This window comes from Rhizobium sp. RSm-3 (assembly GCF_001854685.1).
GTDB classification, from domain to species: domain Bacteria; phylum Pseudomonadota; class Alphaproteobacteria; order Rhizobiales; family Rhizobiaceae; genus Rhizobium; species Rhizobium ecuadorense.
Window position 1 is genome coordinate 1 of record NZ_MAWZ01000008.1, and the last position, 57,435, is coordinate 57,435.

General features: G+C 60.3%; 49 protein-coding genes (1 of these 49 only partly in view). 25 read left to right on the plus strand and 24 right to left on the minus strand.

Annotated features, from left to right (window positions below):
* On the plus strand, positions 1 to 646 hold a 646-nt coding region (locus BBJ66_RS35135; RefSeq protein WP_210184954.1), incomplete at its 5' end, for a hypothetical protein.
* A 27-nt stretch (positions 647 to 673) separates the two neighbouring features.
* On the opposite strand, the gene BBJ66_RS10345 is transcribed toward BBJ66_RS35135, so the two are convergent.
* The 4 genes from BBJ66_RS10345 to BBJ66_RS10360 form a co-directional block, all read right to left on the minus strand.
* Positions 674 to 1,144, minus strand: coding sequence for a DMP19 family protein (locus BBJ66_RS10345; RefSeq protein WP_161492673.1), 471 nt, complete (start codon positions 1,142 to 1,144; stop codon positions 674 to 676).
* Positions 1,145 to 1,398: 254 nt separating this feature from the next.
* Entirely contained in the window at positions 1,399 to 2,391 is a 993-nt protein-coding gene (gene ftsZ / locus BBJ66_RS10350) for a cell division protein FtsZ (RefSeq protein WP_116429621.1), read from the minus strand.
* Positions 2,392 to 2,432: 41 nt separating this feature from the next.
* Positions 2,433 to 3,710: a beta-ketoacyl-ACP synthase II gene (fabF, locus tag BBJ66_RS10355; protein ID WP_049731532.1), complete on the minus strand. Its 1,278-nt coding sequence runs from the start codon at positions 3,708 to 3,710 to the stop codon at positions 2,433 to 2,435.
* A gap of 46 nt (positions 3,711 to 3,756) precedes the next feature.
* Positions 3,757 to 4,341 carry a TetR/AcrR family transcriptional regulator gene (locus tag BBJ66_RS10360; RefSeq protein ID WP_049731531.1) on the minus strand — a complete coding sequence of 195 codons (585 nt, stop codon included), beginning with the start codon at positions 4,339 to 4,341 and terminating at the stop codon, positions 3,757 to 3,759.
* A gap of 96 nt (positions 4,342 to 4,437) precedes the next feature.
* On the opposite strand from BBJ66_RS10360, the gene BBJ66_RS10365 reads away from it, so the two are divergent.
* From BBJ66_RS10365 to BBJ66_RS10390, 6 genes are all read left to right on the plus strand, one after another.
* Complete coding sequence (locus BBJ66_RS10365; RefSeq protein WP_049731530.1) at positions 4,438 to 5,538, plus strand: efflux RND transporter periplasmic adaptor subunit; 1,101 nt, start codon at positions 4,438 to 4,440, stop codon at positions 5,536 to 5,538.
* A complete protein-coding gene (locus BBJ66_RS10370) occupies positions 5,538 to 8,669 on the plus strand; it encodes an efflux RND transporter permease subunit (protein ID WP_071086839.1) in 3,132 nt (1,043 codons plus the stop codon). Before BBJ66_RS10365 ends, BBJ66_RS10370 begins: the two co-directional genes overlap by 1 nt.
* Before the next feature lie 132 nt (positions 8,670 to 8,801).
* Positions 8,802 to 9,380: a glutathione S-transferase family protein gene (locus BBJ66_RS10375; protein ID WP_071086842.1), complete on the plus strand. Its 579-nt coding sequence runs from the start codon at positions 8,802 to 8,804 to the stop codon at positions 9,378 to 9,380.
* A gap of 69 nt (positions 9,381 to 9,449) precedes the next feature.
* Entirely contained in the window at positions 9,450 to 10,550 is a 1,101-nt protein-coding gene (locus BBJ66_RS10380; RefSeq protein ID WP_071086844.1) for an NmrA family NAD(P)-binding protein, read from the plus strand.
* Entirely contained in the window at positions 10,537 to 11,205 is a 669-nt protein-coding gene (locus BBJ66_RS10385; protein ID WP_443217132.1) for a TetR family transcriptional regulator, read from the plus strand. The genes BBJ66_RS10380 and BBJ66_RS10385 overlap by 14 nt, the downstream gene beginning before the upstream one ends.
* A gap of 500 nt (positions 11,206 to 11,705) precedes the next feature.
* Positions 11,706 to 12,728, plus strand: coding sequence for a DUF808 domain-containing protein (locus BBJ66_RS10390; RefSeq protein WP_049731525.1), 1,023 nt, complete (start codon positions 11,706 to 11,708; stop codon positions 12,726 to 12,728).
* 386 nt (positions 12,729 to 13,114) lie between these two features.
* Here BBJ66_RS10390 and BBJ66_RS10395 read toward each other — a convergent pair whose 3' ends face one another.
* The gene (locus BBJ66_RS10395) at positions 13,115 to 15,433 is read right to left on the minus strand and encodes a membrane-bound PQQ-dependent dehydrogenase, glucose/quinate/shikimate family (protein ID WP_071086846.1); all 2,319 of its coding nucleotides are present in this window, start codon (positions 15,431 to 15,433) and stop codon (positions 13,115 to 13,117) included.
* Positions 15,434 to 15,686: 253 nt separating this feature from the next.
* Here BBJ66_RS10395 and BBJ66_RS10400 point away from each other — a divergent pair, with 253 nt between their 5' ends.
* Complete coding sequence (locus BBJ66_RS10400) at positions 15,687 to 16,796, plus strand: acyltransferase family protein (protein WP_071086987.1); 1,110 nt, start codon at positions 15,687 to 15,689, stop codon at positions 16,794 to 16,796.
* Between the two features lie 483 nt (positions 16,797 to 17,279).
* A complete protein-coding gene (locus tag BBJ66_RS10405; protein WP_071086848.1) occupies positions 17,280 to 17,579 on the plus strand; it encodes a hypothetical protein in 300 nt (99 codons plus the stop codon).
* 58 nt (positions 17,580 to 17,637) lie between these two features.
* On the opposite strand, the gene BBJ66_RS10410 is transcribed toward BBJ66_RS10405, so the two are convergent.
* The gene (locus BBJ66_RS10410; RefSeq protein ID WP_071086850.1) at positions 17,638 to 18,288 is read right to left on the minus strand and encodes a sugar transferase; all 651 of its coding nucleotides are present in this window, start codon (positions 18,286 to 18,288) and stop codon (positions 17,638 to 17,640) included.
* A 453-nt stretch (positions 18,289 to 18,741) separates the two neighbouring features.
* Here BBJ66_RS10410 and BBJ66_RS10415 point away from each other — a divergent pair, with 453 nt between their 5' ends.
* Entirely contained in the window at positions 18,742 to 19,494 is a 753-nt protein-coding gene (locus BBJ66_RS10415) for a Crp/Fnr family transcriptional regulator (protein ID WP_049731521.1), read from the plus strand.
* Positions 19,495 to 19,720: 226 nt separating this feature from the next.
* Here the strand turns inward: BBJ66_RS10415 and BBJ66_RS10420 are convergent, their stop codons facing one another.
* Together BBJ66_RS10420 and BBJ66_RS10425 are read right to left on the minus strand one after the other, a co-directional pair.
* On the minus strand, positions 19,721 to 20,743 hold the full coding sequence (locus BBJ66_RS10420; protein ID WP_049731520.1) for a glycosyltransferase family 2 protein: 1,023 nt from the start codon (positions 20,741 to 20,743) through the stop codon (positions 19,721 to 19,723).
* Positions 20,744 to 20,844: 101 nt separating this feature from the next.
* The gene (locus tag BBJ66_RS10425) at positions 20,845 to 21,756 is read right to left on the minus strand and encodes a glycosyltransferase family 8 protein (RefSeq protein ID WP_049731519.1); all 912 of its coding nucleotides are present in this window, start codon (positions 21,754 to 21,756) and stop codon (positions 20,845 to 20,847) included.
* Positions 21,757 to 22,052: 296 nt separating this feature from the next.
* On the opposite strand from BBJ66_RS10425, the gene BBJ66_RS10435 reads away from it, so the two are divergent.
* Positions 22,053 to 22,349: a hypothetical protein gene (locus BBJ66_RS10435; protein ID WP_071086854.1), complete on the plus strand. Its 297-nt coding sequence runs from the start codon at positions 22,053 to 22,055 to the stop codon at positions 22,347 to 22,349.
* Positions 22,350 to 22,399: 50 nt separating this feature from the next.
* Here BBJ66_RS10435 and BBJ66_RS10440 read toward each other — a convergent pair whose 3' ends face one another.
* The 5 genes from BBJ66_RS10440 to BBJ66_RS10460 form a co-directional block, all read right to left on the minus strand.
* The gene (locus tag BBJ66_RS10440; RefSeq protein WP_071086856.1) at positions 22,400 to 23,866 is read right to left on the minus strand and encodes a hypothetical protein; all 1,467 of its coding nucleotides are present in this window, start codon (positions 23,864 to 23,866) and stop codon (positions 22,400 to 22,402) included.
* Between the two features lie 108 nt (positions 23,867 to 23,974).
* Positions 23,975 to 25,354, minus strand: a complete 1,380-nt coding sequence (locus BBJ66_RS10445) for a polysaccharide biosynthesis/export family protein (protein ID WP_071086858.1) — start codon at positions 25,352 to 25,354, stop codon at positions 23,975 to 23,977.
* A gap of 4 nt (positions 25,355 to 25,358) precedes the next feature.
* A complete protein-coding gene (locus BBJ66_RS10450) occupies positions 25,359 to 26,321 on the minus strand; it encodes a glycosyltransferase family 2 protein (protein WP_049731514.1) in 963 nt (320 codons plus the stop codon).
* Complete coding sequence (locus BBJ66_RS10455; protein WP_244471200.1) at positions 26,318 to 27,991, minus strand: GumC family protein; 1,674 nt, start codon at positions 27,989 to 27,991, stop codon at positions 26,318 to 26,320. The genes BBJ66_RS10450 and BBJ66_RS10455 overlap by 4 nt, the downstream gene beginning before the upstream one ends.
* Positions 27,992 to 28,205: 214 nt before the next feature.
* Positions 28,206 to 28,907, minus strand: coding sequence for a sugar transferase (locus BBJ66_RS10460; protein WP_049731512.1), 702 nt, complete (start codon positions 28,905 to 28,907; stop codon positions 28,206 to 28,208).
* Positions 28,908 to 29,380: 473 nt separating this feature from the next.
* Here BBJ66_RS10460 and BBJ66_RS10465 point away from each other — a divergent pair, with 473 nt between their 5' ends.
* From BBJ66_RS10465 to BBJ66_RS10485, 5 genes are all read left to right on the plus strand, one after another.
* Positions 29,381 to 30,118, plus strand: a complete 738-nt coding sequence (locus BBJ66_RS10465; protein WP_049731511.1) for a Crp/Fnr family transcriptional regulator — start codon at positions 29,381 to 29,383, stop codon at positions 30,116 to 30,118.
* Positions 30,118 to 31,464 carry a glycosyltransferase family 4 protein gene (locus tag BBJ66_RS10470; RefSeq protein ID WP_049731510.1) on the plus strand — a complete coding sequence of 449 codons (1,347 nt, stop codon included), beginning with the start codon at positions 30,118 to 30,120 and terminating at the stop codon, positions 31,462 to 31,464. Before BBJ66_RS10465 ends, BBJ66_RS10470 begins: the two co-directional genes overlap by 1 nt.
* Complete coding sequence (locus BBJ66_RS10475; RefSeq protein ID WP_071086860.1) at positions 31,461 to 32,705, plus strand: glycosyltransferase family 4 protein; 1,245 nt, start codon at positions 31,461 to 31,463, stop codon at positions 32,703 to 32,705. The genes BBJ66_RS10470 and BBJ66_RS10475 overlap by 4 nt, the downstream gene beginning before the upstream one ends.
* Positions 32,706 to 32,787: 82 nt before the next feature.
* Complete coding sequence (locus BBJ66_RS10480; RefSeq protein WP_049731508.1) at positions 32,788 to 34,269, plus strand: lipopolysaccharide biosynthesis protein; 1,482 nt, start codon at positions 32,788 to 32,790, stop codon at positions 34,267 to 34,269.
* Positions 34,270 to 34,320: 51 nt separating this feature from the next.
* Complete coding sequence (locus tag BBJ66_RS10485) at positions 34,321 to 35,148, plus strand: glycoside hydrolase family 16 protein (protein WP_049731507.1); 828 nt, start codon at positions 34,321 to 34,323, stop codon at positions 35,146 to 35,148.
* A gap of 26 nt (positions 35,149 to 35,174) precedes the next feature.
* On the opposite strand, the gene BBJ66_RS10490 is transcribed toward BBJ66_RS10485, so the two are convergent.
* The 6 genes from BBJ66_RS10490 to BBJ66_RS10515 form a co-directional block, all read right to left on the minus strand.
* Entirely contained in the window at positions 35,175 to 36,254 is a 1,080-nt protein-coding gene (locus BBJ66_RS10490) for an ABC transporter ATP-binding protein (protein WP_049731506.1), read from the minus strand.
* Positions 36,251 to 37,177, minus strand: coding sequence for a PfkB family carbohydrate kinase (locus BBJ66_RS10495; RefSeq protein ID WP_049731505.1), 927 nt, complete (start codon positions 37,175 to 37,177; stop codon positions 36,251 to 36,253). Before BBJ66_RS10495 ends, BBJ66_RS10490 begins: the two co-directional genes overlap by 4 nt.
* Positions 37,178 to 38,200 carry an SIS domain-containing protein gene (locus tag BBJ66_RS10500; RefSeq protein WP_071086862.1) on the minus strand — a complete coding sequence of 341 codons (1,023 nt, stop codon included), beginning with the start codon at positions 38,198 to 38,200 and terminating at the stop codon, positions 37,178 to 37,180.
* Positions 38,197 to 39,042: a carbohydrate ABC transporter permease gene (locus BBJ66_RS10505; protein ID WP_071086864.1), complete on the minus strand. Its 846-nt coding sequence runs from the start codon at positions 39,040 to 39,042 to the stop codon at positions 38,197 to 38,199. The genes BBJ66_RS10500 and BBJ66_RS10505 overlap by 4 nt, the downstream gene beginning before the upstream one ends.
* Positions 39,042 to 39,926 carry a carbohydrate ABC transporter permease gene (locus tag BBJ66_RS10510; protein ID WP_071086867.1) on the minus strand — a complete coding sequence of 295 codons (885 nt, stop codon included), beginning with the start codon at positions 39,924 to 39,926 and terminating at the stop codon, positions 39,042 to 39,044. Before BBJ66_RS10510 ends, BBJ66_RS10505 begins: the two co-directional genes overlap by 1 nt.
* 71 nt (positions 39,927 to 39,997) lie before the next feature.
* The gene (locus BBJ66_RS10515; protein ID WP_071086869.1) at positions 39,998 to 41,236 is read right to left on the minus strand and encodes an extracellular solute-binding protein; all 1,239 of its coding nucleotides are present in this window, start codon (positions 41,234 to 41,236) and stop codon (positions 39,998 to 40,000) included.
* Positions 41,237 to 41,433: 197 nt separating this feature from the next.
* On the opposite strand from BBJ66_RS10515, the gene BBJ66_RS10520 reads away from it, so the two are divergent.
* From BBJ66_RS10520 to BBJ66_RS10540, 5 genes are all read left to right on the plus strand, one after another.
* Positions 41,434 to 42,639 (plus strand): ROK family transcriptional regulator, encoded by a 1,206-nt coding sequence (locus tag BBJ66_RS10520; protein WP_049731500.1) that lies wholly within the window; start codon positions 41,434 to 41,436, stop codon positions 42,637 to 42,639.
* A gap of 363 nt (positions 42,640 to 43,002) precedes the next feature.
* Positions 43,003 to 44,358, plus strand: a complete 1,356-nt coding sequence (locus tag BBJ66_RS10525) for an extracellular solute-binding protein (RefSeq protein WP_049731499.1) — start codon at positions 43,003 to 43,005, stop codon at positions 44,356 to 44,358.
* A gap of 122 nt (positions 44,359 to 44,480) precedes the next feature.
* Positions 44,481 to 45,365 carry a carbohydrate ABC transporter permease gene (locus BBJ66_RS10530; RefSeq protein WP_012485023.1) on the plus strand — a complete coding sequence of 295 codons (885 nt, stop codon included), beginning with the start codon at positions 44,481 to 44,483 and terminating at the stop codon, positions 45,363 to 45,365.
* A gap of 10 nt (positions 45,366 to 45,375) precedes the next feature.
* The gene (locus tag BBJ66_RS10535; protein WP_071086871.1) at positions 45,376 to 46,290 is read left to right on the plus strand and encodes an ABC transporter permease subunit; all 915 of its coding nucleotides are present in this window, start codon (positions 45,376 to 45,378) and stop codon (positions 46,288 to 46,290) included.
* 12 nt (positions 46,291 to 46,302) lie between these two features.
* On the plus strand, positions 46,303 to 47,412 hold the full coding sequence (locus BBJ66_RS10540; RefSeq protein WP_049731497.1) for a sn-glycerol-3-phosphate import ATP-binding protein UgpC: 1,110 nt from the start codon (positions 46,303 to 46,305) through the stop codon (positions 47,410 to 47,412).
* A gap of 12 nt (positions 47,413 to 47,424) precedes the next feature.
* Here BBJ66_RS10540 and BBJ66_RS10545 read toward each other — a convergent pair whose 3' ends face one another.
* Positions 47,425 to 47,898, minus strand: a complete 474-nt coding sequence (locus tag BBJ66_RS10545; protein WP_049731496.1) for a cupin domain-containing protein — start codon at positions 47,896 to 47,898, stop codon at positions 47,425 to 47,427.
* 88 nt (positions 47,899 to 47,986) lie between these two features.
* Between BBJ66_RS10545 and BBJ66_RS10550 the strand changes: the two genes are divergently transcribed.
* On the plus strand, positions 47,987 to 48,523 hold the full coding sequence (locus BBJ66_RS10550; RefSeq protein ID WP_071086873.1) for a hypothetical protein: 537 nt from the start codon (positions 47,987 to 47,989) through the stop codon (positions 48,521 to 48,523).
* A gap of 349 nt (positions 48,524 to 48,872) precedes the next feature.
* On the opposite strand, the gene BBJ66_RS10555 is transcribed toward BBJ66_RS10550, so the two are convergent.
* Positions 48,873 to 49,643: a TIM barrel protein gene (locus BBJ66_RS10555; protein ID WP_049731708.1), complete on the minus strand. Its 771-nt coding sequence runs from the start codon at positions 49,641 to 49,643 to the stop codon at positions 48,873 to 48,875.
* A gap of 144 nt (positions 49,644 to 49,787) precedes the next feature.
* Here BBJ66_RS10555 and BBJ66_RS10560 point away from each other — a divergent pair, with 144 nt between their 5' ends.
* Entirely contained in the window at positions 49,788 to 50,576 is a 789-nt protein-coding gene (locus BBJ66_RS10560; protein ID WP_071086874.1) for an SDR family NAD(P)-dependent oxidoreductase, read from the plus strand.
* A 164-nt stretch (positions 50,577 to 50,740) separates the two neighbouring features.
* On the plus strand, positions 50,741 to 51,205 hold the full coding sequence (locus tag BBJ66_RS10565) for an RrF2 family transcriptional regulator (RefSeq protein ID WP_049731706.1): 465 nt from the start codon (positions 50,741 to 50,743) through the stop codon (positions 51,203 to 51,205).
* Between the two features lie 106 nt (positions 51,206 to 51,311).
* Here BBJ66_RS10565 and BBJ66_RS10570 read toward each other — a convergent pair whose 3' ends face one another.
* Positions 51,312 to 52,439, minus strand: a complete 1,128-nt coding sequence (locus BBJ66_RS10570) for a monooxygenase (RefSeq protein WP_049731705.1) — start codon at positions 52,437 to 52,439, stop codon at positions 51,312 to 51,314.
* Positions 52,440 to 52,701: 262 nt separating this feature from the next.
* On the opposite strand from BBJ66_RS10570, the gene BBJ66_RS10575 reads away from it, so the two are divergent.
* Positions 52,702 to 53,478, plus strand: coding sequence for a metallophosphoesterase family protein (locus BBJ66_RS10575; protein ID WP_184344952.1), 777 nt, complete (start codon positions 52,702 to 52,704; stop codon positions 53,476 to 53,478).
* 33 nt (positions 53,479 to 53,511) lie between these two features.
* Here the strand turns inward: BBJ66_RS10575 and BBJ66_RS10580 are convergent, their stop codons facing one another.
* Complete coding sequence (locus BBJ66_RS10580; protein WP_071086876.1) at positions 53,512 to 56,697, minus strand: efflux RND transporter permease subunit; 3,186 nt, start codon at positions 56,695 to 56,697, stop codon at positions 53,512 to 53,514.
* Positions 56,694 to 57,435, minus strand: the 3' portion of a protein-coding gene (locus tag BBJ66_RS10585; RefSeq protein WP_071086878.1) for an efflux RND transporter periplasmic adaptor subunit. The gene runs 437 nt beyond the window's last position; the window shows 742 of its 1,179 coding nt (coding positions 438-1,179); its start codon lies off the right edge, out of view — the gene reads right to left on this strand; the stop codon is at positions 56,694 to 56,696. Before BBJ66_RS10585 ends, BBJ66_RS10580 begins: the two co-directional genes overlap by 4 nt.

The window sequence follows — 57,435 nt, forward strand, 5'->3', positions numbered from 1 at the left end:
ATGCCTAATCAGGGGCCCGCAAGGAGGCAAAGCCGACGCAGAGGGACAGAAAACAACAAATCCTGCCCCCGCAACCAATCTTTACTTCCGCAAAACCCGCCTCTCGGCGGGTTTTTGCGTTTCTGCTGATAGTCGAGAAAGAACTCAGCGCGCGCAGCTGGATCGACACCCATGGAAGTCCTGTCGTTCATTCGCTAACGCAAGAACTTATGGACGCCGTAGTAGGCACGATGAAAAAATAGGAATGCATATGAATCTCGATCATATCGGTAGCCTTGAGTTAGTCGTGCGCGAATTGCTAGATGGATGGCGTGAGCGCCTAGAAAATTCTGGACGAAATTTTATTGTCGCAGTGGGTCATAGTTCGAACGAGCACTTCCCTCTGAGGATATTCCTATGTGTCACAAAGGTCAGTGGTATCCAAGAATTCTCAGTGACTGTGGACGTAGCCGCGAAACCAAATGGCCTATTGGTCAGTTCAGATGCGGGATTTGATGACGGGAAAACAATAGTTGATGGTCCTAGCGCGATGATCGGGGTGGGAACGGAAGGCTTGAGTCAGATCAAGACCTGGGCCGGAGCTTTCAGTCAATTTCTGAATGACAACGAGCTTAAGTTTATTACAGTGATAGCTAATATGATCTAGGCTCAAAAGAGCCATTCTGGACGCGGTTTACTCATTCAATAACTCATTTTTTCTGGCGTAATTGTCGCGTGCGAGGATGAACTCCCGGCTCCAGACATCAATGGCATGATATCCGCGATCCAGCATCTCCTGGACGGAAGTGTCGGAGTCTATCTTATCTACTCGAACCCACCGATTGCGAGGATATTCCGGTCCAGAGGCATTGAGAAGTTGCGTCATGATGGTCGCGTAGTGGCGCAGTTCCATTGCCTGCAACGCATCCCGAACAATAGGCGCCAAAGCACCGAATGAGTTCTCGAAGAACTGAGGAAGGCCACCATTGGCGACTTCCCCGTCGAAAATAACCGTAGCGTAAAGATAGCCATAAGGCAGCCCCAACTGCTCGACCGTCCCCGGAATAAGCTCGTCTTCAATCGAAATCCCGCGCTCTGCCTGCTCAATCCCTTGTTTAAGGAGCCAGTCATCGAGCGAGCCAAGATCATTGTATGGCGCTGTCATCATGACTCCCAACTATCCAACCCACCTACGTGAGGTTGTTGATACGATCAAATCGCGAAGCCTGCAAACGGCTATAGTTACTGTGCCCATCAAAGAGCGATTACTGTAAAGGTGAGAGCGGCACACCGCTTACGACCTTTTCCTTTCGGGGACGATAAAACCGAACGTCTACGCCGACGATCTTTTGCTGAGCTGAGTTGAGATGCTCAGGAACGCATTGCCTTTGGAAGCCGACGGACCCTGAATCATGAACGTCAGGCGACACGGTCGACAAGCAGCGGCGCTCGGGCCGCCAGTCCGATCCCGGTTGCGATGAGCGACACCCGCATCCGCTCACCGAGGTATTCGTCGAAACTTGCGCCGAAGATGATTTCGGCATTCCCATCGACTTCTTCGCGGATGCGGCCGGCGGCCTCATCGACTTCGAACAGGGTGAGATCTCGACCGGCAGAGATCGAGACGAGAACCCCTTTTGCATCCCCGAGTATCGCGCCAAACAGCGGATTTTCCAGGGCTGCTTTCGCGGCCGCGGTCGCTCTGCCGGGGCCCGCAGCTTCGCCGGTCCCCATCACCGCCATGCCCATGTCCCGCATGATCGCTTTCACATCGGCGAAATCGAGATTGACCACTCCTTCCTTCAGGATCAAATCGACAATCGAACTGACGCCTGCATAAAGCACGGCGTCAGCCGAAGCAAAGGCCGCGGCAAGCGTGGTATGCGGGGCCGAGAGGCGAAAGAGGCCCTGGTTTGGGACAACGATGACGGTATCGGCGACTTCGAGGAGCTGTTCGATGCCTTCTTTCGCCTGGCGCATGCGGTGTGAGCCTTCGAACACGAAGGGCTCCGAGACAACGGCGACGGTGAGAATGCCGGCTTGCCGTGCGGCGCGGGCAATAACCGGCGCGGCCCCGGTCCCCGTGCCACCGCCCATGCCAGCGGCGATAAAGCACATATGATAACCGGCGAGATGCTCCATGATCTCGTGGATCGACTCTTCCGCAGCGGCACGACCGACTGCCGGGAGCGAGCCGGCGCCCAGACCCTCGGTAACCTTCAGGCCAAGTTGCACGACCTGCGGCGCCTTGGACTTGACGAGCGCCTGAGCGTCGGTGTTTGCAACCAGAAAATCGACACCGGATAATGCCTGCATGATCATGTTGTCGACTGCGTTTCCGCCGGCGCCGCCGACACCGATCACGGCAATCTTCGGCTTCCAGCCTGCCGGTTTCTCTAGGGGGTGAATCATTATAATCCGTCCTATCCTCGTTCGAAATTGCTTGTGGAGGCCTATGCCGCTTTTGCAGGCCAGCGCTTGAACAGCGCACTCGCATTCACGCCGCCGAACCCGAAGCCATTGGTGATCGCGTAATCCGTGAACAGCGGCCGGGCCGCCTTGGCGACGATGTCGATTCCGTCGCTGGCAGGGTCTGGTGCATCCAGATTCAGCGTTGGCGGCGCAATCTGATCGCGCAGAGCCATGATCGCAAAGATTGCTTCCAGCCCACCGGCAGCGCCGAGCAGGTGACCGGTCGCTGATTTCGTGCCGCTCACCGCCAGACCGGATGCCTTCCCGAACACCGACTTGATGGCCTCGATTTCCCCACGGTCTCCAACCGGCGTGGAGGTCGCGTGAGCATTCACGTGCTGGATTTCCTGAGGAGAAATACCGGCCTGTTGGATCGCAATTTGCATGGCTCTCGCGGCACCCGATCCATCCTCAGGACCGGACGTGATGTGGTGGGCGTCGGCTGTCGTGCCGTAGCCGACCAATTCGGCCAAAGGCTCGGCACCGCGCGCAAGGGCATGGCTGAGGGATTCGATGACCAGCACGCCCGCACCTTCGCCCATGACGAACCCGTCGCGGAGTATATCGAAGGGTCGCGATGCCAGTTCAGGCGTGTCGTTGAACCCCGTAGACAAGGAGCGCGCGGCAGCAAAGCCGCCAAGGCTCACGATATTCATACAGGCTTCCGTCCCGCCGCAGATGGCGATATCGGCTTCGTTCGCGCGAATGAGCCTGGCGGCGTCACCAATCGCCTGAACGCCTGCCGCGCACGCTGTCACGGGTGCTCCAAGGGGACCCTTTAACCCATGTCGTATCGATACCTGACCTGCTGCCAGATTGACCAGAAACGACGGGATGGTGAAGGGCGACAAACGTCGTGGCCCCTTATGGTCGACAGTCCGCACAGCGTCAGTGATGGCGGGAAAGCCGCCGATCCCGGAAGCAATGATCGTCGCCGTTCGAAGGCGGTCCTCTTCCGAAATGGGCTTCCAACGCGCCTGGGCAAGTGCTTCGTCAGCCGCCGCGAGCGCGAAAAGAATAAAGCGATCGATCTTTCGCTGATCCTTCGATGGCAGCACAAGATCAGGATCGAACCCTGCTTCTGCGTCCTCGGCGATGGAGGGGACCACACCACCGATCTTGGCGGGGAGACCACCGACAACCTCGTCCGATAGACGGCGAATCCCGGATTTTCCGGCTTTGAGCCGTGTCCAGGAGCTTGAGACATTGGCACCGAGGGGGCTGAGCGCACCCATGCCTGTGACGACGATACGACGCATGATAACTCCGAGAAATTGTGTGTTGCCGGACTGGAACGGTGGCGTCCTAGTCTTCGTCGAGGGGGGCGAGGCGCTCTACCTCATTGGCCGCCGCTTGAAGCAGACGGTCCGACATATCCGCGTCCGTCATGATCCTTGACAGCGTGACCGCGCCGACCATCAGGGACAGCACCACCATCGCCTTTTCATTGGCGTCGGGCTCGCCTTTTTCCGGCATCAGTTCCTCCAGCACCTGCAGATGAGCCTCGATCCCGTCTTGGAAGGGTGTCCGGACTTCCGCCCTTTGGCGAGCCGCGTCAGAGCCAAGTGCGACGAGCGGGCATCCGTCCCCCGTTTCTCCGTGATGGTCGGCCGACAAGTAGAGACCGACGACCGCGCGCAACGGACCGGAGCTCGAGGCTGCGACGGACGACCACCGGCGCGTTGCACTCTCCATCGCCCGACGGGATGCGAGCGCCGCGAGATCGTCTTTGGATTCGAACTGCTTATAGAAGCCGCCCTGGGTAAGGCCGGCTCCCTTCATCAGGTCTTTGAGACTGATCCCGTCAAAACCATGTTCGCGAAAGAGCCGGCTTGCCGCAGTGATCACTGCGTCTCGATTTGCTTCGGCCTGGGCTCGAGTGACTCGCATTTGCTGCTCCTTTTAGATTTCATTTGACATCTATATACGTTTTAGATTTAAGTTGCAATCTATTCCGATGAATCGACCGTCAAGAAGGGTCATCACATGAAAACGAAGTTTCTCCTCTCCTCTGCGGTCGTGATCGCCGGCGCCGCCACCGCCGCGTTTGTCTTTTGGCCGACCGAGAAAGTCGCGGCAGCGGCCGATCCTCGGACCGCAATCCCCTTTGTGAGTGTCGTAGAGGCAACGACGCCGGATACCGTCGCTAGAAGCTTTACCGGGACGATCGCGCCCCGCGTCCAGAGCGATCTTGGCTTTCGTGTCCCCGGCAAGATCGTCGAAAGGCTGGTGAACCTCGGTGACGAGGTGAAAGCCGGACAGCCCTTGATGAAGATCGACGAAACAGATCTGCGCCTCGCGCTGACCGCGAAACGCAATGCCGTTGCGGCGGCACAGGCAACATTCGTTCAGGCACAAGCCGACGAAAAGCGTTTCGCCGCTCTGGTGAAAAACCTGGCGGCATCCACGCAGCAGTATGAAAAGGCGAAAGCGGCCCTTGATACTGCCACCGCGCAACTTGCGGCGGCAAAAGCCGAGGCGAATGTCGCTGACAACGAGGCGACATATACGGTGCTGCTGGCAGACGCCGACGGAACAATTGTCGAAACGCTGGGCGAACCCGGACAGGTGGTCGCAGCCGGCCAGACGGTCATTCGGCTTGCCCAGGCCGGAGCGCGGGAGGCTCTGGTGTGGATGCCCGAAAATCTCAGGCCGGAGATCGGCGCGACCGCACAAGCCACCGTTTATGGCCGCGACGCAGAAGACAACGCGGTGCTTCGCCAGATTTCGGCTTCAGCAGAAACGCGAACCCGCACCTACGAAACGCGTTGGGTCCTGCAAGGAGGTGCGGCGACAGCGCATCTGGGCGCAACGGTAACGATCAAGATACCCAATAAGGATGCGCAAACCCATGCCGAGGTGCCGATCGGCGCGCTTCTGGACGACGGCAACCGTTCGGGCATCTGGGTCGTCGATAAATCCTCTACCGTTCACTTCCGGGAACTGACGGTCGAACGGCTCGGCGAGGAAGATGCGATCGTTTCTGGCTTGAAGCCGGGCGAAGTCGTCGTTGCACTTGGCGCGCATCTCCTGACCGACGGCGCGACCATTCGGACGGGTGCAGAAAAAGCAGAGGCGGCCAAGTGATGAGCTTCAATCTTTCCGCGCTGGCCGTTCGTGAGCGGGCCGTCACCCTCTTTTTCATCATCCTTCTAGCCGCAGCAGGCGTCTACGCCTTCATGAGTCTCGGGCGCGCAGAGGATCCGTCCTTCACCATCAAGACGATGACCGTTACGAGTGTCTGGCCGGGCGCAACAGCGCGCGAGATGCAGGATCTCGTCGCGGAACCGCTGGAAAAGCGTCTTCAGGAACTGACCTGGTATGATCGGGTGGAGACAACCACCCGTCCTGCCTACGCTTACCTGACGGTTACCCTCAAGGACAGCACGCCGGCCAGCGCGGTCGAGGAAGAATTCTATCAGGCACGCAAGAAACTGGGCGACGAGGCGAGGAGCCTGCCGCCTGGTGTCTTCGGACCTTTCGTCAATGATGAGTATTCTGACGTCAGCTTCGCCCTTTACGCGCTGAAAGCCAAGGGCATGCCGATGCGCGACCTGGTTCGTCAGGCGGAAACGATCCGGCAGGACCTTTTGCATGTGCCGGGCGTGAAGAAGATCAACATTCTCGGCGAACGGCCCGAGCAGATCTTTGTCGAATTCTCCTTCGCCAAGCTCGCTACGCTTGGTGTGTCGGCGCAGGACATCGCGTCGGCCCTCCAAAACCAGAACACCGTGACGCCCGCCGGCTCCATCGATACACGCGGTCCGCAGGTCTTTATCCGGTTTGATGGCGCCTACAACAGCATACAGGCGATCGCGGATACACCGATCGTGGCCGGTGGCCGGACTCTGAAACTCTCCGATATAGCGGATATCCGTCGCGGCTACGAAGATCCCGCGACCTACATCATTCGACACGAGGGCGAGCCGGCGATCATGCTGGCTGCCGTTATGCAATCGGGCTGGAATGGTCTCGAACTCGGCAAGGCGCTTGAGGAAAGATCTGCGACGATCAGCCAATCACTGCCTCTCGGTATGACTCTGGCGAAGGTCAGCGACCAAGCCGTGAACATTCAGGAAGCCGTCGGCGAATTCATGATGAAGTTCGCGATGGCGCTCGGTGTCGTGCTGTTCGTCAGTCTGATCGCTCTGGGCTGGCGCGTCGGTATCGTCGTGGCACTCGCCGTTCCACTGACGCTTGCCGTGGTCTTCCTGATCATGCTGGAAACCGGACGCTTCTTCGATCGCATTACGCTTGGCGCCCTGATTCTGGCGCTCGGACTTCTGGTAGATGATGCGATCATCGCTATTGAGGTCATGGTCGTAAAGATGGAAGAGGGCATGGACCGCATCAAGGCGGCCGCCTATGCCTGGAGCCATACCGCAGCGCCCATGCTGTCAGGCACGCTTGTCACCATTATCGGCCTGATGCCGGTCGGTTTTGCGAAATCGACGGCGGGTGAGTATGCCGGCAACATTTTCTGGGTCGTGGGCTTCGCTCTTATCGTATCCTGGATCATCGCCGTGGTGTTCACACCCTATCTCGGCGTCAAGATGCTTCCCGACATCAAGCCTGTCACGGGCGGACATGGCGCCATCTATGGCACGCCGAATTACCAACGTCTTCGTGCAGTCATCAAGTTCGCCGTTCGCCATAAGTTCATGACCTGCGCTGTCGTGGTCGTGGTCATGGCTGTGTCCGTCGTGGGAATGGGAAGCGTTAAGCAGCAATTCTTCCCGACGTCGGATCGTCCCGAGGTGCTGGTCGAGGTTCGGCTGCCCGAAGGCACGAGTATCGAAACGACCACCGCTACGGTCGAAAAGCTCGAGCGCTGGCTGCAGAAGCAGCCCGAGTCGAAGATCGTAACCAGCTATATCGGCCAGGGCGCGCCACGATTCTTCTTTGCAATGGCGCCTGAACTGCCGGATCCGGCCTTCGCCAAGATCGTAGCGCTCACCCCCGATGCAGAAGGTCGTGAAGCGCTGAAGCATCGCCTGCGTGCCGCCATCGCCGATGGCCTTGCGCCGGAAGCCTCCGTTCGCGTCACGCAGCTCGTGTTCGGACCTTACACACCTTTCCCCGTCGAGTTTCGCATTATGGGGCCCGATCCCGAGAAGCTCTATCAGATCTCGGAACAGGCACTCGCGATCATGAAAACCGTCCCGGACGTTCGCCAGTCCAACCGCGATTGGGGCAACCGCACGCCCATCGTCCGCTTCATTCCTGACCAGGAGAGGCTTAATCTCATCGGCCTGTCGCCAGCCGAAGCCGCCCAACAGTTGCAGCTTCTGCTGACGGGCGTTCCTATAACCCAGGTCCGTGAAAACATCCGCAACGTCCCGGTTGTTGCGCGCAGCGGTGGCGACAATCGTCTTGATCCCTCAAAGCTCTCGGACTTCTCGCTGATCAGCAGGGACGGAAGGGCAATTCCGCTCGATCAGATCGGTCACTCGGAGGTTAGCTTCGAAGAGCCGATCATGAAGCGCCGTGACCGCACGCCGGTCATCACCGTCCGGTCTGACATCAGCGAGGCAACGCAACCACCGGAAGTGTCGAAGGCCGTCATGCAGGCCCTGCAGCCATTGATCACCTCGCTGCCCGTCGGTTATCGGATCGAAATGGGCGGCAATATCGAGGAATCGCTCAAGGCAAACGTCGCGCTCGCCAAAATCTTCCCCTTGATGATCGCAGCGACACTGATCGTGATCGTTCTTCAGGTTCGCAGCCTGTCGACCATGACCATGGTCATATTGACGGCGCCGCTTGGCCTTGCCGGTGCAGTGCCGGCCTTGCTCCTCTTCAATCAACCTTTCGGTTTCAACGCCATTCTAGGTCTGATTGGACTTGCCGGTATCCTGATGCGCAACACCCTCATCCTGACCGAGCAGATCAAGGAAAACCAGGCGGCTGGCCTCGATGACTATCACGCCGTCATCGAAGCGACCGTGCAGCGAACCCGTCCGGTGATCCTGACGGCGCTTGCAGCGGTACTCGCGTTCATTCCGCTGACCCATTCGGTGTTCTGGGGATCGATGGCCTACACGCTGATCGGCGGCACGGCTGTCGGCACCGCGATGATCCTGCTGTTCCTTCCTGCTCTCTATGCGGCATGGTTCCGGATCAAGCCCACAGAGGAAACCGAGATGCACCAAGACCATGGAACGATCCAGTCGGGGGCTAGTCAGACGGAACCGAAGATGCATCTCGCGGCGGAGTGATGCGATGACCTACTCCGAAGCGTCGCTGACGCTTCGGAGTAGTCGAAGGGTAACCATCAGGTCCCGCCTCCAGCCCAATGGCGGCGGGATCCAGCCGTCAACCACCCACGCGAATCGAAGAATAGGAGCGACATGACCCCGATCGTATCAATTTTCAGAAACCCTCCCGATGGCGGCCGGGGTTTTCACCGGGATATGCGCGTGCGATGGGCGCTTGTTGGGCAGCCCTATGAGATGCGATTGCTGACTTTTTCCGAAATGCGCCGTCCTGAATACCGCGAGCTTCATCCTTTTGGGCAGGTGCCGACCTATGAGGACGGGGATCTCGTGCTTTTTGAGTCAGGTGCGATCGTCCATCACATCGCGCACAAATTTCCTGGCCTGCTCCCGCTCGATCCAAACGCCAGGTCTCGTGCGATTATGTGGATGTTTGCGGCGTTGAACACAATCGAGCCTTGCATCTCATCCGATGGCGCCGGCTATCTGCCTGTTCGGCTTAGGGAACTTTCCTCCAAGCTTGGCAACGCTGATTGGTTGGAAGGGGAATTCAGTGCCGCGGACCTATTGATGGTGTCAGTGCTGCGAGCGCTACGCGGCACTGAATTCCTCGAAAACAATCCAAATCTTAAGAATTACGTCGCACGCGGTGAAGGGCGGCCGGCATTTCGACGGGCGCTGACAACGTCTGCACCTGTGATTCGATCAGCATGACTGCCCGAACGATGCACGCAAAAATCGTTTCATGGTCGTGGGCATGTCGAGCACTTGAAGGAGATCCGGATGTCATTTGAAACCAGCAGAATTTTCGTGATTGGTGCCACGGGAGCACAAGGAATGTCGGTGGTAAAGGGTCTGGTCGCTGACGGCAAATATGACGTTCTGGCACTCACCCGAGACGGTACATCGGAGCGCGCGAGACAACTGGAGGATATGGGCAATGTCTCCTTGATAGAGGGTTCATTCGCTGACGAAGAGATTCTCCGCAAAGGCTTCCGTGCTTGCAATGGAGCTTTTGTCAATATCGACGGGTTCAACACGGGCGAGAAAACAGAAACCTATCTCGCGATGAGGACCTATGAAATCGCGATCGAGGAGGGGATCAGGTTCTTCGTTTTCGGCAACCTCGACTATGTGCTGAAAAAGGCAGGATATGATTCGCGTTTCCGAACCGGCCACTATGACGGCAAAGGGCGCGTCGCAGAATGGATTCTGTCGCAAAACAAAGCCAATGCCGACAGGATGGGCGCCGCGATATTTACGACCGGGCCGTATATGGAGATGGCGTTCTCGCCCTTTACGCCGATGACGCCCAGAATTGAGGAGGGCGTTGTTACCTGGAGAGTGCCGCTTGGACGTGGAGCCGTTGTCCATGTCTCGCTGGAAGATTGCGCATATTATGTCCGTTGGCTTTTCGACAACACCGAACGGTCTGTCGGAATGGACCTTGAGGTTGCCATCGAACATGTGCGTTACGACGAACTCGCTGCGACGTTCGAGCGTGTGACGGGACATCCCGCACGTTACATAGATACCGACGTGCATCAGTATTTCGGCGGATCCCTCAAGAACGCGGCAGATCGGCCGGCCGGCTACAATGCGGATCCCGCCGATAGGAGCACGATGAGTTTTAGGGACAACTTCACGGGCTTCTGGAACATGTGGAGACATGACATCATCAAACGCGATTACCAGCTTCTTGATGACATCCATCCCAACAGATTGAGGTCGGCCGAGCAGTGGATACGGCGCCATGAGGAACTTGCCCGCTTAAACGGTTCACCTTCGCTCTGGGACAAGCTGCAGCCCGAGGCGTTGCAAAACAGCTTTTCGGTTCTGAAAAGCAGCGAAGATAGGCAAAGGGGAAATGTTGGCGGCCTCTGACACCTTGGTGATGCCAAGCGATGGCCTGAGGTCACGCCGAGGCGAAGACGCTGAAATCAGGAGCCTTATTCTCGATCATGCCGAAGCCTATATCCGCCGCATCGGCCACAAGAAAACCAACGTCGCCGATATAGCAGATAACCTGGACATGAGCCGGGCGAACATCTATCGCTTTTTCCCAACGAGAGCGGCTATAGACCATGGCGTTTTTGCCAGGCTAACCGACGACACGCTGTCGGCGATCACTCATATCGCCGGCGGTCCCGACACCGCTCCGGCAAGGCTGGTTACGATCCTGCAAGTCCTTCATCGTCGGGTTCGCGAAGATTTTATCCATGCGCCGAATATCCACGCGCTCTACGTCGCAGCTTATTTGGACAACTGGGCAGTAACGCGCCTCTATCTTCAACGATTGATCGCAATTCTCGCAAAAATCCTCCGCGAGATGAATGCATCATCTAAACTGGGCGTTGCTGGTTCAGTGGAAACCGCACAAGCTGTTGTCGATGCAATGAATCCGTTTCTGCATCCTCTTCTGGTTGAACTGCGCCTAAAAAACCAGAATGATGTCGACATGGAACTGAGAGGCCAGATCGCATTCGTCCTGAGCGCCCTCGGCGTTCGAGTGGCATGGTCCGCAAAAATACGAAAATGAGTGGGAAGGGAGATGATGGAGATCGCTTTAAAAATAGCCGACGGCTCACGGCAAGGAGTTTGTCGTGCTTGCGAAACCGTGGGTCCATAAATATGCGTACGCCTCAGACACCCTCCAAATTCGACTAATTTGCAAGTCTGCGACTCTCAGGCCCCGCAACCAACTTTCCCAATATCCAATACGCAAAAATCGCGTTCTCGCCTGCCGCACCGAGCTGCGGAAACTACGCTTCCCTGGTCTGGCGAACGGGCGGAGATACTGATCCGCCGCATTGGCACAGAGTGCAAATCCGGGGCTGTCAGGGGTTTCGCTGAAACGGCAGACATGCTCTTTGCGGGGGGAGGCGGGCTGAGCCCGACGCCGGGTGAATAACGGCGGCATTGCCGTTGCGATCTGTGCGTGGCATCTTCCCGGCGGGGATGACACGCCTCGTCCCGAGGTCGTTGGATGGGTTTTTCCGTTTTATGCTGTGTAAGTCTATCTTCCCAACGGAGGCTTGAATGAGTGTTGGCCTGATCGCCCTTCTTGATGATATCGCCGCCTTGGCCAAGGTGGCTGCAGCCTCGCTTGACGATATTGCCGGCCAGGCAGCCAAGGCAGGCGCGAAAGCGGCAGGCGTCGTCATCGATGATGCGGCAGTCACACCCCGCTACGTCACCGGATTTTCGGCAGCACGCGAAGTGCCGATCATCGGCAAGATCGCAGTCGGTTCGCTGAAGAACAAGCTTCTGATCCTGCTTCCCGCGGCGCTTATCCTCAGCCTCGTCGCGCCGCAGGCGATCACACCGCTGCTTATGATCGGCGGACTTTTTCTCTGCTACGAGGGCGTGGAAAAAATCTACGCACTGGTGCTGCCGCATGCGGCTCACGCCCATGAATCGGCACTCGAGACGACAAGCCTCGATGCGCAATCCCTCGAAGACGAAAAGGTCGCCGGTGCGATCAAGACCGATTTCATCCTGTCGGCCGAAATCATGGCGATTACGCTCGCCGCGGTGCCATCAGGCAGCTTATTCACGCAGGCCTTCATCCTTGCCGTCGTTGGACTGGGTATAACGGCCATGGTCTATGGCGGCGTGGCGCTGATCGTGAAGGCCGATGATCTGGGCCTGATGATGGCGCGGGTGCAGACGGCGTCTCCGATGGGGGCATTCCTGCGCGTGGTCGGACGTGGACTGGTCACAGGCATGCCTTATTTTCTGAAAGCGCTCGGTATTGTCGGAACGGCTGCGATGATCTGGGTCGGCGGCGGCATCATCGTGCACGGCCTCGAAGCCTATGGCGTGGGTGGCCTTGCGCATCTCATCCATGATGCCGGGGAGGTCGCCTCCCAAGCCATTCCCGTTCTGGCGTCCGTGTTGCGATGGGCCGTCGAGGCCACCGGAGCGGGCATCGTCGGTATTGTCGCCGGCTTGATCACGATTCCGGTCGCAGGCTACGTTATCTCCCCGATGTGGCGCTACTTCAAATCAGTCCTGCCGCGTCGCCGGCGGAAAGAGGCACTGGCGGACGGGAAAAAATGAAACTCTCGGATTCTCGCCCGCGAATGAGCTGCCCGCTCATCGGTCCGAGCCGCAGTTTCTGTCAGGAGCGACCGACATCCGGGACCATAAGTCCCGCCTTGCGCAGCCCTTCAACGCGGCGGTTAAAGTCCTCGGGGTTTCGGAAGGGGAGGACGCGGCGGCGGCGTTCGATGGAGCCAGGATGCGATCCTCGTCCGCACCGGCGAGACGGCTGTAGCCGACCACATCCGCGACCAGGATCGCCGCCAGTTTTCGCGTCACGCTCGTAGCCTCAGTTCCTCATCGGACCAAAATAGCACAGCGTGACCGGCAACGTAGCCATCGCCTTCATGAGAAGGGGTCGCGCCTGGGCTTGAAGATCGTCGGTGAAGCGGACGCGACCGCGGCTATTCTCCGTCTTTCAGGGAGAAGGCAAAGACGTAGTCGCCGACATCCTTCGAATATGGTGCGCCGCCAACCGATATCACGACATATTGCTTGCCGGTTATGGGTGAGACGTAGGTCATCGGCGTTGCACTCGCGCCGACCGGAAGGGGATATTTCCAGAGCTCATCACCGTTCTCGGCGTCGTAAGCGCGGATGTAATAATCCTGAAAGCCGGCGAAGAAGACGACACCGCCGGCAGTCGCCGACGTACCGGCATAACTCGGCAGGCCCATCGGCATCGGCAGATTGCTTTTGATCTTAAACGGCCCGAGCTGTTCGGCGGTCCCGGCCGGGACCTGCCATGCGATCTTGCGGGTGTTCAGATCCACGGCTGTGATGGTGCCGAAGGGCGGTTGCGTGCAGGGAACGCGGAGCCTCGATGTCCACATTTCGGTGGCCATGCCGAAAGGTGTGCCGCGCTGCGGGGCGGAGGGGCCGTGTGCAGTCGTGGTGAGGGCAAAATCGACATATTCCCCGCGGGGAATGAGGGCGAAGAGGCTGGGCACACGGATATCGTTCAGGAAGACCCGGTTGTTGGGCAGATCGACCGAAACGCTCCCCCAATTGAGGCCTCCAAGGTTTCCCGGCTGCTGAATCGCATATTGCGGACCGATCGGGGTGAAATCGCCGTCGTAGCGCATCTTTCGAAAGGCGATGCGGCATGCCAGCTGATCGAAGATCGTCAGGCCCCAGGCCGTCTGCTCCGTCACCCGTTCCGCACCGATGGTCGGCATGCCGACGGAATAGGGCTGGGTCGGAGACAATTTCTCCTCGGGTGCGCCACCTTGCTGCGGTACCGGCTTCTCCTGAACCTCGGCAAGCGGTGCACCGGTCTGACGGTTGAGCAGGAAAAGCTGCCCGCGTTTGGTGGTCTGCAGCAGTGCAGGGATGGTGGCGCCATTGCCGTCGGGAAGGTCGATCAGAACCGGCTGGGCCGGCAGGTCATAGTCCCAGATATCGTGATGCACGGTCTGGAACTTCCATTTCTCCCGTCCCGTCGTGACATCAAGCGCCACCAACGTGGCATTGTATTGATCGGCGAAGGCCGGACGATTAACGCCGTAATAATCCGGGGTGGTATTGCCGAGCGGTGCATAGATGAGGCCGAGCTTGTCGTCGAATGCGGCCGTCGTCCACATGTTGGGCGTGGCCCGCGTATAGGTCTGGCCCTCCGGCGGGAGTTTGGTGATCTCTAGGTTGCCAAGATCCCATGCCCATTCGAGCTCGCCGGTAACGACATTGAAGGCGCGGATGACGCCCGAGGGTTCGCCCATCTCCTGATTGTCTATGACCCAGCCTCCGATGACGATCAGATTGCGGGCAATCAGTGGCGCCGACGTCTGAAAATAGTAACCCGACTTGACTTCACCCATGCCCTGGGAAAGCTGCACCGTGCCATTGTCTCCGAAGCCCCTGCAGGGCGCGCCGGTCTTGCTGTCGATCTCCAGGAGACGGGCATCGATTGTCGTCTGCACCAGACGCTCATTGCAAAGACCGTCGGCGGATTGGGCCTCCTGTGGCATCTTGTAGTAGCCGAGGCCGCGGCAGCGTTGCCAGTAAGGCGCGGCCGCCTTGGGATCGAAGGTCCAGCGGGGTTTGCCCGTATCTGCATCAAGCGCTGCGATCACATTGGTCGGCGTGCAGGTGTAGACCGTATCGCCGATCTGCAGAGGCGTGTTCTGATCGGCGCCATCGCTTTTGCCGGTGCGATATGTCCAGGCAAGGTCGAGCTTGGCAACATTGCCGCGGTTGATCTGATCGAACGGGGAGTAGCGGTCTCCGGCCGTGCTGCGGCCATAGGACGTCCAGTCGGAGGGTGAGTTGTCACCCTTGGCGGTCTTATAGGCGGGGATGCCGGCGGAGGGGCGGATCAACCCGTGCGGCGTGAACGCAAGGCTAAAACCGACAGCGAAGAGGATGACCGCAATCAAGGTGCCGCCATAGAAGAGTTTGCGGTTGGCGGTTGGCGAAAGTGACGGCGCAAAGAAAAGTGCAAAGCCCGCCAGCGCGATGGGCGACATCAGACGCGCAAAGAGCGCCCAGAAATTGAAACCCGACTCCCATAGTGCCCAGGGAAGGGTGAAAACGGCCACAAGCAGGACGATGAGGGCGCCTGACGTCTGCCGGCGCCACAGCAGAAGCGCGGCAGCCAGATAGGCAAGCCCGACCATCGCGTAATAGGGCGAGCCGCCGAAGCCGAGCAGCAAGGCGCCGCCTCCCATCAGACCCAATCCGATGAAGGCGAGTACAATAAAAAACAGGGTGGCCAGAAATTTCATAGTTTCCTCATCCAATCCGCCGCCCGATCGTCTGGTCCAACGCCGACCGTCGCATGGCGCCTCGGGAAGCGCAGGGCCATTGGGTTGACGGTCAGCGGTCTCGTCTTCGGGAGAGGGCGCTCTCTCGTTCAATTTTTTCCTGATGTACCTCTGGTCACTGACACGCGGCCCCGACCTGGCAATGATGCCGCCGCCGCTCTGCGGCAACAGCTTACCATTCCAATTCGTGTCAATACTTCTGAAAGGGCCACAGATGTTTCTCGGCGAAAAGCTTGATCTAGCAAAAGGGCGACCGACAGGATTCGATTATATGCGATTGCTGTTAGCCTTTTCAGTGCTTTGGATACATACGGCCCGCGTCACGTACGGCGATGATCTGTTTCTCTGGGAGTCACCTTTCCGTCCAGTCATCAAATCAGTGCTGCCCATGTTCTTCGTTCTGAGCGGATTCCTGGTGGCGGGCAGTCTTGAACGGTCGAAGACATTGATCTCCTTTCTCGGGAACCGATTTATTCGGATCTACCCTGCCCTTGCGGTGGAGGTATTGCTGGCTGCCTTTATACTCGGAGCGATCTATACAGAGTATGACCTCAGTGACTATTTCTCCGATCCTCAGTTCTTTACCTACCTGCTGAATGTCACAGGCCATATCCACTTCAATCTGCCCGGCGTATTCCTGGATAATCCCGACGCAGCGATGGTGAATGGGCAGCTCTGGACGGTGCCCTTCGAGCTTGAGTGCTATGCCGCGATCGCCGCGCTGTTTCTGCTCGGCGTGGTCAGGCGGCGGGTGATCGCCCTTGTCGCAACGCCGGCTTTGATCATCAGCTTCGGTATGGCAAGGTATTGGAAACATGAGAGCGATTGGGCAGCGATGCCGACGACCGCGTCGGGCAACCTGCTCATCTGTGCGTTTCTCGTAGGGGTGACCTTCTATCTCTATAGGGACAAGGTTCTGTGGGATGTGAGAATATTCCTTGCCTCGGTGGCAACCATATTATGGGCCTACTGGTTTAGTTCCTTTGGAGATTTCATTGCCATTCCGGCAATCGGATATGTCACCGTCTTTCTCGGCCTGACCTCGCCCCGCAAGCTCGGCATTCTCAGCGGGGCCGACTATTCCTACGGCGTCTTCCTCTATGGCTATCCCATTCAACAGGCGTTCGTGGCGCTCGGGCCTTGGGCGCATAACTGGTGGTTGAATGGTATTGTCTGCAGCATCGTTGCCACCTGCTTTGCCGCCTTCTCGTGGAGATTCATCGAAAAGCCGGCGTTGAAATTGAGGAAACAGGTCACCTGGCTTGAAAACCTCAGCCTCAAGCGTGGTGCAAAACGGCAATTGGCCGCCGCAGTCGCCAAATAGGCCTATCGATACCGGTCCCGAGGCCGGCGATCCCATCGTGCCTAACCCCGACGGACATCAGCAGGGCTTGCCAGTCAACAGCGAGTTCTGATTCGTTGAGCCGTGGTCGATTGCCGGGGAAAAATATCCGCCTGTCGCGAAGGCTGGGCGTGGACCAGCCTTGCGTCATCGACGTCGTCGCCATCTCGTGCTGGGATGATAAGTGCCATTGGATCATCGCGCTGCATAGGCGCCCTGATGACATGTATTAAATCTTCCGGCGTGCGCCAAGCATCTCTTTGTTTTGGATGATAGAGCGACTCTGTCGGATGAATAGCCGAATATTCTGCGGTCGGGTCGGTCGGCTTACTGAGGGGATCTTAGCAATATTTTAACGGTAGTCGATAAAATACTTTGATCGGACTTCGTTTCGACTTTGGGTTTTTGTCATGTCATTGAGGGCAGGCGACGGCTTGAAGGAGGTGTGGAGAGAGGAGCAGACTAATGCTGAAGAGCGCGCTTATCGTGGTTGCCGTCTCCATCGCCGCCGGAGCGACCATCCGCGCCTCGGCCTTTGCAATCTTTGCTTTTCTGCTGGTCGTCGCCTGGGGGGCCGTGATCCTGCTGAAAGGTTCTTCCTTTTCGGAAGCGATCGTCTACTGCCTCGAAGCGCTTGTGCTGATGGAAGTAAGTTATCTGGCGGGTCTATTTGCCTACTCTTTGTGGGGGCATATCCAAAGGCGCCGGAGAAAGAACTTGCTCACAGAGCGCTCTCCTATGACCGGCAAGCGTCCCCACGGATAATGCCGTGGGGAGGAGGCAGGATGCGGCCTCTGCGAACTGTTGGGGAAACGGAGCGACCCTACGCGTCCATTTTGGGCAATAAGGCATGCCGGGAAAGCAGGGCTGCCAAAGTCTTTGCCATGATTACGAAATCCAACGCGAGTGTCCATTTGCGCAGATACTCCACGTCGAGGGAAACGCTGTTCTGATAACCGACGCGTTCGCCGATCTGCCAATGGCCGGTCAGGCCAGGACGGACCGCGATATAGGCGGCGGCATGTTCGCCGTAACGCGGCAGCTCTTCTTTGGTAGTAGCGCGAGGCCCGACGAGGCTCATTTGCCCGAGCAGCACGTTGATCAATAGCGGAAGCTTGTCGAGGTTCGATCGCGTCAGCATGTCGCCGACGACAGTCACATGCAGGCCGGCTGTAGCGTCGGCTCCCGTCGTCCGAAACTTCAGGCAACCGAACTCTTTTCCCCTATATCCGATCCGCCGGTCGGAATTGAAAACGGCGCCCCGATCGCTTAGCGCTATGATGACTGCTACCGACAGAAGGATCGGCGACAGAAGAAATAGGAGAGACGTCGCAATGGCGATGTCCAATGCACGCTTCAGAATTCTGCTGATCTTATGGGATTTTGACGTATTGAATGGACCCCCTTGCTGTTGCACCCCGGCGCAATCCTGCCAAGGTTCTGTTTGGTTGATGCCATGATTTTTTCCCGCCATCCGCGTCTCCGTTGGGCGAATCCCAGAAATAACCGCCAAATCTTGTTTTAATATAAGTTTGATGTCTGTGACCAAGGTCATATTGGTGAATAAATTATTTATTCTCTAAAGTTTTTCTTGCGGTTATTTAAGGTATTATTCGAAATGTAAAGCACATATGAAAAATGTTACTAATATTAACGTGGTGATCAGAGGCTGTTCTTCTGTTGTGTAAATTTATGCTGTAATTAGACAATTGTCATAAATCGTATAAAAATCCAATTGCAGCTTTCCTCCGCTGCATTCTGTAGAATTCGATATGGGTTTTGTTATATATAAATATGAGCAGTCGTCATAATTTATGTATAATTTCAGAAGGTGATTTTTATATTATTACTATTTGACTTTCTAATTTAACGGATTACGAATGTTGTTGACAGTAATAAATAAATTAGTCTGCGTGGAGCTGCGTGTATGGACGGGGCGATTGGTATCAGAGATAACAAGACTGGAGGCGGCGCGGCTCGAATAGGCGAAGCGGTTACTTGCGAGCCAGTCGGTATTGTATACGGCGGCCGGGGAGATTTGGATCACGAGTTTCCGTTTTACCGTTCGAGTGTTCGAAAGTTTCGCCGCGGTGAGGTGATTGCCGGCGCCGGTGATGCCGTCGACATGTTCGCCCGCGTCCAGCGCGGAATGGTGAGTGCAAGCACGCCGCTTGCAGATGGACGAGAGTTCATTGTGGAAATCATTCCGAAAGGCGGCTTGATCGGCGAATTGGAGGTGCTGCGCAAGCAGTCCCTCAGCCTGGAATATCGGGCCTCATCGGACTGCGAACTGCACTACTTCGATGGTCGGTTGCTGCGGGACCTGTGTGCAAACGATCCGCAATTTCAGGTGAAGATCTTGTCGAAGGCGCTGGCGCGTGTTTCCGAACTCGAACTGCGGATCATTTCCAACGCCGGATCGAGCCTAAGGCAGAGATTGGCCCGGATGCTGCTGCGCCTTTCTGCCTTGTACAAAGTGGATGCGCAACATAGCGGCGATGAACTGATCATCTCCCAACATGACCTAGCGGCGACGCTGCCGGCGTCGCGCGAAAAGGTCAACCAGTGCCTGCGGCGCTTGCGTGAGAGCAAAGTGGTCGATGGCACGCAGGGCAAAATCCGTATTCTCAATCGGAAGGCGCTGGAAGCTTATGCCGAGGGTATGGAGTCGCTTGCTTGAGGGGCGCCTCGACTAAAGAAAGCGGCAGCGAAAGTCTCAATAAAACCCGCCGCCGGCGGGTTTTATGTTTGACGGCGGTGGGAGCGGCTGGCGGGCGCTAAAGCATGTCGCGCAAAACTGTGCAGCGGTTTTCCCAGGCAAAGCGCGAAACGCTTTTGCCGCAACGACATGCGAGAAAATAAAGAGCTAAAGCGCATTGAGCGAATCTGAAAGATCGCGACGCGCTTTAGACTTCGCTTTCCGACGCATTCCTCCAGTATTTCCAGCCTTCACCCTGGATGAGCCCGTGATCGGAGAGATCCTTCCAGCTTCTGTAGGTGCCGGTGTCGTCGTAGACGAAGTCATCCATATCCCTGCTCGAGGAATATACGGCATATTCTTCCGTATGTTGGGACCGGTGCGCCGCATCGGCAACCTTGTGCACGAAGCTCGACAGGAACTTGAAATGCAGAAGCGCGCCGGATACGCCGAGCGCCCCGCGCATGTCGCCCAAATTCAGCGAGAGCGGCCAGACCTGATGCGATGATTTGAGAAAAAGACGTTCACCCTCGATATAGACCAGAGGTATCTTGTTGAGCGCCGGGCCGTCCCAGAGCCGGTCGTGGAAATAGACCCGCCCGCGAACGCCGCCCTTGATCCATATCGTCCCGTTGCGTTCGTCGAAATGCGCGACGTAGCCGGATCGGTCGAAGAGATTGCAGACCTCGAGCGGATTGCGGCCGGGTTCGCATATGTTTTCGAGAACGGGATGCGGGCTGTACATGTCGATCATCACCGAGCGCAGCGAACGACCGCCGGTGGAACCGATATAGGCGGTCAGCTGATCGATCGGCCGTGTGTCGCAATGCGGATAGACCAGGAACTCGTCGGCGTCGACATAGAGAACCCATTTCTCCTGGCAGTGCCGGTTGATGACTTCGTTGATCCAATCATTCCCGAATCTCGCCGCCTTGTAGGATCCGTGGGCAGAGAGAAGGGAGACATCGTCGAAGCCGGACAGCAATTCGGCCGTGCCATCGGTGGAGCCGTTGTCGATGCAGATGAAGTGCTCGAAGCCGAGATCGCGATAATACTGCAGGAAGAATGCCAGCCGGTGGCCCTCGTCGCGGATGACGCAGATGACGACATGACGCGCCTGCTTGAGCCCGCTGCGCAGCAGGTCGTAGCGAACCTGCCGGGCCTTGAGCGAGCGGCGCAGGCGGGCTTTTGTGTAATGCGAGATACTGGCGGCGGAAGCCTTATAACTCATAGTCTGTCCTGAACATTCGTTGCGCTTCCGCCTGCAAATAAAAGGTCGACTGCCATGCCGAGATCAGTCACGCCGATATTCACCCCCAGGCTCACCACGCGTCACACGGCGTAATCGCCAACCAGCAGGCTCTGGACCCGCGGACTGGATCCATCCTTCTCGATTGCGTGTTCGATGCGCGCCCGCATCGACCGGTACTTATAGAGGAGCTTACGATCGAAGCTTATTCCGCGATACAGCGAGTGGTAAATCGGATGTGCTTTGCGCAGATCGACATAGACTTGGCTTTCCCTATCGGTCCAGGGAAAGAAGGTGCCGTGCCACGGCTTCGGATGCGCCATATAATGGACGATCGACAGGGAGGACATGTTGACGAGATGAAGGAACTGTTTGGGAAAGTTCCAGCGGTTCGATACGAGGATGAGTGATGAACCGCAGACATAGTTTAATGCGCCCTGATCATGCTTGCCCTCGCAGGCCTCGGGATTTCTAGCAAAAAGCTCAAGCGCCTCCTGTCCGATCCAGCCGTTGCGGTGGAATTTCAAGACCCCCGCGTTGAAATAGTGGCTGCTCTTTCCGGTGTCGAGGAAGTCATGGATCGCCGTGTAGTCGCGCGCCGCGAAAAACCTGCCCTCGGGTACAAAGGCATTTTCGAGCCTGCCGAGATCGCTGACGATCTGCGTGTCCCCATCGAGGTAGATGATCTGGGTATAGTTGGCAGGCAGGATCTCGCAAAGGACGAGCTTGGCCATGGTGCTGACGCTGATGCGTCCCTGGAAATGTGATCCGTCGAGCTTGCCGAGCGAATCCTGCAGCGCTTCGGTCGCATCAATCAAGTCGACCCCGCTCGCTGCGAGCAGGGCTTTCAACTCTTCGAAATTATCGAGATGTTCCGACATCAGGACACAGACATCGGTCGCAGGGCTTGCGAATTTCCGAGCCTGAAGCGCCGAAAGAATAGTCGGAAATGAATATTCGACATCCGTGACGTAGACGACGCACTGATTGTTCATGTCCTCACCCTTCCGATCGCCCGCAACAGGCATGAATCGCTGTCGCCTTCCAAGTCGAGGGAACTGTTGTTGATTGAGCCGAAGGGCCTGTCGTATGAAGGCCCAGTCCGGTATATATTGCCGAGATGCAGTTTCGGCCGTTGGCTTATCGGCGTCCGGCTGCCGGCGGTTTTCGTGTGTTTCATTGTTGAGATATTCACCATGAAGAATGCCCTGCCTGCGATGAGGCTGCGTTTCGATGTCTTCTTCCCTGGCACAACGGTGGGAGCCGGGGCGCAGACAGAAGAGGTATTTGGATGCTGATCACCGCGCTGATCGCCGCCGTGATTTCGATAGCTGCCGGTGCTTGCATCCGCGCCTGGGCTTTCGCAGTCTTTGCATTCCTTGTGGCCATCGGCTCGGGCGGCGTGGTTTTCGTGGACGGGTTCTCCGCGGTTGCGGCGATCGGATCCGGTATCGCTATCCTCGTGCTGATGGAGATCGGCTATCTGACGGGCGTCTTCCTGTCGGGTCTCCTGCGGCGCAATGCCAGGCTGCGGGAGAGCAATTCTGCAGGCAATGTCTCTGCCGCCAGCGAGCGCCAGCAAGGCTGACATTGAGACTGCGCCAGGCTGCCATCCACGACGAAAGTCCTGAGCGGGCGTCATCGTGTTGAAAACATCGGCGCTCTCATACGAGATGCCGATGCCTCCAGGCGCTGGTTCGCAGGCGATGAGACTGCCCGATGCCGCGGGACATAAGGTCCGGCCAGGCAGCCCGCGGCCAGCCCCGCCGAGGTGCTGAACAGCAAGCCAAGATCCGTGCCGCTGCCTGATATCGCCGCGGAGCCGATCTGTGCAATGGATGCCATCACGGCGGCGATTCCGATCGCATGGGTCTCGCGGTCGCCAAATTTATACCGGCCGGCTGCCCTCGCCAGGCTGTAGACGAAGACGGCGAACAGGGCGGTGCCGGTCAATCCGACATTGGACAGCAATGCGGCGATGAAACTGGAGGCGCGAACCGTGCCCAGTCCGGCGCCGAAAGTGGCGGTATCGACGAATGCGATCAGTGCGAGTGTGTTCCAGGCGGTGCGCTCTTCGCCGGATTGCGATTGGAGCTTGTCCGATACGGTGGTGGTCAGGAGGCCGGCGATGGAATTCCATGCATCGGGGACAAGGCTGAGCGCGGTGATGGCGCAGGGGATGAAGAACAGCGTGATCACAAGGAAAGTCACGTGCGGGGTCGTGGCGGGACCGCCGATCAGTCGTTTCAGGGAGAACAGCACGAACATGCAGACAATAAAGGCGCCCGCGACATAAGCGGTTGTCGAGGTGCAGAGCACGATGGTGGGGCCGATCAGAACCGTTGCCAACCCAGCCATACGGCCTTGGACTCGCTCCAGCCAAAGCATGAGCGTGAAGGCGAAATAAGCCAGTGCGACGGCGCCGTACATGCTCGCTTCGGGAAAGGGGCCGACGATGCGCTTGAAGCCGTGGATGGTCTCGGCCGTATGCATCGTATAATTCGCATTTCTGATGAGATCGAGCACATGGGCCTGACCGATCTGGAAGGTTGCGAGGTCGATCAGCGCGAAGGCAAAACACGCCATCGATGCCACGATCAGCTGCTGGGCGATGAAGCGGCCATAGCCGAGCCGGGCAAGTCCGGCGACGACGGCGAAGCAGGCAAGGTCGCCGAGCAGGTAGACGGACTGGCTGAGATTGGACGAACCTGGGGCCAATGGAGCCGCTACCGTCGACATCATCCCTGAGGGATCTCTGGCGGAGGAGTAAACGAGGGTCGCGCCGGCAAAGATACGGGGCAGGAAGAAGGACGAGACCACGGAGAACAGGATGTAGCAGGCAAACCAGAAGCCAGGCCCCGGATAGGCGACGCTGGCGAGCATCGCCTGCGTCTGAACCGGGCGCAGCAGGGCCGTCATGACGAGAAAGAGCACCAGAAGATGGCTCGGCTGGATGCTGCTGCCGCCGAGCGCTGGCAGTTGCAGAGCCGCTGCGGCTCCCAGCAGCGTCGAAAGGCAAAGGACGGTGATGGCAAAGCGCGCGCCGTTGAGCATGCTGAGCACGCCAAGCAGCAACACCATGAAACCGATCGGCTCTATCGACATGCTTCAGATCCCAAGCCTGAGGGCGAGCGGCGGAAGCATCGCTTTTGCCGAAGAGCGGCGTCCACCTTTCGACGGGATGGGCAAGGCCTCGATGATCACAATCGTCTCCTAATTCGATCCCGCCTGGGAGACCCAGCCGGGAGCCGGGCGATTGTCCCCGGCCACATCGGAGGACGGAACCGTCGAACTCTGTGTCTGCGGTGCGGCCTGCGGCGGCGAAGCTGGCGTCTGAAGGTTCGTGTCCAAACCGACCTCGACGAGATCGTGCGGCAGCAATGCGGTCTGCTCGTCCGCCACGATGCTGCGGGAGGTCCCGTCGTCGTTGCGGCGCACGATCCTGTAATTCTTCTGCGCCCTGCCGAGACCCGGCGCGTCCGTGTTGATCTGGGCGAGTTGGGCATCGTAGCCGGCCTGTTCGCCCAGAAGCTGGGCCACCTGGATGTCGATCGCCGCCCTGCCGATCGCGAGATTGACCTGGTTCAGCAGGTCCTGGTTTTCGCTGTTCTGCCGGTTGACGATGTTGATCTTGGAACGGTCGGCCTCGCTGAGGCCCTGGCGTGCCGTGGTCAGGGCGACTTCGAGATCGATCAGGGTGCCTTGCGCATCGGCCACCCAGCGGTCGACCGAGACCTGGCGCGAATTGCTGACCAGGCCCTTGCTCACCAGGCTGTTGACATTGTCCAGTTCCTTCTGGGCAAGTTCGATCTGCCGTTTTTGTGAACTGATCTTGGCCTCCAGCGACTCGGCCTGCTGGCCATAGAGGCGGGTGAGGTCGTTCGCCGCTTCGATCTGGCTGGCGATGTCGACGCGCCGCAGCCGCATCAGGTTCAGCTCCTGGTCCTTCAGCTTGTCCACGTCGGGTGTTCCCAGGAGTTCGGCGGGGATTTCGAAACTCTGCTCGCCGGCGATCTCGGCACGCAGCCGCGCCTGCCGCATCAACAGATCGCGCCGGTTGAGGGCGGCCGTTCGGTAGGCGCCGGCAGCCTGGATCCGGTCGCGCTCGAAATAGGTATTGTCTTCGCGTTCCCTGAGGAAGCCGCCGGCGATGCTGACGGCCTTCATCACCGTCATGTTGGGTTCAAAAGCATAGCGGCCGGGAGTCTGCACGGTTCCGGTGACGAAAATCGGTGCATGCTCGGCAATCTCCAGGGCGATATACGGCTTGCCCGGAAGTGCGGACTTTTCGGCCAGCGCGGCGGCAATGGCATCGGCAAGCTGCTCGGTCGTCTTTCCATTCGCCTGCAGGTGGCCAGCGATCGGGATCGACAGATTGCCGGCATCATCAATGGTATAAACGCCGTCGAGAGCCTCCCAGCTGGCATAGCGCGAATCCGACGACCGCCATTCGACGACGCGCAGCCTGACCTTGTCTTCCGGCACGAGAGTGAATGTTTGCGCGTGGGCGACGCTCCAGCCGGTCAGGCAGCAGAATGCCAGCAAGGCGAGTGCCGCGGAGACGAGGCGATCGAACAAGGATGTAGGCTGCATTGGTCTATCTCCGTTTCGTTGCGATCGACGGGGAAGGCATCTCGCGCGGCGACGGAGTGCCGAATTCGAGAATGCGGGACGGAGAGGCACGGCCGACAAGAAGGTCGGATAGCGCCAGCAAATTGCCGTTCAAACGGCCCCACCGGTCGATCAGGCGGTCCTTCAAGAGGGCGCCCGACATATTTGCCAGGATGTTGCGGCCAATCTGCGCGATTGCACGGCCTTTCGACATCGTGCCCTTGCGGATCAGGTAGACAGGATTGGCGACCTGTGAATAGCCGAGCCTCCGGCCGGGCTGGCGTCCGGATCTGACGCCGAGATGTACGCCGCAGGCGCCTTCGACGTGCACGGACCGGCCGTGGCGGGCGATGGACCTGCTGAAATCGACATCCTCGAGCCAGCCGTAAAGCGGCAGCTGCTCGTCGAAGGCCAGGGCGTGCTCGATAACGGGCGCAAGGCGAACCGCCATATTGCATCCATAGGCGTTGTAGATATCCGCCACATGCTCGGCGGCTTCGCCTGCCGTAGCGAGAACCTCCAGGGCCTTCGGCATGCTGAGGCCCCCGTCGAGGACGCCATCGGCCAGCACCTCGCCAGTGGCGATTGCCACCTCCGGCTTTGCTGCAAAGACGGCTGCCATGCGCGCCAGGAAGGTCGCGGCGGGAATGAAGTCGTCATCCAGGAAGATCAGAACGTCCGTATCAGCCGCTGCGGACTGGATGATCCTGTTGCGCTGGGCGGTCAGGCCGCGGCTGCCGACGATGACTTCCACATCGCGGCGGCCGGCGAGCCCGGCGGCATCCTCGATAACAGGCACGCAGACGATGAGCCGTTCCGCCTGGTCCGGCAGGCCGGTGAGGTAATCGATCGTCTCCCGCAGTATCGAGGGGCGCCCCGCCGAGGCGATCCCCAAGGCGATCCGCAATGGACGGTCCTGTCTTGTCGCTCCTGCCGAAGGTGAGATCATGACTCTATTCTCTTCGGTGCATGGTTGATGATCGCGCCGACGATCTCGGCGCCGACATTGCGCATGGTGTCGATGACGCGCACGGTATCGTCGATCGAGGTGTGCCCATGCGAGGTGACCACGAGGACGCCATCCAGCTCCGGCGCGATCGCATTGGCGTCAGGGGAAGTCGAGAATGCGGAAATATCGACGAATATGGCGTCGAACTCCTTTTTCAGGTCTGCGAAGCTCAACTGCGTGCGGCGGGAACTGAGGCGAACGGCCGGCGTCACTGCTTCCACCTTGCCGAGCGGAAGGAATTTCAGGGTTGGGGTGAGGGGCAGCGCCGCCGTCTGGATCAGTTCGCCATTGTCGAGAACATCGACGAGACCTGTGGACGTATGGGGCGCGATCGATTTGCTGAGCGAGGATTTCTGCGCAGCCGCATCGATCAGCAGCGTGTGCGCGCCTGACATCGACGACAGCACCGCCAGTTCGCATGCAATGGTCGATGCCCCGCTGCCGGGATCGACGGCGACTATCCCGATGGCGACGCGGCGTTTGCGCCGAAGGCCGACGATGGTTGCGCTCAATTCCGCCATGCCGGGAAGGACAGGATAGCCGGCGGTCTCACCGCTGCCCGTGCCGGCAGCGAGGAAGCGAGCAGTATGCCCGTTCCGATCCTCCTTCGATCTTGCCAGCAAGGTGACGATGGACACTCCGCCGGCATCCGTGATCTGCTGAGGACGGACGATCCGGCGGTCGCTGGCGTGCCTTATCATGGCGAGCGCCAGGCCGACGCCGAGGCCAACCGCCCCGGCAAAGATGATGATGAGAGTGCTGCGCGGCCTCGCCTTCGAAAGAGGCAGCGTGGCCCGCGAGACGATCGTGGCGTCGGAGACGGGGTAGGTTATGCGCTGTTTGGCTTCGGTAAGCTGGGTCAGCGTGCTTTCATAAAGGGTGCGGCGGGCATCCGTCGCGCTCTGCAGCTCCGCAAGCTTGAACTGGTCGCGCGGATTGCTGTTGAATGTGTTCAAGGCGCTGGAGGCATCGGCCAGCCCGCGCTGCTGCTCCCTGATGAATTTTTCCAGCCAGTCGCTGTATTGTCGGGAAGCATCGGCCTTCATTGCGATATTCTTCTGGATATATTGCCTGGCGAGCGTATCGGCGATGGCGACGGCCTTCTGAGGGCTCGACGCTGCAGCTGATATCTCGATGATCGTCGAACTCCCGATCCGGCGTATGTCCATCATGCTCTGCAGCGTGGCGATTGCCAGGTCGTGGAGCTGTTCCTCCTCCGTCCGGGGTCTGGGCGGCGTTTCACTCGTTCGCATGCCTGCCGCGTCCTGCGCCGTATCCACTTGAGCAGAAATTCCCAGAAGCCAGTCCTTCGCCTTGTCGAGCAGCGAAGGTTTCCAATCGACAAAGTCGGGATCGCTATCAAGATCGAGCGCTCTTACTGTCCCGCCGATGACATCGCTCGATCGGGCAATCTCCAGCTGCCCTTCTATGAACGCGTCTTCCGCGAAGGCTCTCTGAGCCTCGGAGCTGTTCACCTGGGGGAAGATCACAAGTTGCGTGCTGGCAACGTAAGTCGGCTCGGCGGTGAGAAGGTAGCTGCCGGCCATTGCAACAAAGGCAAAGGTCGTGGCCACGATCCATAGCCAGCGCATTCTGAGAAAAAAGAGCATGTCCCGCAGGGTCAGCGGCGAGTTCCCGCCAGCGGCTGCGGCGGCAGGCAGGGATAATGGGGAAACACCGCTGAAGATCGTGCTTGAGGTCATGTCGTCCTAGTCCAAAATGGCGAGATTACGGAGTAACGAGGTACTGGCAGCCTGGAGGGGACGGGGAGAGCCGTGTATCTTCCGACTTCGGGCAGGATCGACAGCTCTCCCATTTGAATGCTCAGTACGAGCCACGCTGCGAAAACAGAGCGGGGATGGTCTTGGCGATGATGATCAAGTCCCGGCCGAACGACCAGTTGTTGAGGTAGTGAACGTCGAGCGAAACCCGGTGCTCGTAGCTGACATCGTTGCGCCCGCTGGTCTGCCAGTGACCGGTCAGTCCAGGACGGACGGCCATGTAGGCCCAAATATGCTCGCCGTAGCGCGGCAATTCCTCGGCGGTGATCGGCCGGGGGCCGACGAGGCTCATTTCGCCACGCAGGACATTGAACAGCTGGGGGAGCTCGTCGAGGCTCGACCGCCTGAGGATATCGCCGACGGCCGTGATCCTCGGATCATCCTTCAGCTTGTGCGTCGCTTCCCATTCGCTGCGCGCAGCCGGGCTGTTCTGCAGCAATTCGGCCAGCTGAGCGCTCGCATCGGTCTTCATCGTGCGAAATTTGAGGCATCCGAATGGCGCTCCGCCGAAGCCGATGCGCGTATGGGAATAGAAGACCGGGCCGCGGTCTGAGATTTTCACGATCATTGCGACGAGCAGCAGAAGCGGGGAAAGCAGGATCAGGGCGGTGATCGCCAACAGAAGGTCGAGCGCGCGCTTGGATGATCTGGCTGCTGCACGAGGCTGAGACGCATGGATGTCGCCGCTTTTCGCAGACCGTCCGACACGCGACCATGCCTCGAAACTATGTGCTTCCCATGCCATCGGGGGTCTCCAAAACTTTCCGATTAAGAACCGTTCAAAGTTTGCTGCGCCGCACTCTGGTTGTCTGTTACCAAAGTCATAATCCTTAATAAATTCTTTATGCTACTAAAACGGCAGAAGAGAATTCCGTTTGTAGCTCGATCGATTTATTTTCATTCTAAATAAGAATCTAACCCACCTTTGGTGATTAATCTATGAAGACTCATTTACATTTCTGGATATCCAAATTTGGGTTATTGCTGTTTTTTGACTTGTGAGGCTTTTTAATAGGCAGATATATGCAAAAACATGATCATTATTCGGGCATATCGATGTTTTGATTGCGATGAGCGATGTATTTTTTCTTCTTGATCTAAATGTAATCTCAATTTTTACGCTATCTATCTGTGATGTTATTTGACTTGAGTATTAAGCCAATATAGATGATGCAGTGCAGCATGCTTAATCGTTATTCGAGTATTGGAGTTATGCGCATGGACGGGGTGACACACGCATCGGATCGCCGGGCCGGCCTCGGCAAGGCGGCGGTATCGGCCAGCGGCGGTATTCATCTCGGCAGCCGCATAGTGCTCGACGATGAATTTCTTTCCTGTCGGTCGAGCGTTCGGCGTTTCCGGCGCGGCGAGGTCATTGCCGGGGCCGGCGTCCTGAACGATATGTTCGCGCGCGTGCATTCGGGGGTGGTCAGCGCAAGCACCATGCTGCCCGACGGCAGGGAATTCATTGTCGAGATCATCCCGAAATCAGGTCTGATCGGCGAGCTCGAGGTTCTGCGCAGGCAGACGCTGAGCCTCGAATATCGGGCCGGTTCCAACTGCGAGCTGCATTTCTTCGAAGGTCGGCTGCTGCGCGACATGTATGCGAGCGATCCCTCTTTCCGCGAAAAGGTCTTTTCCAGGGCGCTGGCGCGTATTTCGGAGCTCGAACTCCGGATCATCGCGAATGCGGCGTCGAGCCTGCAGTCGAGGCTGGCCAGCACGCTGCTGCGGCTTTCGGCTGTTTATGGAAAAGACCCGGCAAACAGCGGGGACGAACTGATCATCTCGCAAAATGACCTGGCCGCGACGCTGCCGGCGTCGCGCGAGAAGGTCAATCAATGCCTTCGGCGCCTGCGTGAAGGCAGGATTATCGACGGGGGGCAGGGCAAGATCCGCATTCTCAACCGCAATGCGCTGGAGGCCTGTGCCAACGGTGCGGTTTCGGTGAAGTAATGCGCGCGTCGCTTTCCGAGGGGATCCGATCCACCGCAAGTGTCGGCCGCTTTCCCGGCCTCCGCACGGCAAAGATCGACCGCGTAGTCGTCATCGACGACTATTCGGTGGCCAGAGGCGGCGCGACGGGCCTGGCGGTGCTGTCTGCCAAGCTTTTCCACGGGCTCGGCATTCCCGTGACCTATATTTGCGGGGATGACGCCGCCAATGCGGAGCTTGCCGCACTCGGGGTCTCGATGGTCGGGCTGAACAGTCGCGACCTGCTCAGCGCCGAGCGTGCGAAGGCGTTCGTCACCGGCATTCACAACGGTGCCGCCGCCCGCATGGTGGCGAACTGGATTGCCGAAAAGGATACCGCCAACACCGTCTACCATGTGCATGGCTGGCACCAGATCCTGTCTCCCGCGATTTTCAGGGCGCTGGCGCCGGTCGCCGGACGATGCGTGGTTCACGCGCATGATTTCTTCACGGCCTGCCCCAATGGCGCCTTCTTCGACTATCAGGCGCAGGAAATCTGCCTGCGGCGCCCGCTCGGCGGAGGCTGCATTGCGACGGCTTGCGACAAGAGAAGTTATTCGCACAAGTTGTGGCGGGTCGCCCGTGGCTCGAATATCCTCCGGCTCTTGAAGGGCCAGGCCGATTTCGGCCGTATCATCCTGCTGCACGAGAAGATGGCGAGCTTTCTCGTCGGCGCCGGCTATCGGCCTGAACGGCTGACGACGATCCGCAATCCCGTCGCTCCCCTCTCCATCAAGCGCATCGAAGCGGAGACCAACGACGAGTTCGTGTTCATCGGACGGCTGGACGAAGAGAAGGGCGTTGAGGACGCCGTCGCCGCCACGCGCAAAGCCGGCGTCAGGCTCTGCGTGATCGGGGACGGGCCGCTGATGCCGCGGATCGCAGCGTCAGGAGATCACGTCAGGGCCGTCGGCTGGCAGTCGCATGCGGAGATCGGCCCGATCATCCGCAAGGCGCGCGCGCTGTTGATGCCCTCGCGCTATCCCGAGCCGTTCGGTCTCGTCGCTATCGAAGCGGCCAGGAGCGGTCTGCCCGTCATCATGTCGCGTAGCGCCTTTCTCGCCGAGGAAATGGAAAGAGCCGGCATGGCACTTGCCTGCGATACGGCCGATGAAAACGCCTTTGCCAATAGTTTGAGGCGCTTCAGTCAAATGCCCGCGCAAGAGGTTCGCGCCATGAGCGAGCGGGCTTTCCGGCTGTCGCCGGACCTCGCCTCGACGCATGAGGAATGGCGCGATGCGCTTCTTGCCGAATACCAAAGCCTGATTTCGACGAATGCGGTTTCCGAGCCGGCAGACGGTGCAACGATACAAGGAGTATTCAGTTGACCCTTAAAGCAACGACCTCTCTTCCCGACGCGAGGGCATTTCTTGCCGATGCGCCCGTCATGGCGAAAAGACGCGCTGCGGAGGCCGGAAGCACAAAAGAGACCGGGCAACTTCGTGTCGCCATCGTGCATTACTGGCTCGTTTCGATGCGCGGCGGTGAGAAGGTTGTCGAAGAGCTGTGCCGCATGTTTCCGCAGGCCGACATCTTCACCCTCGTCTGCAACCGGGATCGCATCAGCGATTTTCTGAAGACGCGGAACATCCGCACGTCCTTCCTGCAGAAGATCCCCGGCGCCCAACGGCACTATACTAAGATGCTGCCGCTGATGCCCTTCGCGCTCGAGCAGTTCGATCTGCAGGATTACGACCTAGTGCTGTCGAGCGAATCCGGCCCCGCCAAAGGCATCATCACGCGCGCCGACGCTCTCCATGTCTGCTACTGCCATTCGCCGATGCGCTACATCTGGGATCAGTTCCATGTCTATCGCCATGGCCTGCCCTGGGTGGGACGCGCCTTGATGTCGCTTACCGCGCCCATGCTGCGCGCCTGGGACGTGACGACGTCCTCGCGCGTCGATGTGTTCGTCGCCAACTCCGACTATGTCGCAAGCCGCATCCGCCGCTTCTACGACCGGGAGTCCGTCGTGATCCATCCGCCGGTTGCGATCGACGATTTTGCGGTGGGCAAGGGGAAAGGCGAATTCTACCTCTATGCGGGACAGCTCACCACCTACAAGCGGCCGGATATTGCTGTGCGCGCCTGCACCGAGGCCGGCCGGAAACTGGTCGTGATCGGCGAAGGCGAACAACTCCCTTATCTGAAGTCGATCGCCGGACCGACGGTTGAGTTTCTCGGCCATCAGCCCTTCAACGTGCTGCGCGACCACTTGTCGCGATGCCGAGCGCTGTTGTTTCCGGGCACGGAGGATTTCGGCATCCTGCCGGTGGAAGCGATGGCGTCAGGGCGGCCAGTGCTCGCTTTCGACGCCGGCGGCGCCCGGGAAACCGTGTCCGCGCCGCAGGTCGGCTTTCGCTTTGCTGAGCAGACGACTGAAGCCCTTTTGGAAACGATGGCAGCATTCGAAGAGGTTGAGGACGATATCGATCCGCATGCCATCCGTGCGCACTCGCTGAAATTCTCCTCCACCGTATTCCGCGATCGGCTGTCCGGCCTCATCGGACAACAGCTGTCCAGCCATGGAGACGGATCTGCCGGCGTCTTCGGAAGACGGCCGGGTTGAAGGGAAAGGAACGGAGCAGCCCGCTTTGCTGCGCCCGCCCAAAGCCGTCTCAACCCCTCGACGAGGAATAGATAGACAGATCATGTCAAGCGTATCTCAGAGGACGGCGACGGCGAGCATCTGGACCATCAGTGGAAAATTCCTGGCGCGGATGCTCGATTTCGTCAGCCTTCTTGTCCTGGCAAGGCTGTTGAGCCCTGCGGATTTCGGCCTGGTCGCCATTGCGACGTCGGTTCTGGTCATCGTCGAGGCGATCCTGGACCTGCCGTTGACGCAGGCGCTGATGCGCCAATCGTCGCCTTCGGACGAGATGTTCGCCACGGCCTTCACTCTCAGCCTGCTGAGAGGACTGGCCATCAGCCTGCTGATGATGCTCATCTCCTGGCCAATGGCGCTGATCTACGACGATTCTCGGCTTTTCGCCCTTGTCGCCGTTCTGTCGATCGCGCCTGCCATGCGCAGCATGGTCAGTCCGCGCATGGTTCTTTTCATGCAGCGGTTCGATTTCAAACGCGAGTTCGCGCTCGATCTCATCGCCAAGGGATCGACATTGCTGTTCGGCGTGGGTGTGGCTGTGGCAACAGGCAGCTATTGGGGGCTGGCGATCGGAGCGGTCGCCGGCCCGACGGCGGCGATGATCACCTCCTATGTCTTTGCGCCGATGCGACCGACGTTCAGCCTTTCCGAATGGAAGCATTTTCAGGACATGATCAGCTGGAATACCGTGTCGCAGGTGCTGAGTTCGATCAATTGGCAGCTGGACCGGCTGCTTCTGCCGCGTTTTACGGGCTTATCGACGTTCGGCGCCTTCAGCGTCGCCGACAATATCGCGGCTATTCCGTATCAGACCTTTGTCGGGCCGTTGCTGCGCCCGCTGATGGCGGCCTTCTCCACGGTCGAAGACCGCCGCAACCTGATCGCCGCCTATCTGAAGGCGACGAATGCGATCACCTTCGTCGCGGCCCCCGTTCTCATCGCGCTTGCCCTTCTCGCCGAGCCGACCGTGCGTATTCTCGTCGGCGAGAAATGGGCATCGTCCGCGCCGATCCTGCAATGGCTGTGCCTTGTCAGCCTGCTCGGTCTTCCCACGAACATGATGCCGCCATTGGCCATGGTCATGAACAATACCCGTTATGTCGCTCTCAGGATGTTTGTCGAGTTCGCCGTCAGGGTGCCGGTCACCATTCTGGGCATCGCCTATTTTCAGGTGGCAGGGGCGCTCGGCGCGCGGATCGTGGCAGTCCTCGTCGCCTACGGCGCGTCGCTCGTCATTACGCGGCGGCTGATCGGCGCGAGTTTTGCCGCGCAATTGAATTCCTTTTGCCGGCCGCTGGCCGCGAGCCTGCCGATGATCGCCTTCCTGCTCTGGATGGAGCCGATGCTCGTCGCCATGCCCGTCGGTGTCACCCTTATCGCCTGTGTCGCGCTTTGCGGCGGGGCGGCAGCGGGCATTTTCTGGGTTGTCGCCTTGCTGCTGTGGCAGATGGTCGGAAGGCCTGATGGTATCGAAACGATCGTCGTTCAAAGGCTCATGCCGCGACGAAACGGGGTTCTTACTTCATGATCGGGAAAAGTGCAGCGCAATGATTGGTTCGGCGTTTTTAAAGGAGTAACAATGCGTTACGGGATATCTGCCAAAGGGCTCGGCCTGCTCGTCGTTCTCGGTCTGGGGGCGTTGCCCGGCCGGCCCAGCGTGGCCCAGGAACCGCTCAATATCGATGCATATCAGCTGACATTCGAGGAGAGTTTCGACAATCTCGACGTTTCGGCCTGGGGAGAGAAAAGCTCCCGCTGGATCGCCCATACGCCCTGGAACGGCGATTTCGGTGATGCCCGTTTCACCGACCCGGCTCCCGGCTTTCCGTTTACCACCGATCAGGGAATTCTGAAAATCGAAGCGCGCAAGGAGGCCGATGGCACCTGGCGCTCGGGTTTGCTGTCGTCGGTGAACCCGAAGGGCGAAGGTTTCTCGCAGCAGTTCGGCTATTTCGAAGCACGAATGAAGCTGCCGCCGGGCAAGGGCGTCTGGCCGGCATTCTGGCTGATCGGGCTCGACCGGTCGAAATACACCGCCGAAATCGACGTGCTGGAATATTACGGACGCGCGCCCTACGAATTCAGCATGGGTTTTCATGTCTGGCGTCAGAGCCAAGGCGGCCAGAACTCGACCGGCGGCTATTGGAAAACGGTCGAGAACGGAATTCTAAACAGCGAGTATCATACCTACGGCGTCGATATCCAGGCTGACAAGACGACCTTCTATCTGGATCGCCAGTACCTCTGGAGCTTCGACACCCCGAAGGAGTTTCACATGCCGTTTTATCCACTGGTCAATCTGGCGCTCGGCTCGGGATGGCCGATCGATGAAACGCCGAACCCTTCCATTCTGCTCGTCGATTATATCCATGTGTACAAGCGAAAGCCTGCCGACGCGGCAAATTGAACGACAGTTCACGGCGTCCGACCGGTCTATTGTGCGCGGAGGCAGCTGAGACCCGTTTCCGGGTCGAAGAGATGCATCGCTTCCTCGTCGAAGAAGAGGGTCAGTTTTTCGTTGTCGCCGATCGGCGTGCGCGGCGGCAGGCAGGCCATCAGCCGCTGATTTCCGGCAAGGGCGGTGACGACCAGTTCAGGGCCGGTCAGTTCCGCGACCTCCGCGGTTGCCTCGATCGATAGGCCGGCGCCGTCAGTGCGAAGCGCCTCGGGACGGATGCCGAGGACGAGATCGCGGCCGTTGCCGGCCGCATCGCGGAAACGGGCGGGCAGGGGCAGAGTGGCATCGGAGCCTGAAAGCGCCAGCCGGCCGTCACGCACTGTCGCTTTCAGCAGGTTCATCGGCGGGGCGCCGACGAAGGTGGCGACATAGAGCGTTGCCGGATGGTTGTAGATCTCCTCGGGCGTGCCGAGCTGCTCGATGCGGCCGTCGCGCATGACGGCGATGCGGCTTGCCAGCGTCATCGCCTCGATCTGGTCATGGGTCACATAGACCACCGTCGTCTTCAGCATCTGGTGCAGCCGCTTGATCTCGGTGCGCATCTCCATGCGCAGCTTGGCGTCGAGATTGGAAAGCGGCTCGTCGAAGAGGAACACCTCCGGCTTGCGCACCAGCGCGCGGCCGATCGCGACGCGCTGGCGCTGGCCGCCGGAAAGCTGGCTCGGCTTGCGGTCTAGGAGGTTTTCGATCTGCAGGAGCTTTGCGGCATCGCGCACGGCCCTGTCACGCTCGCCCGCCGGCACCTTGCGCATTTCCAGGCCGAAGCCGATGTTCCTGTGCACCGTCAGATTGGGATAGAGCGCATAGGATTGAAAGACCATGGCGATGTCGCGGTCCTTCGGATGTACGCCGAGCACCGAGCGCCCGCCGATCCTGACGTCGCCGCTCGTCGCCTCGGCAAGGCCGGCAATGATGTTGAGCAGCGTGGACTTGCCGCAGCCCGACGAGCCGAGCAGCACGAGGAACTCTCCGCTTTCCAGCGAGATGTCGATGCCTTTCAGCGTCTCGACCTCGCCATAGGTCTTGCGGATGTTTTGGATGTCGAGCGCGCTCATCGCACGGTCTCCTGTGGGGATGACGGACCGTAGCTGCGGGGAAGGGTGGAGATGGCACGCGAGGCAACCTGCGTCCCCGCCGCCAGGCAGGAAGCCAGCGGTTTGCCATCTGCCAATGCTGCCAGGAAGCCGGCGTTGAAGACATCGCCGGCGCCGATCGTGTCGACGACCTTGACGACGGGCGCGGCCACCGACGCCGGCAGGCCATCCGGCCCGATGGCGATGGCGCCGTCCGGGCCGCGCTTGACGACGACGATCCCGCCTTCCGGCATATGCGACCTGATCTCGCGGGCGGCCTCGATCGGATCGTTGATGCCGGCAAGCGTCGTCGTCTCGACCTCGTTCAGCAGGGCGATGCCGCTGCGCGAAAGCCAGGCGCGGGCGGCCGCGCAATTTTCTTCGGTCCAGCCGTCGAGCGGCCAGCCGGTATCGAGCGCGACGGTGATGTCGTGGCTGTCGGCCCAGTCGAAGAAGGCGTCATATTCGCTCGCCAGGTCGTCGGTGAGAAAGCCGCCGCAGAGGAGCGCGTAGCCGCCGCGCAGCCTTTCGCCGTCGATAACGGCGAAGACGTCGGCGAGGCTGAAGCGCGGCAGGTGGCCGGTCGTCGTGAAGAAGGTACGCTCGCCATCCGGATGGGTGATGCCGACGGAGAGCGTCGTTCTCTCCGGGCGGACCGGCCACTTCTCGGCGCGATGCCCGAAGGCTTCGGCGAGCCAGCGGCCGAACTGATCGCTGCCGATATTGGCGGCGATCTCGAATTCGATGCCGAGCGCCTGCCAGGCGAGCGCGCTGTTGCCGGCTGCTCCGCCGACACGGAGCTCGTCATGATCGACGATGATTTCCGTTCCGGCCTTCGGCCACGGCGCGGCCGGTCCGAGGATGAGGTCGACATTGACGTTGCCGATGACTGCAAGCGGCCGCATTCATTCACTCCGGGTAATCTTGGTGGAACGGACCGGCGTTCCGGCATTGTCGACGCGGGCGTCGGCAAAGGCGATCATCAGCCGCTGGGCAACCGGCAGCATGGCGAAGATTGCCGCGAGGCCGGTTGCAGGGGCAAAGCGGATCGTCACCGCCCCGGCGACCGGGGTTTCGGCCGATGCGTCGAAGAGGACGACAGGGGCGCCGGTCTCGACGGCGGATACCGCCATTGCGGTGACGAGGCCTGATGTCTCGTCCAGGCCGCGGAACAGCACGAGGCCGATCTCCGGTCCCAGCATCTCCATCGGCCCATGGCGCAGCTGGCCGCCTTCGAGAGAAAAGCAGGGCCGGCGCGACAGCTCCGTCAGCCCGAGAGCCAAAGCCTCGGCAACACCCTGCAGGCGGCGACCTGAGGTGACGACGGTCGCGACGTTTTCGAGGGCAGCGAGGGCAGCGGCGATGTCATGGTCTTCGGGCGTCCTGAGCACGGCAAGTGCGGTGGCGGGATCTTCGCCGAGGGCGGAAAGAATTGCCAGATGCAGGGCGAAGGTCACCGTCAGGCTGCGGGTGGCGGCGAAGGCAAGCTCGGTGCCGCCGCTGCCGACCAGCGACGGGGCGGTTCTGGCGAGGAAGGAGCTGGCTTCCAGTGTCAGGCCGAAGGTTTCCGCCGTGCCGCCGGTCTCTCCGAACCAGCGCAGGACCTCGGCGCTCTCGCCGGATTGCGAGGTAACGAAGACCGTCCTGTCGGTGATCGGCAGCGGCTGGCCGAGTTGTTCGGACAGCGGCAAGGCGACGGCATCGATGCCGAGGCCCCGGTAGAGCGGCTCGACGGCGCGGTTGACCGCATGCGAGCCGCCCATGCCGAGCAGGAGCAGCCGGCTGGTTTTCTCAAGCGAGGCGGCGGTTCTTTCTGCCATCGGTGCGACGGCTTCATAGGAGGCGAGCGCATCGGTGTGCTGACGGGCCATCTCGCGGTCGATCGCCGCAAGCCCGGCCGGCCGGATTCTTTCTGTTGTCATCGTCATCCCTTGACGCCGCCGCTGGTGAGCCCTGAAATCAGGGCGCGTTGCATGACGAGACCGATCAGCACCGGGGGCAGGGCGGCGAGCACGCCTGCCGTGGCGATCAATCCGTAATCGGAAACGCGGCCGCCGGCGAGATCGGCAATGGCAACGGTCAGCGTCTTGGCGCGCTGGTCCGAGGTGAAGAGCAGCGCATAGAAGAATTCATCCCAGGCAAGAAGGAATGCGAAGAGGCTCGATGTCGCGACCACAGGGGCGGCGAGCGGCAGCGTGATGATCCTCAGCGTCTGGAACAGGCCGGCGCCATCGATCATCGCGGCGGATTCGATCTCGCGCGGAATGGAATCGAAGCCGGATTTCATCAGCCATGTGGTGAAGGGGGCGAGGATCGTCAGATAGACCAAGGCAAGGCCGAAGACGTTGTTGAGCATGCCGAGATGAGAGAGCCCCATATAGAGCGGCACGGCGAGCGCCACCGGCGGCAGCATATAGGTGGCGATCACCATCGACAGCGACCATCCTACAGAGGGCGTGCGCGACACTGCCCAACCAGCCGGAATGGCAAGCGCGATGGCGGCGATCGTCGCCATGCCCGCCACCTCGATGCTGTTGCGCAGCGACGAGGTGAAGGCGGCGCCGGCGCTGTTTTCCAGCGTCGAAAGCAGGACGGCGTAACGGGAGAAATCCGCCGTCTGCGGCCACCAGCGCAGCGGCTTTGCGGCAAGGTCGGCGGCCGGCGAGATGCTCATGATGAACAGCCACAGGATCGGTGCCAGAATGACGGCGGCAAGCAGCAGCGCGCAGACATAGATGAAGGCTGAGAAGAGCGGATTTTGGCGTTCCATCAGGTCGCACTCCCGGCGGTCTTGCGCACCAGGGCGGCATAGCCGGCGGCAAGCAGCGTCACCAGCAGCGTGACGATCAGGGCCAGCGATGCGCCCGATCCCGCCCGCTGGAAGGAGAAGGCTTCCTGATAGACGAGGATCGACAGTGTGCGGGTGCTGTTGGCCGGGCCGCCGCGGGTCATGACCCAGATGATGTCGAACACTTTGAAGGCTTCGATCGTGCGCAGCACCAGCGCCACCATCAGCGGCCCGGCGAGATAGGGCAGGATGACGAAGCGGAAGCGGGCGAAAGCGCCGGCGCCGTCGACGAGCGAGGCGGCAGTAATGTCGCGCGGCACGGCCTGGAGTGCGGCGAGCGCGATCAGCGCCACCAGCGGGAAGTTCTTCCAGCAGTCGGCGACGATGAGGGCGGCGAGCGCCGTGCCCGGCTCGCCGAGCCAGGAGCGATAGGCGTCGAGCAGGCCGAGCTGCGTCAGCGCGGCGTTGAGTGCACCGTACTCAGGATTGTAGATCAGCCGCCAGAGCGTGGCGTTGACGACGGTCGGCAGCGCCCAGGGCAGGATCATCAGGGCGCGCAGCGCCGTGCGGCCGCGGAACTGCTGGTTCAGCAGCAGGGCGGCGAGCACGCCGATCACCATTTCGGCGGCGACCGAGACGACGGCGAACCATGCGGTGGTGATCAGCGTGCGCTGGAAATTCGAGCCGGAGAGCATCTTCACATAATTGTCGATGCCGACGAAGCTGCCTTCCGTGCCGACGAGCTTGGCATCGGTGAAGGAGAGGCCGACGGTATCGACCAGCGGCCAGCCGATGACCGAGATCATGACCATGAGAAGCGGCAGCATCAAAAGCCACGCGCGGGTTGTCAGCCATGTGCCCGACATCGAGGCGACCCTTCTTCATTCATAGGTTTGGAGGGGGCGGCGACAGGCGCCGCCCGGAGTTCGTGCCGGCTTCAGAGGCCGCTATTATCGGCCGCCGACTTCAGCGCGTCCTCAGGCGTGGACTGGCCGAGCAGCGATTCCTGGATCGCCTGCTGCAGCGCGGTCGAAAGCTCCTGATATTTCGGCGTCGTCGGGCGCGGATACATGGCGGCGAGGCCGACCTTGGCTGCGGAGATCAGCTCTTCCTGGCCCTTGGTAACGGCCGGGTCCGCGTAGGAGGAGGCCCAGATCGGCAGGCTGAGCTTGGCATAGGTATTCTGCGTCGCCTGTGAGGTCATGAAGGTGATGTATTTCCAGGCCTCGTCAGGATGTTTACTGGCGGAGGTGATGCCGAGGCCCATCGAGCCGTTGACGGCCGAAGCCTCGCTCTTGCCGGCGACACCCGGCGCCGGCACGACGCCGACCTTGCCCGCGACCTTGCTGTCCTTCGGGTCGTTGGCCATGTTGTACATGTAGGTCCAGTTGAGCGCGAAGGCGGCATCGCCGTTTTCGAAGACTTTGCGGACGTCCTCTTCCAGGAACTCCTTGGAGTTCGGATTGGTCAGGCCGGAGGAATAGCTGGAGACCATGTATTTCAGAGCGTCGAGACCGCCGCCGCTCTGGAAGGCCGGCTTGCCATCCTTGAGGAAATCGCCGCCATAGGCGCTGACGAGCGTGGTGTAGTCGCAGATCGCCGCTTCGGCCTGCGACCAGCTCCAGGCGATCGGGGTGGCGAGCAGACCCTTGTCCTTGATCGTCTTTGCCTGCTCGGTCAGTTCGTCCCAGGTCTTCGGCGGCGCGTTGATGCCGGCCTTTTCGAGGATTTCCTTGTTGTAGAACAGGTATTTGGTATCGAGGATCCACGGCATGCCGTAATATTTGCCGTCATACTGCACCGTGGTCCAGGCGCCCGGCAGCACGCCTTTCTTCATCTCCTCGGTGATACGGGAGGAGACGTCGACCAGCACCTTGTTGGTGGCATATTCGGCCGGCCAGATGACGTCGAAGAGGACGACGTCGTAACCGCCGCCGGAACCCTGCGCCAGCACGGTCTTGTCGTGCAGGCCCTCGTAGGGAACGAATTCGAGATTGACCTTGATCTCGGGGTTCGCCTTGGCGAAGGCATCGGTCATGGCGCGCACATCGGCCTCGCTGTAAGCGGCCTGCGCCATGAAAAGCGCGTTCAGCGTCGTCTCGGCGAAAGCGTGCGGTACAAGAGATGCGCCGATCAAAGCCGCACCCAGAAGCGTCTTGGTAAAGGATTTCAGCATTGCAGCCTCCAGTTTTTGACATTTACGCATTGCCGAGGGCGGCCCTCCGCCACCGGTGTTCGAGAAATCGTCTCGGAGCGTCGTCGGAGCCGTTGTCGGCATCCTGCGTTCCCTGGAACTCTCCGGTCCCTTATTAAGTCAATTGTCTTGACTTATTACTTCTTGAACATTCTACTGGAGTCAAGAGGCAATTGCACATGAATGACGTCAGGCCGATCCGGGCCAAGAGCGGCACCAACCACGAAGGCACCAGCGCGCACAACCGGCGTGTGATGATCGACGCCTTGAGGGTCAATGGTCAGCTTTCACGGGCCGATCTGGCGCGGGCGACGTGGCTGACCAAGCAGACGGTATCCAATATCATCGAGGAACTCGAGCGTGATGGGCTCGTCTGTTCGCAGGAGCCGGTGCGCAAGGGCAGGGGGCAGCCCTCGACGCCCTACCGGCTGGTGCCCGAAGGCGCCTTCGCGATCGGCCTGCAGATCGACCGGCATGTGACGCGGGCGGTTGCCGTCGATCTCATCGGCAGTGTTCTCGTGCGCGCAGAAGCCGGCCTTCCGCCAGGCGGCCCGTCGACGGGCACAAAGGTCATCCTCGATCTCGTCGCCGATGTGCGTTCCAGGCTGGCCGGCATCGTCCAGCAGTCGGAAAAGCGGCTGGTCGGCCTCGGTGCCGCCATGCCGGGACCCTTCGGGGTCGCCGGCAGCGGCGACGATCCGTGGATGATGGAAGCCTGGCAGAAGTTTCCGCTGCTGGACACACTGACCGCCGGCACCGGGCTCGATGTCGGCCTGCAGAACGATGCGGCGGCGGCGGCGACCGCCGAGCGCATGGTCGGAGCCGCCCATGGTCTCGACCATGCCGTCTGCCTCTTCGTCGGCTACGGCATCGGCGCCGGCCTCATTCTGAACGGTGAGCTCTACTGTGGCGCCAACGGTAATGCCGGCGAGATCGGCATGGCGCTGCTGTTTGCCGACGGCAAATCGACGCCGCTCGAACATCGCGCTTCACTCGCCTCGCTCTATCAGCATCTCTCGGCCGATCCCGCCGATCCCGGCCTGCATGCACGCATCAACGATCTTGCCTCAAGGGGTGATCAAAGCATCGAAACCTGGGTCGAAGCGGCGGCAGCAGACCTGCGCTGGAGCATCCATCTCATCGAAACGGTCTTCGATCCGGAGACCGTGATCCTCTGCGGCAGTGCGCCGGAAGCGCTGGTGAACAGGTTGATAGCGGCCATCGGCCCGTTGCTGCCCTCAATCGCTGAACGACCCGGCCGAATGCTGCCGCGCCTGCAGCCCGGCATGGCCGATCCCTGGTCGGTGGCGATCGGCGCCGCCGCCGGACCGATCAGCCGTGCATTCGATCCCCGCTTTGCCGCAATTTTAAAGGATTTCCTCTAATCCCAGGGCTGAAACCAGGCGTTGCACAGCAGTGCAAGGGCAAAGAGATAGCCGAATTTGCAAGTTTTCATGCGCGAGTATTCGCCAATAGCGATGCTGCATCGCAATATAGGCAAATATTGAAAACCCTTGAAAATCCTGATTATTCGCATACAAATAAGATTGTTCGGCAGTGCGCTGGGGAGGCTGGCGGGGCTTCTCTAAATATAGCCTCGGCTGCGGCAAATAACATCCGAATGAAGGTTTTGTGACGGCACGATTTCGATCGTTTCATGTCATGTAATATTCATTGGCCGCGGCAATATGGACCAGCTAATAGGGCGTGCGCCGAAAGTGCGCGTCCCTTTTACGTTCGAGGTTCTCATGCAATCCAAGCTTCTCGGCGCCGTTGGCGCCCTTCTCGCTACAGCGTTTCTTGCCGGTCCCGCTGCCGCCGCCGATAAGACCAAGATTGACTTCTGGTTCGGCAATTCCGGCGACATCGCAAAGCGTGTCCAGGAACAGTGCGATCGGTTCAACCAGTCGCAGGCCGATTACGAAGTCGTCTGCACCAGCCAGGGCAGCTACGACGCTTCCCTGCAGAACACGATCGCAGCCTTCCGCGCCGGCAAGCAGCCGACCATCGCTCAGGTCTCCGACGCCGGCACGCTCGACATCATGCTTTCCGGCGCCTACTACCCGGCCAACCAGCTGATGACCGACATGGGCTACACCGTCGACTGGAAGGATTATTTCTCCGGCATCGCAAACTATTATGCGACATCGAAGGGCGAGATGTATTCCTTCCCCTTCAACTCCTCGACCGCGCTGCTCTACTGGAACAAGGATGCCTTCGCCAAGATCGGCAAGGACCATGCTCCGGCCACCTGGCAGGAAGCCGGCGAAGATTTCAAGGCTCTGAAGGATGCAGGTTATGCCTGCCCGCTCGCCTTCGACATCTCCAGCAACGAAGTCTGGCAGTACATCGAGCAGTTCGAAGCCGTCAACGGCGAGGCGATCGCGACGAAGAAGAACGGCTTTGAAGGCCTCGACGCCGAGCTGACCTACAACAAGAACCCGCTGCTCGTCAGCTACATCAAGGACCTCAAGTCCTGGTACGACAACAAACTGGCCTTCATCAAGAACAAGGCCGTCGGCCAGACCTTCGTCGAAGCCTTCGCCGCCGGCGATTGCCAGGTCATCCTGACCTCGGTCGGCGACCACGGCAATATCGGCCGCACCGCCAAGCAGGGCATGAACTGGGGCGTTGCGATGCTCCCGACCTATGGCAATGCAACCCGCCACAGCTCCTATGTCGGCGGCGCGTCGCTCTGGGTTCTGAAAGGCCACACCGACGCCGAATACAAGGCTGCCGCTGCCTTCTTCAACTTCATCGCCAAGCCGGAAGAAGCCCTCACCTGGTCGACCGTGACCGGCTACATCCCGGTTCGCAACTCCGGCTTCGAGTACCTGAAGAAGCAGGGCTTCTACGACAAGGCACCGTACGCCGGCCGCGAACTCGCCATCCAGAGCCTGACCACATCGCCCGCCGACGACACGGCGCCGCACGGCATCCGCCTCGGCGGCCTGCTGCAGGTCCGCACCGAGCTCGCCAACGGCCTGCAGGCGATTTTCGTCAACAATGCCGACGTCCAGGCTTCGCTCGACGGCGCTGCCGAACGCGGCAACCAGCTGCTGCGCCGCTTCCAGCAGACCTACAAGAACGTTCAGCTCCCCTGATCGGCTGATATGAGCCGCACCCGGCCGCCTTGCGCGCGCGCCGGGTGCGTCTTTGTAAGCTCTCTTAATCAGTCGCGGATGCGAACTGCCGCCGCGCCTAACTATGGCGAAAACGACCACTCATGGAAAAGCGCGTCACTTTCTCCTCGACGACGATCGGACTGCTCTTCGCCTTTCCGATGCTGCTGCTGATCTTCGTCTTCTTCTACTGGCCGAGTGCGCAGGCGCTCTATTGGGCCTTCACGCTCGAGCAGCCATGGGGCGGCGGCAATGCCTGGGTCGGTTTCGACAATTTCAAGCAGTTGCTCAGCGATCCGATCTATTGGGAGTCGATCACCCGCAGCATGATCTTCGGCTTCAGCTCGACCGCCATCGCCATGGGGATGGCGCTCATCCTGGCGCTTTTGACGGATCGTGAACTGCGCGGCCACAAAATCTACCGTTCGGTCTTCATCTGGCCTTACGCGATTGCCGCGCCCGCTCTCGGACTCGCCTTCCGCTTCATCCTGGCGCCGGAGGCCGGCCTTCTCTCCGTCATCAACCATGTCTGGCCGGGTCTGTGGAATCCGGCGCTCGACGGCAAGGATGCGATGATCGCCGTCATCATTGCTTTTTCCTGGAAATATATCGGCTATAATTTCATCTTCTTCCTTTCGGCTCTCCAGGGCATTCCGCGTTCGCTGATCGAGGCCGCGGCCATGGACGGCTCCGGGCCGCTGCGCCGCATGTGGGATCTCCAGTTGCCGCTGCTGACGCCGACCTTGTTTTTCCTGCTCGTCATCAACATCACCGAAAGCTTCCAGGATTCTTTCGGCATCGTCGACGTCATGACGCAGGGCGGACCGGCGCGGGCGACCGAACTCATGGTCTACAAGATCTATTTCGACGGCTTCAGGGGGCTCGATTATTCGGGCGCCGCCGCCCAGTCGATCATCCTGATGGCGCTCGTCGTCCTGCTCACCATCTTCCAGTTCCGCTTCATCGAGCGGCGCGTGCACTACAAGTGAGGTCGCGGACATGATCGAACGCACGCCGATATTCAACTTTATCTGCTACACCATTCTCGCGCTCGGCATGGTGATCGCGCTTCTGCCTTTCGTCATCGTCATCATCGCATCGACGCTCGATCTGGAGACGGTCAACCGCGTGCCGCTGCCGCTGACCCCGAGTTCGCATTTCTGGGAAAATGCACAGGCTGCCTGGACCCGCGCCGATCTCGGCAACAAGCTGATCCACAGCATCATCTTCGCCACAGCGGTCGGCGCCGGCAAGGTCATCCTTTCGGCCATGGCGGCCTTCTCGATCGTCTACTTTCGCTTCCGCGGCCGACATCTGATCTTCTGGATCATCTTCATCACGCTGATGCTGCCGCTGGAAGTGCGCATCGTGCCGACCTATTCGATTGCCGCCAACGCGCTGCAGCCTTTCCAGACGATCCTCGATATCACCGGAATCACTGCGCTGGTCGCCTGGGTGTCCGGCATCCAGATCAAGCTCGAATGGGGTCTGTTGAATTCCTATACCGGTCTCGTGGCGCCGCTCGTCGCCACCGCGACCGGTACCTTCCTTTACCGCCAGTTTTACCTGACCGTTCCCGACGAGCTTGCCGAGGCCTCGAAGATGGACGGGTCGGGTCCGGTCCGGTTTTTCTGGGACATTCTGGTGCCGCTGTCGCGGCCAAACATGATCGCGCTGTTCACCATCATGTTCGTCTGGGCCTGGAACCAGTATCTCTGGCCATTGCTGATCACCACCGATCCGAATTTCGGCATTGCGGTGACGCAGCTCAAGACCCTCATCCCGTCCGAATTTGGCCTGCCCGACTGGAACGTCGCCATGGCAAGTACACTTATCATCATGTCGCCGCCGCTGGTGCTCGTCATCCTGATGCAGCGCTGGTTCGTGCGTGGCCTTATCTCTACCGAGAAGTGAAGGAGCAGTCCTGTGGCACCGATCTCAATCCGTGATGTGAAAAAGAGCTACGGCAAGACTCCCGTCGTTCACGGCGTCGACCTGGAGATCCAGACCGGCGAATTTATCGTCATCCTCGGTCCGTCCGGCTGCGGCAAATCCACGCTGCTGCGCATGATCGCCGGCCTCGAGGAAATCAGCGGCGGCGAAATCGCCATCGACGGACGTGTCGTCAACCAACTGGAGCCGCGCGAGCGCGGCTGCGCCATGGTGTTCCAGAACTATGCGCTCTATCCGCACATGACGGTCGCCGAGAATATCGGTTATGCCTTGAAGGTGGCGAGGGTCGCGAAGGCGGAGCGTGAGCGCCGCGTCGCCGAGGTTGCCAAGGCGCTCAGCCTCGAACCCTTCCTCGACCGCCGGCCCGCCGCCCTTTCCGGCGGCCAGCGCCAGCGCGTCGCCATGGGCCGCGCGATGATCCGCGAACCGAAGGTGTTCCTCTTCGACGAGCCGCTGTCGAACCTCGACGCCAAGCTGCGCATCGCCATGCGCGCCGAAATCCGCCGCCTGCACCGCCGTCTCGGGGCCACCTCGATCTTCGTCACGCATGACCAGACCGAGGCGATGACGCTGGCCGACCGGCTGGTAGTGATGAACGGCGGCAGGGTGGAGCAGGTCGGCACGCCTGAGGAGGTCTATCATCATCCGGTGTCGCGTTTCGTCGCCGGCTTCGTCGGCACGCCGGCAATGAACCTGCTCGAAGGCACGATCAACGACGAGGGCGTCTTCGTCTACGACCAGAGCCGCAAGATCGCTTTGCCGCGCGAGCGCGCTGCGAGCCTGAAAGGCAAACGGGTCGTGCTCGGCATGCGCGCCGAAGCCGCCCGGCTGGTGGCGCCGGATGCGCCCGGCGCCCTGGTTGCAACGGCCGACTTCATCGAGGAACTCGGCGCGAGCCGTGTCGTTCATGCCGATTTCGACGGGCTGCCCTTCGCCGTGGCGCTGACCGAGGCCGTGACCGTGAAGTCGGGCGACCTGATCGGCATCGCGATCGATCACAATGCGATCCACCTTTATGCCGCCGATACCGGCCGGATCATCGAGAAGCCGGCCACGAGCGGGGCGGATGCGGTTCACGCCTGACGGGCGTTGGCATCAGCGATGGATCGGGTCGATCCAGGGCACATCTTCCGGCTTCTCCACAGGCTCGATATCGAGGTTGACGACAACAGGTTCCTGGCCTGAGCGGACGAGCACGCATTCCAGCGTCTCGTCGCGACTGGCATTGATCTCCTGATGCGGCACATAGGGCGGGACATAGATGAAATCGCCGGGGCCAGCCTCGGCGGTAAATTCCAGATGCTCGCCCCAGCGCATCCGGGCCTTGCCCTTGACCACATAGATGATGCTTTCGAGATCGCCGTGATGATGGGCGCCGGTCTTGGCGTTGGCATGGATCGTCACCGTGCCGGCCCAGATCTTCTCGGCGCCGGCGCGGGCATTGTTGATCGCGGCGGCGCGGTTCATGCCCGGCGTCTGCGCGGTGTTCGCATCGAGCGAATTGCCGGGAATGACCTTGACGCCATGTTCCCGCCAGTCGATATGCGAATGCTCGTGGTCGTCGCTCATGCGCTGCCTCCATCTTCGGTGTAAACAATCTAGGTAGGCGCCGCGCGGCGGCCAAGCGGATTTATCTTCAAGGAAAGCGTTTCACCCGATGAGCCACCTCCCGCAGATCGATTACGATACCGCATCGCAAGAGGTTCGGGCGGCACATGACGAGGAAGTCAGGCTGCGCGGGCGCATGACCAATATGAAGCGGACTCTCCTGCATTCGCCGGCCGCCCATCGCATCTACGCCGAATGGTTCACGTTGCGGGCCGAGCTCGATCCCGTCATCAGCGACCGGGAGATCTGGATCTTCTCGCATGCGATCTCGAAGGCGGCGAAATCGAAGATCGCCATCACCTTCTTTCGCCGGGCGCTGATCAATAACGGTTTCGATCCGGACGCGCTGGAGCTTTCTCAAACGGAAGCGCTGCTCGACGCCTTCGGCAGGGCTGTTGTCACCGATTCCAACGCTGTTCCCGTCGAGCTCTGGGCGAAGCTGAAACAGCGCTACGCGACCAAGGTGCTGGTCGATCTCGCCGCTTTTGCCGGCATCATGCTGGCCACCGCCGTCTTCAACAATGTCGTCGAGGTCGATTTTGACCCCGAGCTTGAAGCTTTTGCGGAAGGCGCAAACCCGATCTAGAGCCTTTCCTGGTTAGATTGAAGCATTCTGTTGGCTCAAACGGAGTCGGATGGTCGACCGGCCGGCGCGCGTCGTAGCCCAGCTCTACGGCCAAGCCGGCCGGTCGATCAGCCGGCCCGTTTCAGCCAACCCTCCCGCAGATTTGCCTGGCAAATCTGCAAGACTTGGGAATCGCCGGACGCACTGATCGCTTCGCCACGGCGAAGCGGTGCGGCCGGAGGGCCGGGCATCTCTAGCCAGGATCAGAGGCGATCGGCTCGGCCGTACCTGGGGTATGCCCGTCGCCAATCGCCTCTGCCCTGACGAAAACCTGCTCCGGCAGAATGCTTCAATCTAACCAGGAAAGGCTCTAGGCGTCGAGCGACGCGATCGCGGCCTTGACTGCGTCGGCGCCGGGTCTGGTCGGCCGGTATTCCAGGCCGACGGCGCCGTCGTAGCCGTTGGCGAAGATCCAGCCGAGGCGGTGGGAAAGGTCGATGCCGCCGGAGCCCGGTTCGTTGCGGCCGGGATGATCGGCGACATGGACATGGAAGATCCGGTCGAGACGGCCGTCGAGCACCTCTTCCGTGCGCTCGTCCATGACGGCGGAATGGTAGATGTCGTAGACGATGCCGATCTCGAGGCGGGCGACGTCATCGATGATGTCGAGGCCCTCGCGGGTCGAATCGAGGAAATAGCCGACATGATCGATGCGGATGTTGAGCGGCTCGACGCCGAGGCGCACACCGCTGCCTGCAAGAATGTCAGCACCGGCCTTCAGCGTTTCGGTGAGTGCCCGGCGCTGCTCTTCGCGGCTCACGCCCGGAAGATCGTTGCCGGCCTGGGCAATCAGCACCGGCGCGCCGAGACGCTTTGCCGCGGCGACGGATTGGGCCAAGCCTTTCAGCCAAGCCTGCCGGTTGCCGGCATCGGTCAGCGCGATCATCGGCTCGGCGACGAGACTGGTAACGGCAAGACCGGTTTCATCGAGTGCTGCCTCGATCGCGTCCAGATCCTTGTCGGTCCAGCGCCAGAATTCGATCGCCGTCAGGCCGCCTGCATGAGCGTGGCGGATGCGATCGGGAAAGCTGTCGCCCTCTTCGGCAAACAGCCACTCTATGCAGGCTGAATAACGTCGCATGAAAACTCCTCGCATATGTGGATGCAGGCTGCGACAGATCGGTGGCTGCCGCAAGAGGCGTCTCAGCGCTTGACGCCCGGTTTCATTGGCGGAACACTCGGCACATCAGGCCGGACCCGCCCGGCCGCTTGCGCGGAGGAAAATATGGATCTGGGACTGAAGGGAAAGACCGCCGTCATAACAGGCGCCTCTGTCGGCATTGGCTTGGCGATCGCCGAGGGGCTGGCGGCCGAGGGCTCCAATCTCGTGCTGGCTGCCCGCGGCGGCGAACGGCTCGAGGCGGAAGCCGCCCGGATCGCCGAGAAGTACGGCGTCGGCGCCGCCGCTATTGCCGCCGATGTGGCGACGGTTGCCGGAACCGAGGCGATCATTGCGGCGGCGGCCGAAAAAGGCGGTGCCGATATCCTCATCAACAATGCCGGTACCGGCTCGAACGAGACGGTGATGGAGGCGCCCGACGAGAAGTGGCAGAGCTATTGGGACCTGCATGTGATGGCCGCCGTGCGGCTGGCGCGCGGCATCGCTCCTCAGATGAAGAGGCGCGGCGGCGGTGTCATCCTGCACAATGCCTCGATCTGCGCCGTCCAGCCGCTCTGGTACGAGCCGATCTACAATGTCAGCAAGTCGGCGCTGATGATGTTTTCGAAGACGCTTTCGACCGAACTCATCCCGGACAATATCCGCGTCAACTGCGTCAATGCCGGCTTGATCCTGACGCCCGACTGGATCAAGACCGCCAAGCAGTTGACGGCCGAAACCGGCGGGAACTGGGAGGGCTATCTGCAGAGCGTCGCCAACGAGCACGCCGCCTCCAAACGGTTCGGGACGCCGGAAGAGCTGGCAAACGTCTTCGTCTTCCTGAGTTCGGAGCGCGCGAGCTATTGCATCGGTTCCACCTATTTCGTCGATGGCGGCATGCTGAAGACGATCTGAGCGAGGCTACAGCGCTCGGCGTTCCTTCCAAGGTCGCCGGGCAGCCTGTGGACGTTGCCGATATAAGCTATAAATAATAGCTATTTTGTTGTATGTTCACGTTTTTGACGCTATTTGCCTGCTATTGGCGGGATAAATACTGCGTTTTCTACAGGGCAACGACGATGCTGACGAAAAAGGGAAAATATGGGCTGAAGGCGCTGGTGGATCTGGCGCGGCTGGCGCCGGGTGAGACCGCCTTCATCAATGACATCGCCGCCCGCAACAATATCCCGAAGAAGTTTCTCGACACCATTCTGCTCGAACTGCGCAATGTCGGCATCCTGCGCTCGAAGAAGGGGCCGGGCGGCGGGTATTCCCTGTCGCGGCCGGCCTCCGAAATCCGCATCGGCCACGTCATCCGCACGCTCGATGGGCCGCTGGCGCCGATCCGCTGTGCCAGCCGTACGGCTTACGAGGCCTGCGACGACTGCGCCGATCCGGAAACCTGTCAGGTGCGGCGCTCGATGACCGATGTTCGTGACGCGATCGCCGCCATTCTCGACAATATGAGCCTCGAGCAATTCGTCGCCACCGGCGGCCGCATCGACGGCGCCAAGGAAGAATTGCCGATCTCCGCCGCCAGCTGAATTGAATGCATGTCGCCCGGAAGTGTGTAGCGGTTCCGGGATGACGACATGCATCAAAACGAAGAGCTAAAGCGCCTCGCATGAATCAAGTTTGATGCGACGCGCTTTAGGTGTCGCCGGGCTTCGACTGATATTCGCCTGCGGCACGCACCAGTTTCTCGCGTGGCAGCGATAACGCATGAATGCGGGCATTGCGCCAATGCCGGTCGAGATTGAGTCCGATGCCGGCCGATGTTTCCCCTGCCAGTTCGAACAGCGCGTTTGCGGTGTCGAGTGCCGTTTCCCCGGCAAGGATCGCGGCCGCCGAAGCGGAGAAATGTGCATCCGCCATCACCGCCTCTACGGGATTGACCTGGGCAATGTCGAGTTTGCGGCCAGCCCGCTCCAAGGCTGCCGCCGTCGCTTCGATGCGGATGGCGCGTTCGCCGATCCGGGCAAGGACCGTTGTGCCGCGATCGCCAATGACCGTCATCAGGTCGCTCCATGCGGCCCGGGCGATACCCAGGCTGACACTTGCCTTGAGCAGCAGGCCGAGCGAGGTGCCGGTCGACACGCCGGAGGAGGGGGCCGGCGCAATCGCATCGGCATTGACGTGAAGCATGCCGACGATCGCTGTCGCCGCGCCATTGGTGCGCTGGCCGAAGCCGTCCCAATCGTCGACCACCTGCAGGCCTCCGTCATTGCGTGCGAGGTAGAGCGTCACAAGACGGCTGGGTGGAGCGGTGGCGGCAGCGGCGATCCAGTCGGCAAATAGAATGCCGGGCGCTTGCCGCGTTCGCCCGCTCAGGCGGCAGCCCGGGCCCTCGGCCGCAAGCTGGGCCCCGTCGACGAAGGTAGCGCCGGCAAAGCGGTCACCGAGCAGCACACGGGCAAACAGCGATGCCTGCAGATCCTCAGTCGCCTGGCTGCGCAGCGTTTCAAGCACGCAAAAATGGTTTTCCAGCGCCTCGCCGATCGAGGCATCGCCCTCGGCAATGATTGCGACGATTTCAGCGAGCAGCGCGTTCGACACGTCGAGCCCTTGATGGTCGGGCGGAACAGCGATTGCCGTCAGTCCCGAAACCGACAGCGCGTCGAGTTCGGCAAAGGGCAGCACGCGATTGATATCGCGTTCGCTCGCCTGATGCCGGAAGGCGGCAGCGAGGCTGCGGGCGGTGGATATCGCCTCCTCTTCACTTTCGATGCGATGCGCAGGAGGCCTCACTTTATCCTGAAATTGCGATACCGTTCCCATCGGTCACTCTTTCCTACAGCGCTCTGCGTCTTTTCGGAGGGGTAAAGAGCGCTGCAACAGGTTGACTCGGCGCCTCGCGCTTTCCGAAAATCGCTCTGATTGTCGCGCCGATGGCAGGGATACAGGAGTGAGGGATCGGCCCTCGATTGATAAGGCCGGTTTTTCTACAAAACCCCGAGGCTTTGAATTTTCTTACCAGCTTGATTGCCTTGTTTTCGCCTCTACTTACCGTCAAGTGGGGCTTCCTTGATTGAGAAACATGATGAGCGATACTCTTGCTCGCAACAGCGAGGTTTCGAAAATGGCACGCCAGTCGAGACCACGTCTGACGCTGGATATTGCCGCGATCCCGACCTATGCGATCGGCGACATTCATGGACGCTACGATCTGCTTGCGAAAGCCGAGGCGGCGATCCTGCGCGACGCCGCGCGGCTGCCGGGACGTAAACTGATCGTGACGCTTGGCGACTATATCGACCGTGGGCCGGAATCGGCCCAGGTCATTACTCACCTCATGGCGCCGCCGCCGGATGATTTCGACCGTATCTGTCTTGCCGGCAATCATGAAATCGCCATGCTCGACTATATCGACGGCTGGATCTCCTATGACGAGTGGATGGGGATGGGTTCGGCAGAGTCGCTCAAATCCTATGGTCTCGATCCGGAGCACCTGCCGCTGGTCTTTCCCACCGGCGCAAAGCTCGATTCCTTCCTCCGCCAGTCGCTGCCGCGCACGCATATCGATTTCATGCGGGCGATGCCTGTCATGCTGGAGACGCCAAGCGTGATTTTCGTGCATGCCGGCATCAATCCGAAGCTGCCGCTTGGCGAGCAGACCGACGAGGATCTGGTCATGATCCGCCAGCGGTTTCTCGAAAGCCGGGTGCCGTTGCCGAAGCTCGTCGTTCATGGTCACACGCCGAACGACGAGCCCGACATACGGCCGAGACGGCTCAATCTCGATACGCGCGCCTATCGCAGCGGCAAGCTCACCGTCGCACGCCTGTGGCAAGGTAAGGTGCATCTGTTTTCCACCTGACTTCCTGCCTTATTGGCCGCCTGCCGAAGCGGATCAGACCGTCTCGCTCTCAACCGCAACGGTCTCGACCGGTTTCTCCACCGGCCGGCGGCGGCGCCAGCCGCGCAGCACGACGTAGAAGACCGGCGTCAGGAACAGGCCGAAGATCGTCACGCCAAGCATGCCCGAAAACACGGCGGTGCCGAGCGACTGGCGCATCTCGGCGCCGGGGCCGGTGGCGATGGCAAGTGGCAGAACGCCGAAGATGAAGGCGAATGCCGTCATCAGGATCGGGCGCAGGCGAAGATGGCTGGCCTCGATGGCCGCTTCCACCGGCGATTTGCCCTCGTCTTCCGCCTGCCTGGCAAACTCGACGATCAGAATGGCGTTCTTGGCCGCAAGGCCGATCAACACGATCAGGCCGATCTGTGTCAGGACGTTGTTGTCCATTCCCCGCAGCGAGACCCCGATCAGCGCTGCGAGCACCGCAAGCGGCACGATGAGAATGATCGCCAGCGGCAGAACCCAGCTTTCATATTGTGCCGCCAGCGCCAGGAAGACGAAGACGACGGACAGGGCGAAGATGTAGACGGCGGTGTTGCCGGTGTGGGTCTCCTGATAGGCGAGTTCCGTCCATTCGAAGGTGGTCCCTTGCGGCAGGATCTTCGCCGCCAGCGCTTCCATCTTGGCGATGGCATCACCCGTCGATGTGCCTGGCGTCGGATTGCCCTGAAGCGGCACCGAGACGTACATGTTGTAGCGTTGGACAAGCGCCGGGCCGCTGGCATCCTGGATATCCATCAATGTTCCAAGCGGAACCAGAGCGCCGGTCGCCGAGCGAACCTTCAGGGCGAGGATATCTTCCCTGTCCATGCGATATTGCCGGTCGGCCTGCGCGCGCACCTGGTAGACACGGCCGAACGCATTGAAATCGTTGACGTAGGCTACGCCGAGATTGATGGAAAGCGCGTTGAAGATGTTGGGGATCGGCACATTCAGGAAGCGCGCCTTGTCGCGGTCGATCGACAGGAAATATTGCGGGCTTGCATCCGAGAATGTCGTAAAGACCCCCGTCAGCCCTTCCGTCGTGGCCGCCGCGCCCATCATCTGGCGGGCGAGGCCGAGCACGCGCGTCATGTCGGCGTTTTCAAGATCGGAAATCTGCATCTTGAAGCCGCCGGAATTGCCGACGCCGCGCACGGATGGCGGCGGGATGGCGATGATGAAGGCTTCCTGGATGCTCTGCAGTTTGCCGTAAAGCTCGCCGATGATCTTGTTGGCGTTTTCTCCGCCTTCTTCGCGTTCGGCAAAGGATTTGAACGGCACGAAGACGACGCCTGCATTCGAGGCATTGGTGAATGTCGCCCCGCTGAAGCCGGCAAATTGCACGGCGTTGCCGACGCCGGGCACGGTGCGGGCGATGTCGCCTACCTGTTTGACGACGGCGTCGGTGCGCGCGAGCGAGGCGCCGTCCGGAAGCTGTATGACGACGATCGCGTAACCCTGGTCCATGGTCGGGATGAAGCCCGCGGGAACGCGCGTGCTCATGTACCAGGTTGCTCCGAGCAGGCAGACGAAGGCGATCATCGCCGCTGTCAAACCGACCCAGCTGCGGACAAGATGCCGGACGATCCATGAATAGCCGGAACTCATCCTGTCGAAGCCGCGATTGAAACCGTCCGCGAGACCTCGGCAAAACCGTGTGGCGATATTCGCGCGCCTGGTTTCGTGGTCGTGGGGTCTCAGCAATATGCCCGCAAGGGCGGGCGACAGTGTCAGCGAATTCAAGGCCGATATCGCGGTGGTGACCGAGATCGTCACGGCGAATTGCCGGTAGAACTGGCCCGATATGCCCGGGATGAAGGCTGTCGGCACGAACACGGCGATCAGCACCAGCGAGATGGCGACGACGGCGGTTCCGACTTCGTCCATCGTCACGTGGGAAGCCTGTTTCGGCGTCATCCCGCGCGCCAGATTGCGCTCGACGTTTTCCACCACGACGATCGCGTCGTCGACGACAATGCCGATAGCGAGCACAAGCCCGAACAGGGTGAGCATGTTGAGCGAAAAGCCGAAGGCCAGCAGGACGGCGAAGGTGCCGATCAGCGAGACCGGGATGGCGACGATCGGTATGATCGCGGTTCGCCAGGACTGCAGGAAGACGAGAACGACGATCGCCACCAGGATGGCCGCCTCGGCGATGGTTCTATAGACCTCGCTGATCGAATCCGAGATGAATTCCGTGGTGTCGTAGACGATGCGATATTCCAGGCCCTCCGGGAAATTCTGGGAGATGTCCTTCATCAGAGTCTGAACCTGATGGGCCGTGTCCAGCGCATTGGTTCCCGGCCGGGCGAAAATGCCAAGGGCGACCGCCGGGTCGTTGTTGAGATAGCTGTTGGTGACGTAGTCCTGGGCGCCGAGTTCAATGCGGGCGACATCCTGCAACTGCACGAGCCGGCCGGCTCCCGTCGATTTGACGATGACGTAGCGGAATTCGCGCACATCGGAAAAACGTCCGTCCGTTCGCACCGTATATTCGAAGGCGTTCTTGCCGGTCACCGGCGGCGCGCCGATCTTGCCGCCGGAGACCTGGACGTTCTGGTCCCTCAGGGCGGAGACGACGTCGTCGGAGGTCATGCCGTAGGCGGAGAGCTTTTCCGGATCCAGCCAGATGCGCATCGAATACTGGCGTTCGCCGAAGATCTGCACGTCGCCGACGCCGTCGAGGCGGACGAGAACGTCGCGGATGCGGTTGCGGGCGTAGTTCGAAACGTAAAGCTGGTCATAGCGATGCGAGGGCGACAGCAGGTGCACCACCATCATCAGGTCGGGTGAACTCTTGTCGGTGGTGACGCCGAGCCGCTGGACTTCCTCGGGAAGGCGAGGCAGCGCGATCGAAACGCGGTTCTGAACCAGCACCTGCACCTTGTCGAGATCGGTGCCGAGCTTGAAGGTGATCGTCAGCGACATGGCGCCGTCGGCGCTGGAATAGGACGACATGTAAAGCATGTCTTCGACGCCGTTGATCTGCTGTTCGAGCGGGGTCGAAACGGTATCGGCGATCGTCTGCGGGTCGGCGCCGGGATAGGAGGTGCGCACGACGATGGTCGGGGGCGCGATCTCCGGATATTGGGAGACCGGCAATTGTGTGTAGGCGATGCCGCCGACGACAAGAAAGAGAATTGAGATGACGGCCGCAAAGATCGGCCGGTCGACGAAGAAGTGCGCGAATCTCATTGTCCGCTCTCCGCATTGGCGGCTTCAGGCGGGGTGTCCTGCCGCTCCTGCGGCAGTTCGCTCATCTGAGGCGTGATCGTCGAACCCGGCCGGGCGCGCATCAGGCCGTTGACGATGATCGTCTCGGTGCCATCGAGACCCTCGCGGATCACCCGATAGCCGTAGAGCCGCGGGCCGGGCCTCACGGGCTTGGTCGAAACCTTCCCTTGCGCGTCAACCACATAGACGACGCGCTCGTTCTGATCCGAGCCGATTGCCTCGTCCGGGACGAGAATGGCCTTATAGGTATTGGAGGCTGCGACCTGGACGCGGCCGAAGAGGCCTGGCTGAAGGATAAGATCGGGATTGGGCAGGCGTGCACGGATGCGGATGGTGCCGCTTTCGTTGTCGACCCGGTTTTCGGCGAAATCGAGTTTTCCCTTGAAGGGTTTGGCCGTGGGATCCGAGATCGCAACGGACACGTCGACGCCGCCGCCACCCAATTGAAGATCCTTGCCCTGCTTGCGCGCGGTATCGGCAAAATTCAGCAGGCGGCGTTCGTCGACGTCGAAATAGAAATCGATCGGATCGAGCGAAACGATGGTGGTGAGCACCGTTTGGTCGGCCTGCACCAGATTGCCGGTCGAGATCAGGCGGCGGTCGATGCGGCCGCTGAGCGGCGCTTTGATCTCGGTATATTCCATGTCGAGAGCAGCGCGATCGGCTGCGGCCTGGGCGCCGCGGACATTGGCCTCGGCG

Excerpts from the sequence above, each read along its gene's own strand:
- BBJ66_RS10345 (WP_161492673.1), bottom strand. The coding sequence starts at position 1,144 with ATGACAGCGCCATACAATGATCTTGGCTCGCTCGATGACTGGCTCCTT.
- ftsZ (WP_116429621.1), bottom strand. The coding sequence starts at position 2,391 with ATGATTCACCCCCTAGAGAAACCGGCAGGCTGGAAGCCGAAGATTGCC.
- fabF (WP_049731532.1), bottom strand. The coding sequence starts at position 3,710 with ATGCGTCGTATCGTCGTCACAGGCATGGGTGCGCTCAGCCCCCTCGGT.
- BBJ66_RS10360 (WP_049731531.1), bottom strand. The coding sequence starts at position 4,341 with ATGCGAGTCACTCGAGCCCAGGCCGAAGCAAATCGAGACGCAGTGATC.
- BBJ66_RS10365 (WP_049731530.1), top strand. The coding sequence starts at position 4,438 with ATGAAAACGAAGTTTCTCCTCTCCTCTGCGGTCGTGATCGCCGGCGCC.
- BBJ66_RS10370 (WP_071086839.1), top strand. The coding sequence starts at position 5,538 with ATGAGCTTCAATCTTTCCGCGCTGGCCGTTCGTGAGCGGGCCGTCACC.
- BBJ66_RS10375 (WP_071086842.1), top strand. The coding sequence starts at position 8,802 with ATGACCCCGATCGTATCAATTTTCAGAAACCCTCCCGATGGCGGCCGG.
- BBJ66_RS10380 (WP_071086844.1), top strand. The coding sequence starts at position 9,450 with ATGTCATTTGAAACCAGCAGAATTTTCGTGATTGGTGCCACGGGAGCA.
- BBJ66_RS10390 (WP_049731525.1), top strand. The coding sequence starts at position 11,706 with ATGAGTGTTGGCCTGATCGCCCTTCTTGATGATATCGCCGCCTTGGCC.
- BBJ66_RS10395 (WP_071086846.1), bottom strand. The coding sequence starts at position 15,433 with ATGAAATTTCTGGCCACCCTGTTTTTTATTGTACTCGCCTTCATCGGA.
- BBJ66_RS10400 (WP_071086987.1), top strand. The coding sequence starts at position 15,687 with ATGTTTCTCGGCGAAAAGCTTGATCTAGCAAAAGGGCGACCGACAGGA.
- BBJ66_RS10405 (WP_071086848.1), top strand. The coding sequence starts at position 17,280 with ATGCTGAAGAGCGCGCTTATCGTGGTTGCCGTCTCCATCGCCGCCGGA.
- BBJ66_RS10410 (WP_071086850.1), bottom strand. The coding sequence starts at position 18,288 with ATGGCGGGAAAAAATCATGGCATCAACCAAACAGAACCTTGGCAGGAT.
- BBJ66_RS10415 (WP_049731521.1), top strand. The coding sequence starts at position 18,742 with ATGGACGGGGCGATTGGTATCAGAGATAACAAGACTGGAGGCGGCGCG.
- BBJ66_RS10420 (WP_049731520.1), bottom strand. The coding sequence starts at position 20,743 with ATGAGTTATAAGGCTTCCGCCGCCAGTATCTCGCATTACACAAAAGCC.
- BBJ66_RS10425 (WP_049731519.1), bottom strand. The coding sequence starts at position 21,756 with ATGAACAATCAGTGCGTCGTCTACGTCACGGATGTCGAATATTCATTT.
- BBJ66_RS10435 (WP_071086854.1), top strand. The coding sequence starts at position 22,053 with ATGCTGATCACCGCGCTGATCGCCGCCGTGATTTCGATAGCTGCCGGT.
- BBJ66_RS10440 (WP_071086856.1), bottom strand. The coding sequence starts at position 23,866 with ATGTCGATAGAGCCGATCGGTTTCATGGTGTTGCTGCTTGGCGTGCTC.
- BBJ66_RS10445 (WP_071086858.1), bottom strand. The coding sequence starts at position 25,354 with ATGCAGCCTACATCCTTGTTCGATCGCCTCGTCTCCGCGGCACTCGCC.
- BBJ66_RS10450 (WP_049731514.1), bottom strand. The coding sequence starts at position 26,321 with ATGATCTCACCTTCGGCAGGAGCGACAAGACAGGACCGTCCATTGCGG.
- BBJ66_RS10455 (WP_244471200.1), bottom strand. The coding sequence starts at position 27,991 with ATGCTCTTTTTTCTCAGAATGCGCTGGCTATGGATCGTGGCCACGACC.
- BBJ66_RS10460 (WP_049731512.1), bottom strand. The coding sequence starts at position 28,907 with ATGGCATGGGAAGCACATAGTTTCGAGGCATGGTCGCGTGTCGGACGG.
- BBJ66_RS10465 (WP_049731511.1), top strand. The coding sequence starts at position 29,381 with ATGGACGGGGTGACACACGCATCGGATCGCCGGGCCGGCCTCGGCAAG.
- BBJ66_RS10470 (WP_049731510.1), top strand. The coding sequence starts at position 30,118 with ATGCGCGCGTCGCTTTCCGAGGGGATCCGATCCACCGCAAGTGTCGGC.
- BBJ66_RS10480 (WP_049731508.1), top strand. The coding sequence starts at position 32,788 with ATGTCAAGCGTATCTCAGAGGACGGCGACGGCGAGCATCTGGACCATC.
- BBJ66_RS10485 (WP_049731507.1), top strand. The coding sequence starts at position 34,321 with ATGCGTTACGGGATATCTGCCAAAGGGCTCGGCCTGCTCGTCGTTCTC.
- BBJ66_RS10490 (WP_049731506.1), bottom strand. The coding sequence starts at position 36,254 with ATGAGCGCGCTCGACATCCAAAACATCCGCAAGACCTATGGCGAGGTC.
- BBJ66_RS10495 (WP_049731505.1), bottom strand. The coding sequence starts at position 37,177 with ATGCGGCCGCTTGCAGTCATCGGCAACGTCAATGTCGACCTCATCCTC.
- BBJ66_RS10500 (WP_071086862.1), bottom strand. The coding sequence starts at position 38,200 with ATGACGATGACAACAGAAAGAATCCGGCCGGCCGGGCTTGCGGCGATC.
- BBJ66_RS10505 (WP_071086864.1), bottom strand. The coding sequence starts at position 39,042 with ATGGAACGCCAAAATCCGCTCTTCTCAGCCTTCATCTATGTCTGCGCG.
- BBJ66_RS10510 (WP_071086867.1), bottom strand. The coding sequence starts at position 39,926 with ATGTCGGGCACATGGCTGACAACCCGCGCGTGGCTTTTGATGCTGCCG.
- BBJ66_RS10515 (WP_071086869.1), bottom strand. The coding sequence starts at position 41,236 with ATGCTGAAATCCTTTACCAAGACGCTTCTGGGTGCGGCTTTGATCGGC.
- BBJ66_RS10520 (WP_049731500.1), top strand. The coding sequence starts at position 41,434 with ATGAATGACGTCAGGCCGATCCGGGCCAAGAGCGGCACCAACCACGAA.
- BBJ66_RS10525 (WP_049731499.1), top strand. The coding sequence starts at position 43,003 with ATGCAATCCAAGCTTCTCGGCGCCGTTGGCGCCCTTCTCGCTACAGCG.
- BBJ66_RS10530 (WP_012485023.1), top strand. The coding sequence starts at position 44,481 with ATGGAAAAGCGCGTCACTTTCTCCTCGACGACGATCGGACTGCTCTTC.
- BBJ66_RS10535 (WP_071086871.1), top strand. The coding sequence starts at position 45,376 with ATGATCGAACGCACGCCGATATTCAACTTTATCTGCTACACCATTCTC.
- BBJ66_RS10545 (WP_049731496.1), bottom strand. The coding sequence starts at position 47,898 with ATGAGCGACGACCACGAGCATTCGCATATCGACTGGCGGGAACATGGC.
- BBJ66_RS10550 (WP_071086873.1), top strand. The coding sequence starts at position 47,987 with ATGAGCCACCTCCCGCAGATCGATTACGATACCGCATCGCAAGAGGTT.
- BBJ66_RS10555 (WP_049731708.1), bottom strand. The coding sequence starts at position 49,643 with ATGCGACGTTATTCAGCCTGCATAGAGTGGCTGTTTGCCGAAGAGGGC.
- BBJ66_RS10560 (WP_071086874.1), top strand. The coding sequence starts at position 49,788 with ATGGATCTGGGACTGAAGGGAAAGACCGCCGTCATAACAGGCGCCTCT.
- BBJ66_RS10565 (WP_049731706.1), top strand. The coding sequence starts at position 50,741 with ATGCTGACGAAAAAGGGAAAATATGGGCTGAAGGCGCTGGTGGATCTG.
- BBJ66_RS10570 (WP_049731705.1), bottom strand. The coding sequence starts at position 52,439 with ATGGGAACGGTATCGCAATTTCAGGATAAAGTGAGGCCTCCTGCGCAT.
- BBJ66_RS10575 (WP_184344952.1), top strand. The coding sequence starts at position 52,702 with ATGAGCGATACTCTTGCTCGCAACAGCGAGGTTTCGAAAATGGCACGC.
- BBJ66_RS10580 (WP_071086876.1), bottom strand. The coding sequence starts at position 56,697 with ATGAGATTCGCGCACTTCTTCGTCGACCGGCCGATCTTTGCGGCCGTC.